Annotated in this window: 34 protein-coding genes; 20 read left to right on the top strand and 14 right to left on the bottom strand. The window is 74.0% G+C overall.

From position 1 onward, the window contains the following. Positions 1-818, top strand: an 818-nt coding sequence (locus ABD353_RS24030; protein ID WP_344625726.1) for a DUF4349 domain-containing protein, incomplete at its 5' end; no start/stop codon positions are given. A 39-nt stretch (positions 819-857) separates the two neighbouring features. Here the strand turns inward: ABD353_RS24030 and hemE are convergent. Then, the gene (hemE, locus tag ABD353_RS24025) at positions 858-1,904 is read right to left on the bottom strand and encodes a uroporphyrinogen decarboxylase (protein WP_344625733.1); all 1,047 of its coding nucleotides are present in this window, start codon (positions 1,902-1,904) and stop codon (positions 858-860) included. Positions 1,905-2,103: 199 nt separating this feature from the next. On the opposite strand from hemE, the gene ABD353_RS24020 reads away from it, so the two are divergent. From ABD353_RS24020 to ABD353_RS24000, 5 genes are all read left to right on the top strand, one after another. Next, complete coding sequence (locus ABD353_RS24020) at positions 2,104-2,754, top strand: DUF3000 domain-containing protein (protein WP_344625725.1); 651 nt, start codon at positions 2,104-2,106, stop codon at positions 2,752-2,754. A gap of 378 nt (positions 2,755-3,132) precedes the next feature. Further along, on the top strand, positions 3,133-3,858 hold the full coding sequence (locus tag ABD353_RS24015) for a LuxR C-terminal-related transcriptional regulator (protein WP_344625724.1): 726 nt from the start codon (positions 3,133-3,135) through the stop codon (positions 3,856-3,858). A gap of 244 nt (positions 3,859-4,102) precedes the next feature. Continuing rightward, entirely contained in the window at positions 4,103-5,338 is a 1,236-nt protein-coding gene (locus ABD353_RS24010; RefSeq protein ID WP_344625723.1) for an HRDC domain-containing protein, read from the top strand. A 362-nt stretch (positions 5,339-5,700) separates the two neighbouring features. Further along, the gene (locus ABD353_RS24005; RefSeq protein WP_344625722.1) at positions 5,701-6,918 is read left to right on the top strand and encodes a thiolase family protein; all 1,218 of its coding nucleotides are present in this window, start codon (positions 5,701-5,703) and stop codon (positions 6,916-6,918) included. Between the two features lie 2 nt (positions 6,919-6,920). Continuing rightward, entirely contained in the window at positions 6,921-9,047 is a 2,127-nt protein-coding gene (locus ABD353_RS24000; RefSeq protein WP_344625721.1) for a 3-hydroxyacyl-CoA dehydrogenase NAD-binding domain-containing protein, read from the top strand. Positions 9,048-9,159: 112 nt separating this feature from the next. Here ABD353_RS24000 and ABD353_RS23995 read toward each other — a convergent pair whose 3' ends face one another. The 6 genes from ABD353_RS23995 to ABD353_RS23970 all read right to left on the bottom strand — a co-directional run bounded on the left by ABD353_RS23995 (position 9,160) and on the right by ABD353_RS23970 (position 17,764). Further along, positions 9,160-10,674 carry a glycosyltransferase family 39 protein gene (locus ABD353_RS23995; protein WP_344625720.1) on the bottom strand — a complete coding sequence of 505 codons (1,515 nt, stop codon included), beginning with the start codon at positions 10,672-10,674 and terminating at the stop codon, positions 9,160-9,162. A 142-nt stretch (positions 10,675-10,816) separates the two neighbouring features. Next, entirely contained in the window at positions 10,817-12,778 is a 1,962-nt protein-coding gene (gene dxs / locus ABD353_RS23990; RefSeq protein WP_344625719.1) for a 1-deoxy-D-xylulose-5-phosphate synthase, read from the bottom strand. Between the two features lie 183 nt (positions 12,779-12,961). Beyond that, on the bottom strand, positions 12,962-14,251 hold the full coding sequence (locus tag ABD353_RS23985; protein ID WP_344625718.1) for a sugar ABC transporter permease: 1,290 nt from the start codon (positions 14,249-14,251) through the stop codon (positions 12,962-12,964). Next, the gene (locus ABD353_RS23980; RefSeq protein ID WP_344625717.1) at positions 14,248-15,036 is read right to left on the bottom strand and encodes an ATP-binding cassette domain-containing protein; all 789 of its coding nucleotides are present in this window, start codon (positions 15,034-15,036) and stop codon (positions 14,248-14,250) included. The genes ABD353_RS23985 and ABD353_RS23980 overlap by 4 nt, the downstream gene beginning before the upstream one ends. Positions 15,037-15,229: 193 nt before the next feature. Then, positions 15,230-16,324: a sugar ABC transporter substrate-binding protein gene (locus ABD353_RS23975; RefSeq protein WP_344625716.1), complete on the bottom strand. Its 1,095-nt coding sequence runs from the start codon at positions 16,322-16,324 to the stop codon at positions 15,230-15,232. 243 nt (positions 16,325-16,567) lie between these two features. Then, positions 16,568-17,764: an ROK family transcriptional regulator gene (locus tag ABD353_RS23970; protein ID WP_344625732.1), complete on the bottom strand. Its 1,197-nt coding sequence runs from the start codon at positions 17,762-17,764 to the stop codon at positions 16,568-16,570. Positions 17,765-18,100: 336 nt separating this feature from the next. Between ABD353_RS23970 and pepN the strand changes: the two genes are divergently transcribed. Continuing rightward, the gene (pepN, locus tag ABD353_RS23965; RefSeq protein ID WP_344625715.1) at positions 18,101-20,683 is read left to right on the top strand and encodes an aminopeptidase N; all 2,583 of its coding nucleotides are present in this window, start codon (positions 18,101-18,103) and stop codon (positions 20,681-20,683) included. A gap of 70 nt (positions 20,684-20,753) precedes the next feature. On the opposite strand, the gene ABD353_RS23960 is transcribed toward pepN, so the two are convergent. Further along, positions 20,754-22,256: a sensor histidine kinase gene (locus ABD353_RS23960; protein ID WP_344625714.1), complete on the bottom strand. Its 1,503-nt coding sequence runs from the start codon at positions 22,254-22,256 to the stop codon at positions 20,754-20,756. Next, the gene (locus tag ABD353_RS23955) at positions 22,253-22,969 is read right to left on the bottom strand and encodes a response regulator transcription factor (RefSeq protein ID WP_344625713.1); all 717 of its coding nucleotides are present in this window, start codon (positions 22,967-22,969) and stop codon (positions 22,253-22,255) included. The genes ABD353_RS23960 and ABD353_RS23955 overlap by 4 nt, the downstream gene beginning before the upstream one ends. Before the next feature lie 226 nt (positions 22,970-23,195). Here ABD353_RS23955 and ABD353_RS23950 point away from each other — a divergent pair, with 226 nt between their 5' ends. Genes ABD353_RS23950 through ABD353_RS23940 form a run of 3 tightly spaced genes read left to right on the top strand, consistent with a single transcriptional unit; the run spans position 23,196 to position 25,836 of the window. Further along, positions 23,196-24,551: a ferredoxin reductase family protein gene (locus ABD353_RS23950; protein ID WP_344625712.1), complete on the top strand. Its 1,356-nt coding sequence runs from the start codon at positions 23,196-23,198 to the stop codon at positions 24,549-24,551. Positions 24,552-24,575: 24 nt separating this feature from the next. Continuing rightward, positions 24,576-25,049: an FMN-binding protein gene (locus ABD353_RS23945; RefSeq protein ID WP_344625711.1), complete on the top strand. Its 474-nt coding sequence runs from the start codon at positions 24,576-24,578 to the stop codon at positions 25,047-25,049. Between the two features lie 31 nt (positions 25,050-25,080). Continuing rightward, positions 25,081-25,836, top strand: a complete 756-nt coding sequence (locus ABD353_RS23940) for an FAD:protein FMN transferase (protein WP_344625731.1) — start codon at positions 25,081-25,083, stop codon at positions 25,834-25,836. A 176-nt stretch (positions 25,837-26,012) separates the two neighbouring features. Here the strand turns inward: ABD353_RS23940 and ABD353_RS23935 are convergent, their stop codons facing one another. Continuing rightward, positions 26,013-26,246 (bottom strand): hypothetical protein, encoded by a 234-nt coding sequence (locus tag ABD353_RS23935; protein ID WP_344625710.1) that lies wholly within the window; start codon positions 26,244-26,246, stop codon positions 26,013-26,015. A 20-nt stretch (positions 26,247-26,266) separates the two neighbouring features. Beyond that, a complete protein-coding gene (gene malQ / locus ABD353_RS23930) occupies positions 26,267-28,399 on the bottom strand; it encodes a 4-alpha-glucanotransferase (RefSeq protein WP_425555233.1) in 2,133 nt (710 codons plus the stop codon). A 292-nt stretch (positions 28,400-28,691) separates the two neighbouring features. On the opposite strand from malQ, the gene ABD353_RS23925 reads away from it, so the two are divergent. After that, on the top strand, positions 28,692-32,486 hold the full coding sequence (locus tag ABD353_RS23925; RefSeq protein ID WP_344625709.1) for a beta-N-acetylglucosaminidase domain-containing protein: 3,795 nt from the start codon (positions 28,692-28,694) through the stop codon (positions 32,484-32,486). Here the strand turns inward: ABD353_RS23925 and ABD353_RS23920 are convergent. Both ABD353_RS23920 and ABD353_RS23915 read right to left on the bottom strand, forming a co-directional pair. After that, positions 32,476-33,186, bottom strand: a complete 711-nt coding sequence (locus tag ABD353_RS23920) for an HAD family hydrolase (protein WP_344625708.1) — start codon at positions 33,184-33,186, stop codon at positions 32,476-32,478. The two genes, ABD353_RS23925 and ABD353_RS23920, sit on opposite strands and share 11 nt — an antisense overlap. Positions 33,187-33,291: 105 nt before the next feature. Continuing rightward, positions 33,292-33,912 carry an HNH endonuclease gene (locus ABD353_RS23915; protein WP_344625707.1) on the bottom strand — a complete coding sequence of 207 codons (621 nt, stop codon included), beginning with the start codon at positions 33,910-33,912 and terminating at the stop codon, positions 33,292-33,294. 337 nt (positions 33,913-34,249) lie between these two features. Here ABD353_RS23915 and ABD353_RS23910 point away from each other — a divergent pair, with 337 nt between their 5' ends. The 8 genes from ABD353_RS23910 to ABD353_RS23875 all read left to right on the top strand — a co-directional run bounded on the left by ABD353_RS23910 (position 34,250) and on the right by ABD353_RS23875 (position 43,143). Next, a complete protein-coding gene (locus tag ABD353_RS23910) occupies positions 34,250-35,362 on the top strand; it encodes a mechanosensitive ion channel family protein (RefSeq protein ID WP_425555232.1) in 1,113 nt (370 codons plus the stop codon). A gap of 245 nt (positions 35,363-35,607) precedes the next feature. Continuing rightward, a complete protein-coding gene (locus tag ABD353_RS23905) occupies positions 35,608-36,795 on the top strand; it encodes an ROK family transcriptional regulator (RefSeq protein WP_344625706.1) in 1,188 nt (395 codons plus the stop codon). A gap of 85 nt (positions 36,796-36,880) precedes the next feature. After that, the gene (locus ABD353_RS23900) at positions 36,881-38,230 is read left to right on the top strand and encodes an extracellular solute-binding protein (protein WP_344625705.1); all 1,350 of its coding nucleotides are present in this window, start codon (positions 36,881-36,883) and stop codon (positions 38,228-38,230) included. Between the two features lie 10 nt (positions 38,231-38,240). Further along, positions 38,241-39,194 carry a carbohydrate ABC transporter permease gene (locus ABD353_RS23895; RefSeq protein WP_344625704.1) on the top strand — a complete coding sequence of 318 codons (954 nt, stop codon included), beginning with the start codon at positions 38,241-38,243 and terminating at the stop codon, positions 39,192-39,194. 3 nt (positions 39,195-39,197) lie between these two features. Continuing rightward, positions 39,198-40,088 (top strand): carbohydrate ABC transporter permease, encoded by an 891-nt coding sequence (locus ABD353_RS23890; protein WP_344625703.1) that lies wholly within the window; start codon positions 39,198-39,200, stop codon positions 40,086-40,088. 8 nt (positions 40,089-40,096) lie between these two features. After that, positions 40,097-41,377 (top strand): 6-phospho-beta-glucosidase, encoded by a 1,281-nt coding sequence (locus tag ABD353_RS23885; RefSeq protein WP_344625728.1) that lies wholly within the window; start codon positions 40,097-40,099, stop codon positions 41,375-41,377. Between the two features lie 39 nt (positions 41,378-41,416). Then, positions 41,417-42,433, top strand: a complete 1,017-nt coding sequence (locus ABD353_RS23880) for an N-acetylglucosamine kinase (RefSeq protein ID WP_344625702.1) — start codon at positions 41,417-41,419, stop codon at positions 42,431-42,433. 287 nt (positions 42,434-42,720) lie between these two features. Next, the gene (locus ABD353_RS23875) at positions 42,721-43,143 is read left to right on the top strand and encodes a hypothetical protein (protein ID WP_344625701.1); all 423 of its coding nucleotides are present in this window, start codon (positions 42,721-42,723) and stop codon (positions 43,141-43,143) included. A gap of 72 nt (positions 43,144-43,215) precedes the next feature. Here ABD353_RS23875 and ABD353_RS23870 read toward each other — a convergent pair whose 3' ends face one another. After that, a complete protein-coding gene (locus ABD353_RS23870) occupies positions 43,216-43,800 on the bottom strand; it encodes a nucleosidase (RefSeq protein ID WP_344625700.1) in 585 nt (194 codons plus the stop codon). Between the two features lie 233 nt (positions 43,801-44,033). On the opposite strand from ABD353_RS23870, the gene ABD353_RS23865 reads away from it, so the two are divergent. Beyond that, positions 44,034-45,437: a CHASE3 domain-containing protein gene (locus ABD353_RS23865; RefSeq protein ID WP_344625699.1), complete on the top strand. Its 1,404-nt coding sequence runs from the start codon at positions 44,034-44,036 to the stop codon at positions 45,435-45,437. Positions 45,438-45,613: the final 176 nt, after the last annotated feature.

Below are 45,613 nucleotides of genomic sequence, written 5' to 3'. Positions count from 1 at the left end.
ACATCGCCTACTCCGGCCGTCTGGTGCTGCAGTTGAAGGCCGACGACAAGGGCGGCACGGCGGAGGCGGTCCGCCGGACGGCCACGGACACCGGCGGCTACGTCGGCAGCGAGTCGCTCTCCGACAGCGGCGGCGCGGAGGCCGGGCGGCTGGTGCTGCGGGTGCCCTCGGCCCGCTACCAGCAGGCGATGGACCGGCTGGCCGGCCTCGGCACGGTGGCCTCCCGCAGCAGCGACGCGGACGACCTCACCGAGCAGGTGGTGGACACCGAGAGCCGGCTGAAGACCCAGCAGGCGTCGGTGGACCGGGTGCGGGCACTGCTCGCGGACGCGAAGTCGCTCTCCGAGGTGGTGTCGCTGGAGAGCGAGCTGACCCGCCGGGAGGCGGACCTGGAGTCGCTGAAGCAGCGCCTGCAGGAGCTGGGTTCACAGACCTCGCTCTCCACGATCACGGTCGAGCTGCGCCGGGCCGCCGATGTGCCGGCGGCGGAGGAGAAGCCGGAGCGGGGGCTGTGGTCGGCGGTCGGGCACGCGTTCGCGGGCGGCTGGCACGCCCTGCTGCTGCTGGTGCGCGGGCTGCTGGTGGCGCTGGCCGCGCTGGCGCCGTTCCTGGCGGTGCTGGCCCCGGCGGCCTGGCTGCTGCGGCGCGGTCTGAAGCGGCGGGCGGCGTCCCGGCCCGCGCGTCCGGCGCCGCCGGTGCCGGTCTGGGGAGTGCCGCGGCAGGCCGGTGCGCCCGTCCAGGTGCCCGCGCAGCCGCAGGCCCCGGCGGCGGCCGAGCCGAAGCCGTCGGCCGAGCCGAAGCAGGCGGACGGGGAGTGACGGGGCGGCGGGGCCGGGAGACCGGCCCCGCCCGTCCGGTCAGCGGGCGCTGGCCTCGTGCACGAAGGCGACCAGGCGGGTCAGCGCGTCCGGGTCCATGGTCGGCATGACGCCGTGTCCGAGGTTGAAGATGTGGCCGCTGTCGCCGAGCGCGGCGGCGGCGTGCAGCACCTCGCGGGCCTTGGTCTCGACGACGTGGGTGGGGGCGTAGAGCACGGCCGGGTCGAGGTTGCCCTGCAGGCCCTTGTCCGGGCCGACCCGGTCGGCGGCGACGTTCAGCGGCACCCGCCAGTCGACGCCGACCACGTCCGCGCCGGCCTGGCCCATCAGTCCGAGCAGTTCGCCGGTGCCGACGCCGAAGTGGATCCGCGGCACGCCGTAGTCGGCGACCGCCTCGAAGACCTTGGTGCTGGCGGGCATCACCGAGCGGCGGTAGTCGTCCGGGGCGAGCGCGCCGACCCAGGAGTCGAAGAGTTGCACGGCGGAGGCGCCGGCCTCGATCTGGATCTTCAGGAAGGCGGAGGTGATCGCGGCCAGCCGGTCGACCAGGCCCGCCCAGAGCTCGGGCGCGCCGTACATCATGGCCTTGGTCTTCTCGTGGCTCTTCGACGGGCCGCCCTCGACCAGGTAGCTGGCCAGCGTGAAGGGGGCACCGGCGAAGCCGATCAGCGGGGTGGTGCCGAGCTCGTCGACGAGCAGGCCGACGGCCTCGGTGATGTAGGGCATGTCGTCCGGCTCCAGCGGGCGCAGCCGCTGCAGGTCCTCGACCGTGCGGATCGGGTCGGCGATCACCGGGCCGACGCCGGGCTTGATGTCCACGTCGATGCCGACGGCCTTGAGCGGCACCACGATGTCGCTGAAGAAGATCGCCGCGTCCACCCCGTGCCGGCGGACCGGCTGCAGCGTGATCTCCTTGACCAGCTCGGGCCGCATGCAGGAGTCGAGCATCGGGATGCCCTCGCGCACCTTCAGGTACTCCGGCAGCGAGCGGCCGGCCTGCCGCATGAACCAGACGGGGGTGTGCGGCACCGGCTCGCGGCGGGCGGCGCGCAGGAAGACGGAGTCGTACGCGGCGCCGCGGCGCACGGTGGACTGCGGGTCGGTCTGGGCTGCGGGGCTCGCCGCGGGTGTCTCGCTCACGGGTCAAATCTTCGCACGCGCCGTGCGCGCGGCGGCCCCGGGCGCCTCGTAGGTTCGTCCGAGATGTCCGACCTGTGGCGCTACGGCGCGCCGCACCGCGGGAAGTTGCTCGGATTGGGGCCGCGGGCGACCTAGGCTTCCCTCCATGGCAGCGGTCGGCGGACACCCCGCACAAGGTGGCGGAACGGACAAGGAGGCGGCGCCGATCGAGTTCCGCCGTGCGGTCGAGGCGCTCGCGGGCGCCCGGCTCCGGCCCGAGGTGCAGCTCTCCCCCGCGCCGGCGCCCCGACGGCTGGCACCGTTCGCGTGGGCGGTGACCGCCACGGTCGAGGTGGACGGCGACGAGCTCGCGGACGGCCGACTGGTGCTGCTGCACGACCCCGCCGGGCAGTCCGCCTGGAACGGCGACTTCCGGGTCGTCACCATGACCCGTGCCGAGCTGGAGCCGGAGATCGCCGGCGACCCGATGCTCGGCGAGGTCGGCTGGGCCTGGCTGATGGACGCGCTGCAGGCGCACGGCGCCGGCTACGGGGAGCCCGGCGGCACGGTGACCCGCTGCGCCTCGCACTACTTCGGCGCGCTGGCCGAACGCCCTGCGTCGACCGAGATCGAGGTGCGGGCGTCCTGGACGCCGGCCGACAAGCGGTTCGAGCGCCACCTGGCCGCCTGGGGCGACCTGCTGTGCATCTGCGCCGGCCTGCCGCCGACCGCGGGGGCGCCGATGCCGCTGCCGGACGCCCCGTCACTCGGCGGCGTGGTGCCGATGCCCGCCCGGCGCCGGCCGCGCCCGCACTGAGCCCCGCGCCGGGCCCTGCACCAAGCCGAGCCCCGCCGGGCCCGCCCGCCCCGGGCCGCTGCCCTTCCGGGGGACGCCCCGGACGGTCCGGCGCAGTGCCACTCCCAGGGCTGATGGAGTGTGACTTCCGTCCCGGTCTATGTCAATTACCCGGCTGAAATTGATCATTTCGATCCGGTTGCGATCGAATCCGTACGATTCCAGGGCATGTCGTATCAGTCACCTGCGCGATTTGTCCGTATTGTTACTCACTAGATCGTGATCTTTCGCTAAAGCCGGGCACGGATGATGCCGAAGGTGTCAGTGACCCTTTCCGAACGCGGAACACTCCGACCGCCCCCATCGGGGTTCCGTCCGCCACTCCCCACAGGAGGCCTGGTGTCGGTCCTTCTCGAGCACCCCGCAAACGTGGTCGCGTACCGTCCGACGAAGCCCACCGCCATGGTGGTCATCGCCGACCCGCGCGTCCGAAACACCGTCACCCGGCACCTGTGGGCCCTGGGTGTGCGCGACGTGATCGAGGTCTCCTCGATCGCCGAGGCACGCCCGCGGGTCGCCACCCCGCGCGACATCTGCATCGCCGACGTGCACCTCCCGGACGGCTCCGGGCTGACCATCCTGGCCGAGACCCGCGCCGCGGGCTGGCCCAACGGCCTCGCGCTCTCCGCGGCCGACGACATCGGGGCCGTGCGCTCCGCGCTCGCCGGCGGCGTCAAGGGCTACGTGGTCACCGGCACCCGCACCAACCTCGCCATGCCCGGCCGGCCCGGCCTGCCGCTCGGCGCCGCCCACCTGGCGGGCCGGATGCGCCGTCCCGGCATGCCGGGAGTCCCCGGCGCCCCCGGAGCGGCGGGCACGCCCGGAACCCCCGGTGCGCCGGGCGCCCCCGGTGCGCAGCCCACCGCGTACCGGGAGCTGTCGGGCCGCGAGGTCGAGGTGCTGAGGCTGGTGGCGGAGGGCCAGTCCAACAAGGCGATCGGCGTGGCGATGGGCCTGTCCGCACTGACCGTCAAGAGCCACCTCGCGCGGATCGCCCGCAAGCTGGGCACCGGCGACCGGGCCGGCATGGTCGCGGTCGCGCTGCGCACCGGCATCATCCACTGACGACCGGACCGGCCCGGCCCCCGCGCGGGCCGGCTCCGGCGCAACCGTCCGGCGGGGGCCCGGAGGAACGTTTCCTCCGGGCCTCCGCCCGGTCCGAGACCGGTGATCGGCCGATCCGGACCAGGTCGGCTCACCCGTCCGGGGACTGATGGCCGACCGGCTACGGGCCGGGGGCATATGTCCGAACGCAGTCTGACCAGTCCGACAACACTCCCGGCCCCGTACGCCGTCGTACCCTTGGGGGGTGACCGACGCCGTAGCAGCCATCCCAGAAGAGACAGCCCCGGTCCCGCTCCTCGAACCGCGGGAGGGGCTGCCACCCGTCGTCGCCGACGAGCAGGCGCTCGCCGCCGCGGTAGCGGCCTTCGCCGCCGGGCGGGGCCCGGTCGCCGTCGACGCCGAGCGAGCCTCCGGCTACCGCTACGGCCAGCGGGCCTACCTCATCCAGCTCCGCCGGGCCGGCGCGGGCACCGCGCTGATCGACCCGATCGCCTGCCCGGACCTGCACGCCCTCGGCACGGCCCTCGCCGACGCCGAATGGGTGGTGCACGCCGCCACCCAGGACCTGCCCTGCCTCGGCGAGGTCGGCATGCGCCCGCGGACGCTGTTCGACACCGAGCTGGCCGGGCGGCTCGCCGGCTTCCCCCGGGTGGGCCTCGGCCCGATGACCGAGAACGTCCTCGGCCTCTCCCTGGCCAAGGAGCACTCGGCCGTCGACTGGTCCACCCGCCCGCTGCCCGAGCCCTGGCTGCGCTACGCCGCTCTGGACGTCGAGGTGCTGGTCGAGCTGCGCGACGCACTCGAGCAGGAGCTGGACGCCCAGGGCAAGCTCGACTGGGCGCTGCAGGAGTTCGCGGCGCTCGCCGCGGCACCGCTGCCCAGCCCTCGGGTCGACCCCTGGCGGCGCACCTCCCAGCTGCACAAGGTCCGGCGGCGCCGCCAGCTCGCCGCCGTCCGCGAGCTCTGGCAGACCCGCGACCGGATGGCCCGCGAGCGGGACGTCTCCCCCGGCCGGGTGCTGCCCGACGCCGCCATCGTCAACGCCGCCCTCGCCATGCCCACCAACGCCGCCGGCCTGGTCGCCGTCCAGGGCTTCGGCCCCCGGGTGAACCGCCGCCAGGTCGAGCAGTGGCTCGCCGCGCTGCAGCGGGCCCGCGAACTGCCCGAGTCGCAGCTGCCGGCCGCCACGGCACCGCACGACGGACCGCCGCCGCCGCGGGCGTGGGCCGAGAAGGACCCGGTGGCGGCGGCACGGCTCAGTGCGGCGCGGGCCGCGGTGACGGCGATGGCCGAGGAGAAGCACCTGCCGGCGGAGAACCTGATCACGCCGGACCTCGTGCGGCGGGTCTGCTGGGAGCCTCCGGCGGTGTCCGACGCCGACAACATCGCCGCCTCGCTGCGCCGGCTCGGCGCCCGCCAGTGGCAGACCGACCTGGTCGCCCCGGCCCTCGCGACCGCCTTCGACCAGGCCGCGAGCTAGGGCGCAGCCCGGAATCCCGGGACGACCCATCAGGGGCGCGGGGGACTGCGCGAGACGGGAGAGGACCACCCGCAGCCGGGTGACCCCGGACGGTGCAACCGACCGTCCGGAGCCACAGGTCGGGCGAGCGCCTTCCGTCCCGCGCAGTTCCCCGCGCCCCTGTTCCCGCTTCGCCGCACGTGGACCCGCGCCGCCGTTCCCGCTTGTCCCGGCGTGTGTGCTGGGGGACACACCCCGTCCGGTGGGTGTGGCCCCTGGGCAAGTTAGTTACCGACGGGTAGCATGGCTCTGAAGCAGCGCCGCTCCACCCGTGAGCCGTGCGGACTGCGCTTAACGTCATGTCCCCTGGGAGGAGAGCCCCCGTGCCTCGTACCGCGAGGGACGTCGTCTTCGTCGACGGCGTCCGCACCCCGTTCGGCAAGGCAGGCCCGAAGGGCATCTACCACGAGACCCGCGCGGACGACCTGGTCGTCAAGTGCATCCGTGAGCTGGTGCGCCGCAACCCGAACCTGCCCGTCGAGCGCATCGACGAGGTCGCCGTCGCCGCGACCACGCAGATCGGCGACCAGGGCCTGACCATCGGCCGCACCGCGGGCCTGCTCGCCGGTCTGCCGCAGTCCGTCCCGGGCTACGCGATCGACCGCATGTGCGCCGGTGCGATGACCGCCGTCACCACCACCGCGGGCGGCATCGCCTTCGGCGCGTACGACATCGCCGTCGCCGGCGGCGTCGAGCACATGGGCCGTCACCCGATGGGCGAGGGCGTGGACCCGAACCCGCGCTTCGTGTCGGAGAAGCTGGTCGACGAGTCCGCCCTGTTCATGGGCATGACCGCGGAGAACCTGCACGACCGCCTGCCGCACATCACCAAGGAGCGCTGCGACGCCTACGCCGTGCGCTCCCAGGAGAAGGCCGCCAAGGCGTACGCCAACGGCGACATCCAGCCGGACCTGGTGCCGATCGCGATCCGCAACACCAACCCCGAGGTCGGCGAGACCGGCTGGGGCCTGGCGACGACGGACGAGCCGATGCGCCCCGGCACCACCATGGAGTCGCTGGCGAACCTCAAGACCCCGTTCCGCCCGCACGGCAACATCACCGCGGGCAACGCGGCCGGCCTGAACGACGGCGCCACCGCCTCGCTGCTGGCCGCCGAGGACGTCGCCGAGGAGCTCGGCCTGCCGATCAAGATGCGCCTGGTCTCCTTCGCCTACGCCGGCGTGGAGCCCGAGGTCATGGGCATCGGCCCCGTCCCGGCGACGCAGAAGGCACTGGCCAAGGCCGGTCTGACCATCGACGACATCGGCGCCTTCGAGATCAACGAGGCCTTCGCCGTCCAGGTCCTCTCGCTGCTCGACCACTACGGCATCGCCGACGACGACGAGCGCGTCAACCCGTACGGCGGCGCGATCGCCTACGGCCACCCGCTGGCCTCCACCGGCGTCCGCCTGATGACCCAGCTGGCGCGCCGCTTCGAGCAGCGCCCCGACATCCGCTACGGCCTGACCACCATGTGCATCGGCTTCGGCATGGGCGGCACGGTCATCTGGGAGAACCCGCACTTCGAGGGGAACAAGTGACCGTGAGCACCACCGAGCTGCTGAAGCGCGCCGCCGAGCTGTTCCCCGGCGAGGTCGTCACCACCGCGCACGTGCGTCACCTGGACCTGCCCAAGCAGGCCGGCAAGCTGGCGCTGATCACCCTGGACAACGGCTTCGACCACACCAAGCCGACCACCTTCGGCCCGGGCTCGCTCGCGAAGCTCTCCGAGGCGCTGGACCAGGTCGAGGCCGAGGCCGCCGAGGGCGGGATCGCCGCCGTGGCGATCACCGGCAAGCCGTTCATCTTCGCGGTCGGCGCCGACCTCAAGGGTGTCGAGGTGCTCAAGGAGCACGGCGACGCGCTGGCCATCGGCAAGGGCGGCCACGACGTCTTCAAGCGGATCGCCGCGCTGCCCGTCCCCTCCTTCGCCTACTACAACGGCGCGGCGATGGGCGGCGGCGTCGAGGTCGGCCTGCACTGCACCTACCGCACCGTGAGCTCCGGCATCCCGGCGTTCTCGCTGCCGGAGGTCTTCCTGGGCCTCGTCCCGGGCTGGGGCGGCTGCACGATCCTGCCGAACCTGATCGGCCCGGCGAAGGCCGTCAAGGTCATCGTCGAGAACTCGATGAGCCAGAACAAGCAGCTCAAGGGCAAGGAGGTGTTCGAGCTCGGCATCGCGGACGCGATCTTCGAGCCGGCCGACTTCCTGGAGCAGTCGCTGCACTGGACGGCCTCCGTGCTCACCGGCGAGACCGCCGTCGAGCGCGAGGAGATCGACCGCGGCAAGGCCTGGGACGACGCCGTCGCCTGGGGACGCCTGGTCGCCGACGCCAAGGTGCACGGCGCCGCGCCGGCCGCCTACAAGGCGCTCGACATCATCCAGCAGGTCAAGGACCAGGACCTGCAGGCCGGCTTCGACGCCGAGGACGTGGCGCTGGCCGACCTGATCATGGGCGGCGAGCTGCGCAGCGGCATCTACGCCTTCAACCTGGTGCAGCGCCGTGCCAAGCGCCCCTTCGGTGCGCCGGACAAGTCGCTGGCCCGCCCGGTCAACAAGGTCGGCGTCGTCGGCGCGGGCCTGATGGCCTCGCAGCTGGCGCTGCTGTTCGCCCGCCGCCTGGAGGTGCCGGTCGTGCTGACCGACATCGACCAGGAGCGCATCGACAAGGGCGTGGGCTACGTCCACGCCGAGGTCGACAAGCTTCTCGCCAAGGGCCGGATCAACGGCGACAAGGCCAACAAGCTCAAGGGCCTGGTCTCCGGCCACCTGGACAAGGCGGTCGCCTTCGGTGACGCGGACTTCGTGATCGAGGCCGTGTTCGAGGAGATGGGCGTCAAGCAGAACGTCTTCGCCGAGCTGGAGGCCGTGGTCTCGCCGACCACCATCCTGGCGACCAACACCTCCTCGCTGTCGGTCACCGAGATGGCCTCGAAGCTGGAGCACCCGGAGCGGGTCGTCGGCTTCCACTTCTTCAACCCGGTCGCCATCCTCCCGCTGCTGGAGATCGTCCGCGCGGAGAAGACCGACGACGCCTCGCTGGCCACCGCCTTCGGTGTCGCCCGGAAGCTGAAGAAGACGGCCGTCCTGACCAAGGACGCCCCGGCGTTCGTGGTGAACCGGATCCTGCTCCGCTTCATGGACGCGATCCAGGGCGCCATCGACGAGGGCACCCCGATCGAGACCATCGAGAAGGCCGTGCTGCCGCTCGGCCTGCCGATGTCCCCGATCGTGCTGCTGGAGCTGGTCGGCCCGGCCATCGCCCTGCACGTGTCGGAGACCCTGCACGGCGCCTTCCCGGAGCGGTTCACCGTCTCCGAGAACCTCGGCAAGCTCGTCAAGGCCGGCAAGCGCGGCTTCTACGTCTGGCAGGACGGCCAGCAGGTCCTCGACCCCGAGGTCCTGGAGCTGCTGACCTTCGGCGACACCGTGCTGACCGAGGAGCAGGTCCTCGCCCGCGCCCTGGAGGCCGTGGCGCAGGAGATCGGCCTGATGCTGGACGAGGGCGTCGTCGGCGAGGCGCAGGACATCGACCTGTGCATGATCACCGGCGCCGGCTGGCCCTTCCACCTGGGCGGCATCACGCCGTACCTGGACCGCGAGGGCGTCTCGGAGCGCGTGAACGGCAAGCGCTTCCTCGCCCCGGGCGTGGCCTCCGTCCCGGCCTGAGCCCCGTAGCGACACGAAGGCCCCCGCCACCCGGCGGGGGCCTTTCGCATGTCCGGAGCCGCCCTGGAGGCGCCCTGGAGCCGTCCTGAGGCCGTCTCCGGAGCCTGCGGGGCTACTTCTTCTTGAGCCGGTAGATGACGGTGTCGCCGGTGACGCCGACGACCTCGTAGTGGGTGTCGAGGAGGCTCTCGATGCGGGGGATCAGCAGCGGCTGGTAGGGGGCGGTGCCGGAGTCGTCGACGACGATCTCGGGCAGGCCCTTGGCGGCGAGCTCCTCGTCGAAGGTCTGCCAGGCCTCGCTGACGCTGTACTGCTCGCCGACCTTCTGGCCGTCCTTGCCGCCGCTGAAGTTGGTGAGGAACCCGGCGGTCAGGTAACGGCTGGCGGGGCGGCGGTCGGCCAGCCAGTACAGCTCGGGGTGCATGCCCCAGACCAGGACGGTGTCCTTGGGCGTGGTCTGCTTGGCGACCGCGGTGGCCACCTCGGTGGTCTGGGTGAGCTTCTGGCCCGGCCAGAACACCGCGAGGCCCCAGAAGAAGGTGCAGGCGACCGCCGAGTAGGTGAGCACCGGCCGCCAGCGCACCGCCGAGGTGGAGACCGCGCCGACGCCGAGCAGCACCAGCGGCGGCATCAGCTGCAGGTAGTAGTGGCCGAAGAAGTGGAAGCCCACGCTGACCGCGACCGCCGACGAGAGCAGCCACACCCACAGGTCGGTGGTGGAGCCGTGCTCCTCCCCCGCCCCGGGGACGGCGCGGCGGCCGCGCCGCAGCCACAGCCGGTACCCGATCGGCACCACGAAGCCGAGGCCGGCGGCGAGCAGGATCGCGGAGTTGCCGAGCGCCCGGCCGGTCATCTGCAGCCAGGCCCCGCCGAGCGAGGCGTAGTCGCCGCTGCCGGTGACCACCCAGAACAGGAAGCCCTTGGGCTTGGTGAGGATCAGCGCGACCAGCGCTATCGGCAGCGCGAACCCGAAGCCGATCGCGGCCAGCACCGGGGGCCAGCGCACCCCGCGCCGGCGGGCGTCCTGCAGCAGCATCCACAGCACCGGCAGCAGCACGGCGCCGCCGGTCTGCTTGGTCAGCGAGCAGAGCGCCACCGCGATGCCCGCGGCCAGCCAGCGGCGCCGCTCGGCGTACCGGAAGGCGGCGACCATGGCCGGCAGCATGAAGACCTCGAAGGTCGCCGCCTGGGTGTCCTCCGGCGACAGGCCGATGGACAGCAGCAGGTAGAGCACGCCGGCCGCGCCGCCCGCCCGGTTGCCCCAGCGCCCGCGGGCGACGGAGGCCAGCAGGACGGCGGTGGCCAGGTGGGCGACGATCGCCAGGCTGCGCAGCGGCCAGAGCGAGCCGGAGCCGAACAGCGCGAAGCAGGCCTGGTAGAGCCAGGGCAGCAGCGGGGGCTTGCGGTCGACGACGGTGTCGTAGAGCACCCCGCCGTCGGCCAGCATGCGGGCCTGGGTGGCGAGGTAGCCCTCGTCGGGGCTCCACACCGGCCGCAGGAAGGACGGGACGTGGGTGGCCACCGCGAGCAGGGCCAGCACCGGCACCAGCCTCGTCCAGTAGCCCGTCCGGACCTGCTCGCGGAGGCGGGCGGTCACGGCGGGGCGGCTGGAGGTCGGTGTGGGCACGGGTGACAACCTACCGGGCGCCCGTGTCGGCGGGCGCGCTGGTCCCGTGATCGCGCCCGATACGTCCGGTTCCGGGCGCGCCGGAGCCCCGGGCGCGGCTGCGCCCGTGGTGCCGGCCCCGGGCGGCCCCGGCGGACGGCGGTCAGGCCTGGACGGGCTGCGCGTCGAGGCGCGCCACCAGGGCGGTCACCTGGCGGGCGACGTCCGGGGCGGTGAGGCCGATCTCGGCGAGGATCTCCTCGCGCTTGGCGTGGTCGAGGAACTCCTGCGGGATGCCGAAGTCGCGCAGCGGCAGGTCGACGTCGGCGTCGCGCAGGGCCCGCGCGGTCGCGGGGGCGGCGCCCCCCGCGCCGGCCGCGGGGCCCCCGGGGGCCTGCCCCATCCCGGCCCCCACCCCGCCGACGCGGCCGTTGTCCTCGACGGTGACGACGACGCGGTGCTCGGCGGCGAGGCCGGGCAGCGCCTTGTCGACCGGCTTGACCCAGCGCGGGTCGACGACGGTGGAGGTGATGCCCTGGGCGTCGAGCAGCTCGGCGGCCTCCAGGCAGAGCGGGGCCATCGCGCCGACGGAGACGATGAGCACGTCGGCGCGCCTGTCGCCGCCGCTCTCGCCGCTCTCGCGGAGCACGTCCATGCCGCCGACCTTGCCGATCGCGGGCACGGCGGGGCCGACGCTGCCCTTGGAGTAACGGACGACGGTGGGCGCGTCCGGCACCTCGACGGCCTCGCGCAGCTGGGCGCGGACCTGGTCGGCGTCGCGCGGGGCGGCGAGCCGCAGGCCCGGGACGGTCTGCAGGATCGACATGTCCCACATGCCGTTGTGCGAGGCGCCGTCGGTGCCGGTGACGCCGGCCCGGTCGAGGACGAAGGTGACGCCCAGCTTGTGCAGGGCGACGTCCATCAGCACCTGGTCGTAGGCGCGGTTCAGGAAGGTCGCGTACACGGCGACGACCGGGTGCAGGCCGTTGGTGGCCAGGCCTGCGGCGGAGACGGCCGCGTGCTGCTCGGCGATGCCGACGTCGAAGATGCGGTCCGGGTAGGCCTTCGCGAAGGGCGCCAGGCCGACCGGGTGGAGCATCGCGGCGGTGATCGCCACGATGTCCTTGCGCTCGCGGCCGAGGGCGACCATCTCCTCGCCGAAGACGGAGGTCCAGTCCTTGCCGGAGGACTTCACCGGCAGGCCGGTGTCGGGGTGGATGACGCCGACCGCGTGGAAGCGGTCCTCGTCGTTGTTCTCGGCGGCGTGGTAGCCGCGGCCCTTCTCGGTGATGCAGTGCACGATCACCGGGCCGCCGAAGCCGCGGGCCTTGGTGAACGCGGACTCCAGCGCCACCAGGTCGTGGCCGTCGATCGGGCCGATGTACTTGAGGCCGAGGTCCTCGAACATGCCCTGCGGGGCGATGAAGTCCTTCAGGCCCTTCTTCGCGCCGTGCAGGGTGTCGAACATCGCCTGGCCGACGACGGGGGTGCGCTGCAGCGCGTCCTTGCCCCAGGAGAGGAACCGCTCGTAGCCCTGGGTGGTGCGCAGGGTCGCGAGGTGGTTGGCCAGGCCGCCGATGGTCGGCGAGTAGGAGCGCTCGTTGTCGTTGACGACGATGACGACCGGCAGGTCCTTCGCGTCGGCGATGTTGTTGAGCGCCTCCCAGGCCATGCCGCCGGTCAGCGCGCCGTCGCCGATGACGGCGACGACCGGGCGGTCCTTGTGGCCCTGGATCTTGTTGGCCTTGGCGAGGCCGTCGGCGTAGCCGAGCACGGTCGAGGCGTGCGAGTTCTCGATCACGTCGTGCTCGGACTCGGCGCGCGACGGGTAGCCCGACAGGCCGCCCTTCATCTTCAGCCGGGAGAAGTCCTGGCGGCCGGTGAGCAGCTTGTGGACGTAGCTCTGGTGGCCGGTGTCGAACAGGATCCGGTCGCGCGGCGAGTCGAAGACCCGGTGCATCGCGATGGTGAGCTCCACCACGCCCAGGTTCGGGCCGAGGTGGCCACCGGTCTTCGAGACCTCTTCGACCAGGAAGCCGCGGATCTCCTCGGCCAGGTCGGCCAGCTGCGCCGGGGTGAGCCGGTCGAGATCGCGCGGTCCCCTAATGCGGGTCAGCAGGGCCACCCGTTCCTCCTCGTTCACTGTTCCCAGACCTCTCTGTCCGGCCTGGCCGGGCTTCCCCGACTGCAAGAGTCTAATGTCCGGCTGGCGGACACCATGCGGCGCATGGGGGCTCCGGTTACACATGACGGGGCCCGGCACCCGATCGGTTCGGGTGCCGGGCCTCACACTGCTCCGGGCGTGTCGTCAGCCCCGGCCGCTGGACTTCTGGGTCCGGCGGGAGACGGAGTCGAGCACGACGGCGCCGAGCAGCACCGCGCCGGTGATCATGTACTGGATCGCCTGGTTCACGTGGACCAGGTCGAGGCCGGTGATGATCGACTGGATGACCAGGATGCCGAGCAGGGCGGACCAGGTCTTGCCGCGGCCGCCGAAGAGGCTGGTGCCGCCGATGACGGCCGCCGCGATCGAGTTCATCAGGACGTTGCCGCTGCCGAGCAGCTTGTCGGCGGAGCCCTGCTGGGAGGCGATGAAGAGGCCGCCGAGGGCCGCCATACCGGCCGAGATCATGAAGACCGAGATCCGGACCCACGCGACGTTGATGCCGGCGCGGCGGGCCGCCTCGACGCTGCCGCCGACCGCGAAGATCTGCCGGCCGTAGGAGGTACGGCGGAGCACGAAGTCGGTGATGACGACGATCGACAGGAAGATCACCAGGGGCAGCGGCAGGCCGCGGTCCTGGTTGAGCATGTAGGCGGCGACCAGGCCGATGACGGCGAGCACGCCGGTGCGCAGCGCGATCTCGCTCATCGGGCGGGCCGGCAGGCCGGCGTCGCCGCGGCGCTTGGCGTCCAGGAACTGGCCGGCGCCGAAGAGCGCGATGCCGAGGACCGCGAAGCCCCAGGTGAAGGCGACGTCGCCGTCACCGAGGAAGTAGGTGTCCAGGTTGGCGAGGACGCCGTCGTTCAGGACGTTGACGGTGCCCTTGTCGCCGAGGACGTACATCTGCAGACCGCTCCAGGCGAGCAGGCCGGCCAGGGTGACGACGAAGGCGGGGACGCCGATCTTGGCGAAGAAGAAGCCGTGCAGGGCGCCGATGGCGACGGCGGCCGCGATGGCGATCAGGCAGGCGAGCCACTCGTTGAGGCCGGAGCGCACCGAGAGGACGGCGGCTATCGCGGCGGAGACGCCGGCGATCGAGCCGAGGGAGAGGTCGATCTCACCGAGCAGCAGCACGAAGACGATGCCGACGGCGATGAGGCCGGGGCCGGCGACCCACTTGGTGATGTTGGTGAGGTTGTCGGCGTTGAGGAAGTCGCCGGTGATGCCCTGGAAGATGGCGCCGATCAGGATCAGGCCGAGCACGACGGGGACGGAGCCCAGGTCGCCGCTCTTCATCTTGCGCTTGAACTCGGCGAGGTAGCCGGCGAAGCCGGCCTCGCGGACGAGGAGGCGCGGGTCGACCGCCGGGGCGGCCGGCGCGGCGGCGGGCTCGGGGGCCTTCTCCGCGGCGTTGGTGGTCTGGTCCGTGGTCACTTCGCTTCCTCCGCGATACGTGCCTGACGCCGGGTCACGGCGTTCTCGGTGGCGCCGGTGATGGCGGAGATGATCTCCTCGTGCGAGGTGTTGGCCACCTCGAAGACGCCGTTGTTGCGGCCCAGGCGGAGCACCGCGACGGTGTCCGCGACGGCCTTGACGTCGGCCATGTTGTGGCTGATCAGGATCACGCCGAGGCCGCGGTCGCGCAGGCGCTCGACCAGGTCGAGGACCTGGGCGGTCTGCTCGACGCCGAGGGCGGCGGTGGGCTCGTCCAGGATCACGATCTTGGGGTCGCCGACCAGGGCGCGGGCGATCGCGACGACCTGGCGCTGGCCGCCGGAGAGGGCGGCGATCGGGATGCGGACGCTGGGGATGCGGATCGACAGGGTGTCGAGCAGCTCCTTGGCGCGCTTCTCCATGGCGACCTCGTCGAGCGCGCCGAAGCGGCGCAGCTCGCGGCCGAGGAAGAGGTTGCCGACCACGTCGAGGTTGTCGCAGAGTGCGAGGTCCTGGTAGACGGTGGCGACGCCGAGGGCCTGGGCGTCGTGCGGCCGGTTGATCGCGACCTTGCTGCCCTCCCACTCGATCGCGCCCTCGTCGATGGGGTGCACGCCGGCGATCGTCTTCACCAGCGTCGACTTGCCTGCACCGTTGTCGCCCACCAGGGCGACCACCTCGCCGGCGTGGACCTCCAGGTGCACATCGGTGAGCGCCTGGACGGCACCGAAGCGCTTGGAGACACCGCGCAACGCCAGTACGGGTGCGCCTGTCACGTGAACCATCTCCTTCGTTCCGTGCCAGCCCCCGGATATGGGCATGACACGGCCTGCCGCGCGCCGACCCGGGCGCGAAGGTTAGTGCGAGAAAAGGGGTGGAGACCGGCCGGGGCCCGGGTGGGGCCCCGCCGCCGGAGGTGGGGAGCCGGTCTCGCCGCAGGGTGGGCGCTCCCGCCGGGGAGCGCCCACCCGGGTGGACTTACTGCAGGCCCGCGGCCTTGCAGGCGTCGGCGTAGGTGCCGGTGCAGATGTCGGCGACGGTGTACAGCTTGTCGGCGATCACGGTGTCCTTGATGTTGGCCTTGGTGACGACCTTCGGGTCGAGCAGCTTGGCCGGGATGCCCTTGTCGGTGTCGCTGTCGATGCTGGCGGAGGCGACGGCCTTGACGTCCTTGCCCTGCAGCAGCGCGACGGCGAGCTCGGCGGCCGAGTCGGCCAGCGGCTTGTACGCCTTGTAGATGGTGTACGACTGCTCGCCGCTGACGAGGCGCTGGATGGCGTCGAGGCCCGCGTCCTGGCCGCCGACCGGAACGTTGATGTTCGCGGACTTCAGCTGGGTGATGATCGCGGCGGCCATGCCGTCGTTGGCGGAGTAGACGGCCTGGAAGCCGTCCTTGCCGAGCTGGGTGATCGCGGCGCCGATCTTCTGGCCGGCCACGGTGGGCTTCCACTCACCGGACTGCTCGTAGACGACCTTCTTGACCTTGCCGTCGAGGACCTTGTGCGCACCGGACTTGAACTTGCCGGCGTTCGGGTCCGCGTCGTCACCGTTGATCATGACGATGTTGGCGTCGGCGGCCTTGGCGCCGAGGGCGTCGACCAGGGCCTGGCCCTGCAGCTCGCCGACCTTCTCGTTGTCGAAGGAGACGTAGGCGGAGACCGGGCCGGTGGCCAGGCGGTCGTACGCGATGACCTTGACGCCCTTGTCGGCCGCCTCCTTCACCCAGGACTGGGTGGAGGCCGCGTCGAACGCGTCCAGGATGATGACCTTGACGCCCTGGGCGATCAGGGTGTCGAACTGCTGCTTCTGCTTGGCGGCCGAGCCCTCGGCGTTGCTGTACTTGACGGTGCAGTCGCCGCACAGCTCCTTGACCTTGGCCTCGATGAACGGCTTGTCGAAGGACTCGTAGCGCACGGAGGACGCGTTCTCCGGGAGCAGCAGGCCGATCGACTTGCTGTCGCCGCCCTTGGCGTCGTCCTTCTTGTCGCTGCCGGCCTTGCCACAGGCGGCCATGGAGAGAGCCATCGAAACAGCAGCGGTGCCGATGACAGCGCGACGCATCATTGCGTTCATGGTGGGGGTGCCTCCCTGACAGTGCCGCAACCTTGCGGCGAGGTTGAGTGGAGTCAACCCGGCCCGCACCTTGTCGTCAATAAGTAAAACCGCAACTGCGGTGATCCGAACCCTTTCGTTATCTTCCTGAAGGCGAAGCCGAGATCAAACGGCCGCGGCCCCCGCCTGCCGGGACAGGTCGGGGGCCGATCGGCGCAGCTCAGGGGCCGCTCAGGGGCTGTTCAGGGTCGGCTCGCGGGGTGCTCAGGCACTGGACGCGGAGGCCAGTCCGGTGTGCCGGATCGCGCCCGATTCACCCATCTCGCTCATCACCAGGGCCAGCGCGCCGAGCACCTCCGCCCGGCCGCCGAGCGTGCCCGGGACGACCGAGAGCTGCCGCGCCGCACTCGGGATCGCGTACCGCGCCACCGAGTCCCGGATCGGGGAAAGCACCAGCTCACCGGCCTCCGCGAGCTCTCCGCCGAGGATCACCCGACGCGGATTCAGCAGGTTGCACAGGGTCGCGACTCCCGACCCGATCTGCCGTCCGGCGTCCGCGATGACCCGCCGGCAGCCCAGGTCGCCCTGCTGCGCCAGCTGCACCACCTTGGTGAGCGTCAACTCCCCGGGGTGGCTCGCGTTCAAGAGGTTGAGCAGGTAGCGCGAGCCGACGAAGGTCTCCAGGCAGCCCCGGTTGCCGCAGCGGCAGACCGGTCCGGCCTCGTCCAGGGTGATGTGCCCGATCTCCCCGGCGGTGCCGCCGGGGCCCCGGTAGATCTGCCCGTTGATGACCAGTCCGGAGCCGACGCCGCTGGCCACCTTGATGTACGCGAGGTCGCTCAGCCCACGGCCCGCGCCCCACACCAACTCGCCCAGGGCGCCTAGGTTCGCGTCGTTGTCCACGTACACCTGCATGCCCAGGCGCTGGGAGAGCTCCCGGCCCGGGTTGACGCCCGTCCAGCCCGGCAGGATCGCCGTCGAGCCGAGCGCGCCGGTCTCCACGTCGATCGGACCGGGCACGCCCAGTCCGACGCCGATCACCTTGTCCGGCCGGAAGCCGGCCTGCGTCAGCAGCCGTCCGACCAGCGTCTCCGCCCGGTCGAAGCCCTGTTGCGCCGACACGTCGGTGTCGATCGGCTCGCTCTCCTCGGCCAGCACACGGTGCGCCAGATTGCCCACCGCGACCCGCAGATGGGTGTGGCCGAAGTCGACCCCGACCACGATCCCGGCGTCCCCGCTGAGCGAGACGCTGCGCGCCCGTCTGCCGCCCGAGGAGGTGTCGGCGACCACGACGGTGCCGCTCTCCTTCAGCTCGCGGACGATGTTGGACACCGTCGCCGCCGACAGCCCGGTGGACCTGGCGATCTCGGCCTGGGTCAGCGAGCCGGCCATCCGCACGGCCCGCAGCACCCTCTCGAGGTTCGCCCGGTGCAGCGAGGACTGCGATCCCGGCGTGTCCATCGACATGATTCACCCTCCCAGGGCACGGGAACCCGACCGCTCCCGTCCCTGCCGCGCCCTTGCGGCGGAGCTCGTTGTGGCCGGCCGGGCCGTCACCCTGCGGTGTCGAATCCTCAACCGGGCGTTCATCTTCAACTTCTGAACTCTAAGCTCAGCCAAGTCCGCAATACAGAGTCAAGGGCGAAGGCAGATCGTTGCGAAACCTCAGCCACCGCCCTACGTCGAGTGTCGTAGCCGAACGCCCGAACCGCCCGACAGCCCCGGAAATCGCAGGTCCGCGTGGGGGACGCTCGTGAAAGGATGCCCCCAACCAAGCCTGACGAAGGAGTCCTGCGAGTGCCTGGCACCAACTTGACCCGTGAGGAGGCCCGTACCCGGGCCGCACTCCTGCATGTGGAGTCGTACGACATCGAGCTCGACCTGGGCTCGGCCCCCGAGGGGGGCACCTTCCGGTCCACCACCGTGGTCCGCTTCTCCGCCACCACCCCGGGTGCCGCCACCTTCATCGACCTGGTCGCGCCGAGCGTCTCCGAGATCGTGCTGAACGGCGAGTCGCTGGACCTCGCCAACTTCGCCGACAGCCGGATCGCCCTGCCCGCCGTCCGGGCCGAGAACGAGCTCCGGGTGGTCGCCGACTGCGCCTACACCAACACGGGTGAGGGCCTGCACCGCTTCGTCGACCCGGTGGACGGCGAGACCTACCTGTACACCCAGTTCGAGGTCCCGGACGCCCGCCGGGTGTTCGCCGCCTTCGAGCAGCCCGACCTCAAGGCGGCCTTCCGCTTCACCGTGACGGCCCCGGCGGGCTGGGTCGTGGTCTCCAACTCCCCCACCCCCGAGCCGGCCGGCGAGGGCGCGACCCGCACCTGGGCCTTCGAGCCCACGCCGCGGATGTCGACCTACGTCACCGCGCTGGTGGCCGGTCCCTACGTGGGCGTCTTCGACGAGTACGCCAACGGCGACCAGCGGGTGCCGCTCGGCGTGTACTGCCGCCCCTCGCTGCGCGAGTTCCTGGACGCCGAGGCGATCTTCGACGTCACCAGGCAGGGCTTCGACTACTTCCAGGAGAAGTTCGACTTCGCCTACCCGTTCGCCAAGTACGACCAGCTGTTCGTGCCGGAGTTCAACGCCGGCGCGATGGAGAACGCGGGCGCCGTCACCCTGCGTGACCAGTACGTCTTCCGCTCCAAGGTCACCGACGCCTCCTACGAGATGCGCGCCGCGACGATCCTGCACGAGCTCGCCCACATGTGGTTCGGCGACCTCGTGACCATGGAGTGGTGGAACGACCTCTGGCTGAACGAGTCCTTCGCGACCTTCGCCGAGGCCGTCTGCCAGGCCGAGGCCCCCGGCTCCAAGTGGCCGCACTCCTGGACGACCTTCGCCAACCAGATGAAGACCTGGGCGTACCGGCAGGACCAGCTGCCGTCCACCCACCCGATCATGGCGGAGATCAACGACCTGGAGGACGTCCAGGTCAACTTCGACGGCATCACCTACGCCAAGGGCGCCTCGGTGCTCAAGCAGCTGGTCGCCTACGTCGGGCAGGACGCCTTCTTCCAGGGCGTGCAGGCCTACTTCAAGCGCCACGCCTGGGGCAACACCACCCTCCCCGACCTGCTCGGCGCCCTGGAGGAGGCCAGCGGCCGCGACCTGAAGACCTGGTCGAAGGCCTGGCTGGAGACCGCCGGCATCAACGTGCTCCGCCCCGAGCTGCGGATCAACACCGACGGCGAGATCGAGTCCTTCACCGTCCTCCAGGAGGCCCCGGCGCTGCCCGCCGGCGCCCGCGGCGAGGCCGTGCTGCGCCCGCACCGGATCGCGATCGGCCTGTACGAGCTGGCCGACGGCTCCCTGGTGCGCACCGACCGGATCGAGCTCGACGTCGACGGCCCGCGCACCGAGGTGCCCGAGCTGGTCGGCCGGCACCGCCCCGCCGTCCTGCTGCTCAACGACGACGACCTGTCCTACGCCAAGGTCCGCCTCGACGAGGACTCGATGGCCGTCGTCACCGACCACCTCGGCGACTTCACCGACTCGCTGCCGCGCGCCCTGTGCTGGGCCTCCGCCTGGGACATGACCCGCGACGGCGAGCTCGCCACCCGCGACTACCTCGCCCTCGCCCTCTCCGGCCTGCAGCGCGAGTCCGACATCGGCGTCGTGCAGTCCGTGCAGCGCCAGGTCAAGCTCGCCCTGGAGATGTACGCCGACCCGGCGTGGCGCGAGGAGGGCCTGCAGCGCTGGGCCGCCGCCGCCGAGGAGCAGCTGCGCGCCGCCGCCCCCGGCAGCGACCACCAGCTCGCCTGGGCCCGCACCCTGGCCGGCGCCGCCCGCACCGACGCGCAGCTCGGCCTGCTGGCCGGCCTGCTCGACGGCTCCGAGGTGATCGAGGGCCTGGCCGTCGACACCGAGCTGCGCTGGAGCCTGCTGGCCCGCCTAGTCGCCACCGGCCGCGCCGACGACAAGGCCGTCGACGAGGAGCTGGTGCGCGACAACACCTCCTCCGGCCAGGAGCACGCCGCGAGCTGCCGGGCCGCCCGCCCGACCGCCGAGGCCAAGGCCGAGGCGTGGGCCTCGGTGGTGGAGTCCGACAAGCTCACCAACTACGTGCAGGAGGCCGTCATCGGCGGCTTCCAGCAGCCCGACCAGCGCGAGCTGATCGCCGCCTACCGCGAGAAGTACTTCGCCGCGGTGAAGGGCGTCTGGGAGAGCCGCAGCCACGAGATCTCGCAGCAGATCATCGTCGGCCTGTACCCGGCCTACCAGGTCGAGCAGGCCACCCTGGACGCCACCGACGCCTGGCTGGCCTCCGCCGACCCGGCGCCGGCCCTGCGCCGCCAGGTCGTCGAGTCCCGCGCCGGCGTCGAGCGCGCCCTCCGGGCGCAGGCCGCCGACCGCGCGGCCGGCGAGCGCCACTGACCCTTCCGGCGGCCGGACGGGCCCGTCCCGCCCGGCCGCCGGCGGTCCCGCCGCGGGTCACGCCCCCGGTTCACGCCTGCGGCGCCGTCGCGGCCGGCAGTCGGACGGTGAAGACCGTACGGCCCGGCCGGCTCGCCGCGTCCACCGTTCCGCCGTGCGCCTGCACCACGGCCTGCACGATCGACAGGCCGAGCCCGGTCGAGCCGGTGGCCCGCGACCGGCCCCGGTCCCCGCGCACGAAGCGCTCGAACATCCGGTCCGCCAGCTCCGGCGGGATGCCCGGGCCGGTGTCCGCGACGGACAGCCGCACCTCCGCGCCCGCCCGCTCCAGGGCGAGCTCCACCGCGGTACCGGGCGGTGTGTGGGTGCCGGCGTTGGCCAGCAGGTTGGCCGTCACCTGGCGCAGCCGGTCGGCGTCGCCGCGCACGAGCACCGGCTCCTCGGGCAGCACCAGCCGCCAGCGGTGGTCCGGCCCGGCGGCGCGGGCGTCGGCCACGCCGTCCAGGGCGATCCGGGTCAGGTCGACCTCCTGGTCGGCGAGCGGCCGGCCCGCGTCCAACCGGGCGAGCAGCAGCAGGTCCTCCACGATGGCGCCCATCCGCCCCGCCTCGGCGCCGATCCGCTCCAGCGAGTGCACCACCGGCTCGGGCACCGGACCGGGATGGCGCAGCGCCAGCTCGGCGTGGCCCCGGACGGCGGCGACCGGGGTGCGCAGCTCGTGGCTGGCGTCGGCGGCGAACGCCCGCAGCCGCTCCTCCACCGCGTGCCGGCGGGCGAGCGCGGCCCCGACGTGGCCGAGCATCCGGTTGAGCGCGGCGCCGACCCGGCCGACCTCGGTCGCCGGGTCGTCGTCGGGCACCCGCACGGAGAGGTCGACGGCGCCGCTCGCCAGCGGCAGCGTGCTGACCCGCTCGGCCGTCCCGGCCACCCGCTCCAGCGGCCGCAGCGACCAGCGGACCCAGAGCGCCCCGGCCACCCCCGCCGCGGTGACGGCGACCGCGAAGACCGTCAGCTCCAGGGTCGTCAGACGGTCCACGGTGTCCTCGACCTGATGCAGCGGCAGACCGCTGACCAGCACGTCGCCGTCCCGGCCGGCGACCGCCTGCATCCGGTACGGGCCCTCCAGGGCCGGCAGCCGGACGGTGCGCGCCGGGCCGCCGACCGGCAGCGCGGCCAGGGCCCGCTGATCGGCCGCGGAGAGGTCGACCGTGTCGTCGGCGTTGGGGCGGTCGGCGTCGTCGGCGTCCCCGTCGACCACACCGGCCGCGGTGGCGCGGCCGTCCAGCAGCCGGGCGCCGAAGGTGCCGGGGGTCTGCGCCCGGGTGTCGGTGGCACCGCCGCGGTCGGCGTGCTCCAGGCTGGCGGCGTAGCGGCCGCCGGTGTCGGCGAGCTGCTGGTCCAGCCGGTCGACCAGGAAGTGCCGCAGCGCCGCGGTGGTGGCGAAGCCGACCGCGGCGCAGGTGACGACCAGCAGCACCAGCAGTCCGGCGATCAGCCGGGCCCGCAGGGTGCGCGGCACGAGCCGCCCCGCCCGCGCCCGCAGCCGCGCGGTCCGCGGCCGGGCGGCCGTCACGGGGACGCCTTGATCAGGTAGCCGGCGCCGCGCACGGTGTGGATCATCGGCGTCCGGCCCGCGTCGATCTTCTTGCGCAGGTAGCTGATGTACAGCTCCACGACGTGCGCCTGCCCGCCGAAGTCGTACGACCAGACGGCGTCCAGGAGCTGCGCCTTGCTCAGCACCTGCCGGGGGTGGTGCATGAGGTGGGCGAGGAGCGCGTACTCGGTGGGGCTGAGGTCGACCGGCTCGCCGCCGCGGGTGACCTCGCGGGCCCGCTCGTCGAGGACGAGGTCGCCGAGGACCAGGGCGTGCGCGGGCGGCTGCCCGGCGGGCGCGGGCGGGGCCGTGCGGCGCAGCAGCCCGCGCAGTCGGACGACCACCTCGGCCAGGCTGAACGGCTTGGTGACGTAGTCGTCGCCGCCCGCCGCGATCCCGGCGATCCGGTCCTCGACGGCGTCCCTGGCGGTGAGGAAGAGCACCCGCACCTCGGGCCGCGCGGCGTGGATACGGCGCAGCACCTCCATGCCGTCGAGGTCGGGGAGCATCATGTCGAGCACCACCGCGTGCGGCCGCCAGGCGGCGGCGGTGCGGACGGCGGCCTCGCCGGTGGTCTCGCCGACGGCCTCCCAGCCCTCGTAGCGGAGCGCCCCGCAGACCACCTCCACCAGGTCCGGTTCGTCGTCGACGACGAGGACCCGCCAGGCCTGCCGGTCGGCGGAGTCGTCCATGGTGCTCCCTCGGTGCGTTGTCACGAGCTCTCATTCTGGCCCGCCGCGATGAGAAAGCGCTGAGATCCCCGAAGCCCTCCCCCACCCGTCGAACCTGCCCTGACCTGCACGGACGTACTTCGTGAGGGCCGCCGGGAGGCCGCGCACTCAGAGGCAACTGAGAGCTTGCGGTGCCATCGTGGGCCACCTCGGCGGCACTCGCCGCCGGGTTCGAAGGAGGTTCCCGATGGCTGTCGCAGCCCCACCGCGGTCCGCGGCCCGGACGCACCGGGCGGTCCCGCGCCGTCCGGTCGCCGCCGCTCCGGCCGTCGTGCTCGCGCTGATCGCGGCGGGAGCGCTCGGCGTCACCGCGCTCTGGTGGAAGGACACCGCCTCGGTCGCCGGCGCGGCCGGCTGGCTCACCAACGCGGGCCGGCTCAGCGGACTGCTCGCCGGCTACGCCGCACCCGTGCTGATCCTGCTGATGGCCCGGCTGCCCCCGCTGGAGCGGGAGGTCGGCGCCGACCGGCTGGCCCGCTGGCACGCCTTCGGCGGCCGCTGGATGGTCGCCATGGTGACCGTCCACGTGCTGACGATCACCTGGGGGTACGCACTGACCGACGACCGGGGGGTGGTCGCCGAGGGCGTCGACATCGTCTTCCACTACCCCGAGATGATCAAGGCGACGCTGGGCACGCTCCTGCTGCTGGGCACCGGCGCGGTCTCCGCCCGGGCGGCCCGCCGCCGGCTCTCCTACGAGACCTGGTACTACCTGCACCTGGCCACCTACGTGGCCGTCGCACTCACCTTCGGCCACCAGCTCGCGACCGGCGCCGACTTCGGCGACCCCAAGGCCAAGGCCCTCTGGTACGCGCTCTACCTGGGCACCGCCGTCCTGGTCGGCTGGTACCGGCTGGCGCGGCCGTGGCTGCTCGACCGCCGGCACCGGCTGCAGGTCGCCGAGGTCCGCCCGGAGGCCCCCGGGGTGGTGTCGCTCTTCCTGACCGGCCGGCGGCTGGACGAGCTGCGGGCCGAACCCGGGCAGTTCTTCCGGCTGCAGTTCCAGGCGCCCGGACTGCGCTGGGCCGCCAACCCGTACTCGCTGTCGGCGCCGCCGCACCCGAACTTCCTCCGGTTCACCGTCAAGGACCTGGGCGGGCACAGCGCCGCGGTGGCCGCCCTGCGCCCCGGCACCCGGGTGCGCGCCGAGGGCCCGTACGGGGCGTTCACCGGCCGGCTGCAGCGGGAGCAGCGGGTGCTGCTGCTCGGCGCGGGGGTCGGGATCACCCCGCTGCGGGCGCTGTTCGAGACCCTGCCCGGCCGGGTGACCCTGGTGCAGCGGGCCCGGCGGCCCGAGGACCTGATGTTCCGGGAGGAGCTGGAGGCGGTCGCCCGGTGGCGCGGCGGGCAGGTGCACGCCCTGGTCGGGTCGCGCAGCCAGGTCGGCGACCTCGGCACGGCGCTGCGCCGGATCGTCCCCGACCTCGCCGAGCACGAGGTCTACCTGTGCGGCCCGGAGGGGATGGCCGAGGAGGCCGTCCGCTCGCTGCGGGCCGCCGGCGTGCGGCCGAACCGCATCCACCGCGAGTCCTTCGCCCTCTGATCCCCCGTCCCCCAGGAGGACCCCATGCGCCGAGCCGTCGTCAGCAGTGCCGCCACCGCGGCCGGAATCGTGCTGCTGCTCTCGTTGAAGCCGCACGACGGGGCCGGTGTCGCCCCGGTGATCAGCTCGGGCGGCGCCGGCAGCGCCACCGACACCTCGTCCGGCAGCTCGTCCGGCTCCTCGGGGTCGTCGGGCAGCTCGTCCGGCTCCTCGTCGTCCTCGACGAGAACGGTCACCGGGGACGCCGCGAACACCCGCTACGGCCCCGTCCAGGTGAAGGTCACCCTCGACGGAAGCCGGATCACCAACGTCGACGTCGTCCAGTACCCCTCGAACGACCACCGCGACCAGGAGATCAACAGCTACGCGCTGCCGCTGCTGAACCAGGAGGCGATAGCCGCCCAGAGCGCCCGGATCGACGTGGTCAGCGGTGCGACCTTCACCAGCGACGGCTACACCCGCTCGCTGCAGAGCGCCCTCGACAAGGCCGGGCGGTGAGCGGGCCGTGCTGCGCCGTGCCGAGCCCGTGATGGGCACCGTCTTCTCCTTCGCCGTGCGCGACCCCGGCCCGGGCACCCCCGGGGTGCTCGACCGGATCGCCGAACGGCTGCACCGGATCGACGCGGTCTTCTCCCCGTACCGCGCCGACTCCGACATCAGCCGTCTGGACCGCGGCGAACTCTCCCTCGACGCCTGCGACCCGGAGGTGCCGGCCGTGCTCGCGGCCTGCCGGGAGGTGGCGGCGGAGACCGACGGCTGGTTCACCGAGCGGCCCGGCGGCCGGCTCGACCCGAGCGGCTGGGTGAAGGGCTGGGCGGTCGAGGAGGCCGCCCGGATGCTGCACGCCTCCGGCTCCCGGGAGCACTGCGTCAGCGGCGGCGGCGACGTGCAGACCGCGGGCGGGCCCTGGCGGGTCGGGATCGCCCATCCGCTGCGGCCGGGCCGGCTCGCAGCCGTCCTGGGCGGCCGCGGCCTGGCGGTGGCGACCTCCGGCACCGCCGAACGCGGCGCGCACGTCGTCGACCCGCACACCGGCCGCCCCGCCGCCGGACTCGCCTCGCTCACCCTGGTCGGCGACCCCGGCACCGGCATCGCCCGGACGGACGCCTGGGCGACGGCCGCCTTCGCGATGGGCCCCGACCGCGCCCTCGCCTGGGCCGCCCGCCGGCCCGGCGTCGAGGCGCTCGCCGTGCTGCCCGACGGCACCAAGCGCTGGACGGACGGCCTCGCCCGGCACCTCCCGGCCGCCGGCCCCGCCGACTGGCACCCGGCCACCGCCTCCTGACCGCCCCCGGGCAGCCCCGGCCCGCACCTGACCGCCCCCGCCGGGGCGCCCGGCCTGATTCGGGGCCGCCGCCCCGTTGCAGGCGCGTTCCCGCGTGCCGGCCGCAGGCCCGGGAACTCCCCCGGACATGCCGGAGCGCCGCCGGGGCGGGCCCCGACGGCGCTCGGACGGACGTCTTACTTGTTCTTGCCCTTGTTCTTCAGCGAGGGCAGGCAGACCAGGCCGGCGATCAGCAGGAAGAGCGCGATCGGCAGCAGCACGTAGATGCCGACGACCTCGGCGGTGCTGATCCCGGAGCCCGGCTGGTCACCGTCGTCGCGGGTCAGGGCCATCGCGGGCGACGTCATCAGCATCATCAGCGTGGCCGCCGCGGTGACCGCACCGGCGCGCATAGCGTTCCTCTTGTCCACGTCGTCACCGTACCGGCCGCTCACACGGAGCCGCTCGGCGGGGTGGGCCTTCCGAGCCGGGCCGCCGGGCCGGCCACCAGGCGGGCGGTGGAGGGGGCTGCGGCGAGGGCGTCGAGGGTGACCGGGTTGCCCTCCCCGTCCGCCACCGGGAGGCGCCAGTTGGGGTACTGGTCCCAGGTGCCGGGCAGGTTCTGCGGGCGCGGGTCGCCGACCGCGTCCGGCAGCCAGACGCCGACCAGGGCGGCCGGGGTGGCGAGCAGGAAGGCGTACAGCGCCTCCGGCGTCGGCTCCGCGCCCTCGGGGAGCAGGCCGCGGGCGGTGAGTTCGGCGGCCCACTCGGCGAGCTCGGTCCGGGCCGCGTCCTGCTCCTCGCCGAGCGGGCGGGCGAGCAGGCCGAGCCGGTGGCGCAGCTCCACGTGCTCGCCGCCGATCCGGGCCGCGGTCGGCGGCAGGTCGTGGGTGGTCAGGGTGGCGAGGCAGCCGGCCCGCCAGCGCTCCGGCGGGAGGATCTCGCCCTTGGCCTGCCAGTCCCGCTCGAACCAGAGCACCGAGGTGCCGAGGACGCCCCGGGAGGCCAGCTCCTCGCGGACGCCCGGCTCCACCGTGCCCAGGTCCTCGCCGATGACGTACGCGCCGGCCCGGTGCGCCTCCAGGGCGAGCACGCCGAGCATCGCCTCCGCGTCGTAGCGGATGTAGGCGCCGCGGGTGGGCGGGTGCCCGGCCGGCACCCACCAGAGCCGGAACAGCCCCATCACGTGGTCGATCCGCAGCGCCCCGGCGTGCCGGGCGGCGGCCCGCAGCAGTTCGGCGAAGGGCAGGTAGCCGGTGGCGGCCAGCGCGTCGGGCCGCCAGGGCGGCAGCCCCCAGTCCTGGCCGTGCGCGTTGAAGGCGTCCGGCGGGGCGCCGACCGAGATGCCGTGGGCCAGGACGTCCTGGAGGGCCCAGGCGTCGGCGCCGTCCGGGTGCACGCCGACGGCGAGGTCGTGGATCAGGCCGACGGCCATGCCGGCGTCCTCGGCGGCCCGCTGGGCCCGGCCGAGCTGCTCGTCGACCAGCCAGGCCAGCCAGCGGTGGAAGCCGATCCGCTCGGCGAGTTCCGCGCGGGCGGCGGCGAGGTGCGGGCCGTCGGGACGCCGCAGGCCCTTCGGCCAGGCGTGCCAGTTCGGGCCGTGCTGTTCGGCGAGGGCGCACCAGGTGGCGTACCGCTCCAGCCACTCGCCCTCGCGGGCGGTGAAGGCGTCCAGCGCGGCCCGGCGGCCGACCGTCCGGGGCACCGCGTACAGCGCCTCCAGGGCCTCCCGCTTGAGCGCCCAGACGGCGTCCCGGTCGATCAGGCCGTCGTGGTCGAGCACCTCGGCGCGCAGCCGGCCGGCCCGCTCGGCGACGTCCCGGATCCCGGCGTCGGCGTACGCGTACTCGGGCACCGCCTCGATCCGCAGGTGCACCGGGTCGGCGAAGCGGCGCGAGGACGGGCGGTAGGGCGACGGGTCCGACGGGGCGCCCGGCATGCCCGCGTGCAGCGGGTTGATCTGCAGGAAGCCGGCGCCGTGCGCGTGGCCGGCCCACTGCGCGAGGTCGGCCAGGTCGCCGAGGTCGCCCATGCCCCAGGAGCGGTCGGAGAGCACCGAGTAGAGCTGGGCGAGGAAGCCCCAGGAGCGGCCGGGCGGCTCGGGCAGCCGCTCGGGGGCGACGATCAGCGCGGCGGACCCCTGGCGGGGGCCGGCCTTGGCGGTGAGGCGGTGCCGGCCGAGCGGCAGGTCGGCGGGCAGCCAGTGCGAGTGGCCCTTCGGGAGGTCCCAGCGGCCGCCGTCCTCCAGCTCGACGGCGAGCTCCGCCTCGGCGGGGACGTCCAGTGCGGTGCGGCGGCCCTGACGGACCACCACCGTCGGCGGCAGCAGCCGGGCGGCGGTCTCCACCCGGTGGCTGTGCAGCGCCGCCCGGACGGCCTCCGGGGTGGAGGCGTCCACGCCGAGCGCGGCCAGCACCGCGACCAGCGTGTCCGAGCCGACCGGGACCGTCCCGCCGCCCGGGTTGTACGTGCTGTCCACCCCGTACGCGTGCGCCAGCGCCACCAGGTCCGGCGGCGGGGGCGGTGCGTCCTCGGCGGGGACCTGCTCCCCGGCTGCCTGGTCACGGTCAAGGTATGCGGCCACTCGCGGCTCCCTGGAGTCGGGACATCACCGAACGCGAACAGGCACAGTCCTACCCGCCCGCACGCCGTGCGACCCCGACCGACACGGCGCCGAGGGGGCACGCCGACGCAGAGCGGCCCACGCGCGCCGGGCCGGGCCCGGTCACCGGCCGACGGATACGCAAATCGGGCATACCCGCCACCGGCGTTGACACCCGGCCGGTCAGCTGGTGGGCTGGCCCGCTGAGGCGGGTACGGCGGTGACCGGGTGGCGGGCCCGGTGGACCGGCTGTCCGGGGCATGGAGGAGGTCCGGTGCAGGCACGGGTGTCGGTGGCCGCCGGGCGGCGGTTGAGGCAGCAGCTGGACCAGAGCCCCGCGCTGCGCGAACTCCTGAACCATCCGGCCGCGCTGACGGCACGCCGGACGGCCGCCCGGACGGCGCGCCAGCTGGCGCCCCGGGCCGCGGACCGCTTCATCGCCGACATCAAGGGCACCGAGCCGCTGCTCGCCTCCGTCCGCGCCGAACGGCGCACCCCCGCCGGCCGCCGCCGCAGCGCCCTGCAGCTCGCCGCGACGCTCTCCGCGGCCGCCGTGGTCGGCGGTCTGCTGGCCGGTCCGGCGGCCCTCGCCGCACCGTCGATCGGCGACCGCCCCGTCACCAGCGCCCCGGTCACCCCGCTCGGCTCGATCACCGAGCCGCAGGTCTACCCGCGCCCGCAGCAGCTGCAGGCCGCGGGCGGCGCCGTCGCGGTGCCCGACACCGTCGCCCTGGTCGCGCCGCGCCGCGCCGACGGCCCCGCCCTGGCGGCCGTCCGGCAGGTGCTCGGCACCGCGGGCGCCACCGACATCGTCGAGGCCGACCCCTCCGTCAGCCCCGCCGCGGGCTCGCTGGTGGTGTACGTGGGCGGCCCCGGGGAGGGCGCCGGCGGCGACACCGACCAGGTGCTGCGCCGGCTCGCCGCGGCCGCCGGGCGGGCCGCCTCGGAGGTGTCGGTGACCGGGCTGCCGGCCGGCGGCTACGTCCTGGCCGCCGGGCAGCTGCCCGCCGCGGGCGGCGGCACGTACGGCGCGGTGGTGCTGTCCGGCGCCGACGCGACCGGCACCTTCTACGCGGTGCAGAGCCTGCGGCAGCTGCTCGCGCCGATCCAGAGCGGCCAGGGCCAGGGCCCGGCCGAGGCCGGCCGGGGCTTCCCCGGGGTCGTCCTGCGGGACTGGCCGACGGGCGCGCCCGTCCGCGGCACCGCCGAGTCCTTCTACGGCACCCCGTGGACGACCGCGGAGCGCCTGGAGCAGCTCGACTTCCTCGGCCGCACCAAGCAGAACTTCTTCCTGTACGCGCCCGGCGCCGACCCGTACCGGACCTCCCGCTGGCGCGAGGCCTACCCGCAGGCGCAGCAGGACGCGCTGCGCCGGCTCGCCGCGCGGGCCCGGGACAACCACGTGGTGCTCGGCTACTCGATCGACCCGGGGCAGTCGTTCTGCTACGGCTCCGGCAAGGACGTGGACGCGCTGGTCGCCAAGCTGGACGGGCTGCGCAGGCTCGGCTTCGGCGCCTTCCAGCTGCAGTTCCTCGACGTCAGCTACGACGAGTGGCACTGCCCGGGCGACCGCCGCACCTACGGCACCGGCCCGGCCGCGGCGGCCAAGGCCCAGGCCGAGCTGGCCGCGAAGGTGCAGACGCGGCTGATCGCGGCGCACCCGGAGCTGGCGCCGCTGTCGGTGGTGCCGACGGAGTACCAGAAGCAGGGCGCGACGCCGTACCGCAAGGCGCTGGCGGCGGCGCTGCCGGCGGGCGTGCAGGTGGCGTGGAGCGGCGGCGCGGTGATCGCGCCCAAGGTGACGGGCGACCAGCTGGCCCAGACGGCGGCGCTGTTCGACCGCCCGCTGGTGACCATGGACAACTACCCGGTCAACGACTCCACGCCGGACCGGCTGTTCCTCGGCGGCTACACCAGCCGCGACCCCGCGGTGGCGACCCGGTCGGCGGTGCTGCTGACCGCGGCGATGGCGCAGCCGGTGGCGTCCCGGCTGCCGCTGGCGACCGCCGCCGACTTCGGCTGGAAGCCCGAGGGCTACCGCGCCGAGGACTCGGTGAAGCAGGCGGTGCACGCCATGTCGGGCGGCGGCGCGGCCGAGGCGGCGCTCGCCGCACTGGCCGGGAACAGCTCGTCCTCGCCGCTGGACAAGCGGGAGTCGGGCTACCTGGCGCCGCTGATGGAGCGTTTCTGGACGGCGCTGGAGCCGTCCTCGGGCAGCACCCCGGACCACGCGGCGCTGCAGGCGGCGGCCGCACCGCTGCAGGAGGCCTTCGCGACCATGGCGGGGGCGCCGCAGGCCCTCGCCGGCGACGCGGTGGCGCAGGACGCGGGCCCCTGGCTCGTCCGGCTGGCCACCTACGGGCGGGCCGGGCAGGCGGCGGTCGCGATGCTGCTGGCGCAGCGCGGCGGCGACGGCAGTGCGGCCTGGCAGGCCCGGGTGGACCTGCGGCAGCTGCGCGAGCAGCTGGGGCAGGGCACGGTGACGCTCGGGGCCGGGGTGCTGGACCCGTTCCTGGAGCGGGCGCTGAAGGACGCGGACACCTGGGCCGGCGTGGACGCCGGCTCGGGCACCCCGACGACCACGATCGGCACGGCCAACGACCACGGCCCGGCACTGATGACGGACGGCGCCGCGGACACCTTCTACTGGAGCGCGTCCCCGCCGCAGGTCGGCGACGCGGTCGGCCTGGACCTCGGCAACGGCCGCCCGCTCGGCCGGGTGACCGTGCTGATGGGCTCGTGGGGCGACGGTCCGGACGCGGCGAGCGCGGCCGACGACTACCTGCGCGACGGGGTGCTGGAGTACTCCACGGGCAGCGGCGGCTGGAAGCAGCTGGCGGTGGTGCACGGCCAGAAGAGCGTGTCGGTGACCGCCCCGGCCGGCACCGTGGCCAAGGCGGTGCGGCTGCGCGCGCGGACGGCGCAGAAGACCGCGGTGGCCGTCCGGGAGTTCTCGGTCGCGGCACCGGACGACACGCCGGCGGTGGTGACCGGCCCGGCCGCGGCGCCGGGCTCCTCGCCGGACGCGGTGCTGGACGGCGACCCGGACACCGCGTTCCGCGCCGCGGACGCGCCGACGGCGGCCTCGGAGCCGCTGACGGTGGAGCTGGGCTCGGCCCGCCCGCTGGACCGGGTCACCGTGCTGACCGACCCGACGGTGCAGGCGGTCGCGACGGTGGCGGTGCGCGGCGCGGACGGCCTCTGGACGGCGATCGGCACGCTGAAGCCCGGCTACAACGAGCTCCCGGCGGGCGGCCGCCCGGCCGACGCGATCCGGCTGGTGTGGGCGCCCGGCTTCCAGGCGCCGGTGGTCAACCAGATCGTGCCCTGGTACGCGGACACCCCGGCGGCGCGGCTCAGCCTCTCGGACTCCAGCCTGGACGTGGTGACCGGGCAGGCCGTGCCGCAGGTGACGAAGGCGGTGCTGGAGACCGGCCGGCCGGAGGGCACCAGCGGCGAGCTGAAGGTGGAGGTGCCGGCGGTCGCCAAGGGGCTGACCGTCACCCAGGGCACCGCGGTGGCGGTGCCGCGCGGCGGCCGGGTGGGCGTGCCGCTGCAGGTGGTGGCGGCCGCCGGGACGCCCTCGGGCACCTACCGGCTGCCGGTCACGTTCACCGCGGGCACGCTGACCGTCCGGCAGGACCTGCTGGTGCACGTGGTGCCGCCGGCCGGCGGACCGGACCTGGCGCGCGGCGCGACCGCCACCTCCTCTGCTGACGAGACGCCGGCCTTCCCGGCCTCCAACATCAACGACGGAGACCCGCGGACCCGCTGGTCCTCACCGGCCTCCGACGGCGCGTGGGTGCAGCTGGCACTGCCGCAGGCGGCGCGGCTGGGCTCGGCGGTGCTGCACTGGCAGGACGCGCACGCGGCCGCCTACAAGGTGCAGACCTCGGCGGACGGGGTGACCTGGACGACGGTGGCCACCGTGGACGACGGCGGGGGCGGCACGGAGACGGTGCGCTTCGACGCGCCGGGCACCCGCTACCTGCGCGTGCAGGGGGTGACCCGGGCGACGAAGTACGGCTACTCGCTGTGGGGCGTCGAGCTGTACGCCGTCACCGGCTGAGCAGCTCGGCCAGCGAGGTGAGGGCGCCGGGGGTGCGGCCCGTCCGGTCGATCAGCCGTGCCTGGAACCCGGCGGCGAGGGCCCCGGCGACGTCCTCGACGGGGTGGTCGCCGACGTGCAGGATGCGGGCCGGCTCGACGCCGAGCCGCTCGGCGGTGATCAGGTAGATCGCCGGGTCGGGCTTCGAGCGGCCGCAGTCCACCGCGCGCACGACCGCGCTGAAGTAGGGGTCGAGGCCCGTCCAGGAGAGTTCGGCGTTGCCGTTGGTGGTCAGCGCGAGCGGCATCCGGGCGGCGAGCGCGGCCACGACCTCCGCGACCTCGGGGAAGAGCCGGGTGGAGCGGGCGCGGGCGGCCATGAACGCGAGGAACATCCGGTCGGCGAGCTCGGGGCGGCCGGGGGCGCGGCGGCGGACGGCCTCGGCGAAGGCGGCCCGGCGCAGCTCGGGCAGGGTGGCGCCGGGCAGGTCGGCGGCGACCTCCTCGCGGATCCGCTGCAGCCAGTCGACCTCCACCGGTGGGCCGCCGAGCTCCGCGCCGAGCAGGTCGGCGGCGTGGGCGATGGCCGGGGCGAACGCGGCGGCGAAGTCCCAGAGGGTGTCGTCGCCGTCGAAGGAGACGGCGTCGAAGGACAGGGCGTCGAACGGGAGGCCGTCGAAGGGGACGGGGTCGGTGGCGCGGGGGCGGCTCTCGGGCGGCACGGTGCGGGCTCCAGGGATGCAGACGGCGGGCCGCAGACGCTCCCGCTGCGGGTGCGCCGGCGGCCCATGAGGCGTACCGAAGTGTGACGGGCAGGCCCTTGTCTGTCAGGCGGAGAGCGGTTCCGGCTCTCCGCGGCGGCGGGTCGGGTGGGTCCTCGTGGCCGGAGCCGGCAGGGCACCCGCGTGGTCGGTATGGTCGTGGTGCTCGTACTCGCGGAACTGGTCGAGGCCGCCGTAGGGCTCCAGGTAGGGGCGCCAGCGGGGGTCCTTGATGCCGGTGCCGATGACCCGCCAGGCCAGACCGCTGGGCGGGGCGGGGGCGCGCTTCATCCGCCAGCCGAGCTCGGTGAGGTGGCGGTCGGCCTTGACGTGGTTGCAGCGGCGGCAGGCCGCCACCACGTTGTCCCACCGGTGCTGGCCGCCCCGGCTGCGCGGAATGACGTGGTCGACGCTGGTCGCGGCGGCCCCGCAGTACACGCAGCGCCCGTGGTCGCGGGCGAACAGTGCGCGGCGGGTGAGCGGGACGGGCCCGCGGAACGGGACCCGCACGAAGCGGGTCAGACGGACGACGGACGGTGCCGTCACGGTGGTGGTGGCGCTGTGCAGTGTGGTTCCGGAGTCCTCCAGGCTGACCGCCTTGTGGTTGAGGACCAGGATGAGGGCGCGGCGGGCGGAGACCACTCCGAGTGGTTCGTACGACGCGTTGAGGACCAGGACATGCGGCACGGATGCCTCCTTGGACGCCTGCGGCGCGTGGCTCGCGCCGGGACGAGCGGTGATCGCGCTGTGGCGCGATCTCCCCCAGTGTCGCCTTACGCCTTCGTACGGCGCCACCACTCCTGTGTAACGGACCGGATGTGGAATCCGTCATAGGACGTATGCCCGCGCGCCGGGCCCGGTGCACGCGTCGCCGCCGGTGAGGGGGCGTGTGCGGGGGCCGGGGCAGGCTGACGGGCCGTCCGGGGTGCCCGCGCGGGCCGCTAGGGTTGGACGGGACGGTCCGCCAGCCGGGCCGTGCCGGCGTCGCGCGCCGGCCGTACCCCGCACCACGGAAGGCCCGCACGTGTTCCGCTCCGGTGTCACCGGCCTCCTGGCCGAAGCCACCCCTTCGCCAGCCCAACCCACCCTCGACCTGAAGCTGCCGACCAGCGCCGAGGAGGTGACGGCCTCCACCAAGCAGGCCGCCAGCTGGTTCGACCAGAACTGGCAGAGCTGGGTCGAGGGCGGTGTGCGGATCGTCTTCATCGTGGTCCTCGCGCTGGTCCTGCGCGCGGTCGTCCGCAAGCTGATATCGCAGCTGGTGGCGCGGATGGGCCGCCCCTCGGAGGACGAGGAGGAGTTGGGCCGCCTCGGCGGTCTGCTGGCCAACAGCGGGGTGGTGAACACCGAGCGCCGCCAGCAGCGGTCGGAGGCGATCGGCTCGGTGCTGCGCAGCGTGGCCTCGTTCACCATCCTCGGCACGGCCGCACTGATGGTGCTGTCGGCGCTGGGCGTGAACCTCGCACCGCTGCTGGCGAGTGCCGGTGTGGCCGGTGTGGCGATCGGTTTCGGCGCGCGGAACCTGGTGACCGACTTCCTGTCCGGCGTCTTCATGATCATGGAGGACCAGTACGGCGTCGGCGACGAGATCGACACCGGGGTGGCCTCCGGCACGGTGCTGGAGGTCGGCCTGCGGGTGACCAAGCTGCGCGGCGCGGGCGGCGAGATCTGGTACATCCGCAACGGCGAGGTGAAGCGGATCGCCAACATGAGCCAGGGCTGGGGCACCGCCACGGTGGACGTCCAGGTCGGCTACAAGGAGGACCTCCTCCGGGTCGAGGCGCTGATCACCGAGGCGGCCGAGCAGCTGTCCAAGGAGACCCCGTACGACGAGCTGATCTGGGGCCGGGTCAAGGTGCTGGGCGTGGACTCGGTGGCGACCGACTCGCTGGTCCTCAAGGTCGAGGCGCGGACGACGCCGGGCAAGTCGCCACAGGTGGCGCGGGCGCTGCGGCAGCGGCTCAAGCAGGCCTTCGACGAGGCCGGGGTGAAGCTCAAGGAGGAGGCGGTGACGGTGTCGGCGACACCGGTCGCGGCCGTCCCGGCGGCGGAGATCGCGGCGCCCTCGGCGCTGTCGGACCCGCTGTCGCCGCAGTCCGCCGCGGTCAAGCCGATACCGGCGCAGTCGGTGGAGTAGCCGCAGGAGCCGTCTTCGAGGCGCTGGCGCGCCCCTGGTGGTGCAACTTCAGCAGGGCCCCGTTCCCGGGTGGGAGCGGGGCCCTTCGCGTACCCGGGGTAACGCTTCGACATCAGGTCATTGACACCTGCTCCGGCCGGGATCTACGGTCCTCTCGAAGCAATTGGAAACTTTCCTAACAGTTCGCCGCGCCACCTGCCGGGCCCGCAGGTGACCGGGCCGGACCCGCAGAGGAGGATCGAGCCGTGACCGACACCACCCGCCCCCCGCTCGCCGGCACCCCGAGCCTGCTCCGCGCGATCAACGACCGCGCCGCCCTGGAACTGCTGCTCGCCAACGGCCCGCTCTCCAGAACCCAGATCGGCACCCTCACCGGCCTCTCCAAGCCGACCGCCTCCCAGCTGCTGACCCGGCTGGAGGCCGCCGGACTCGTCGTGCCGGTCGGCACCACCGCCGGCGGCCCCGGGCCGAACGCCCAGCTCTACCAGGTCAACCCGGCCGCCGGGTACGTCGCCGGACTGGACGTCACCACCACTCACGTGCGGATCGCCGTCGCCGACATCACCGGCACCACGCTGGCCGAGCACCAGGTCGCCACCAAGGGCTGGTCCGCGGCCGGCACCGTCGAGAAGGTCGGCGAGGCCCTCGCCGCCACCGTCCGCCAGGCCGGTCTCGCCGACGGCGGCCTGCACCAGGTCGTCATCGGCGTGCCCGGCGCCCTCGACCCCGCCACCGGCAAGCTCCGCTACGCCTCCCACCTGCCGGGCTGGCACTCCCCGCGGCTGCTCGCCGACCTGGAGGCCGCGCTCGGCACCCCGTTCTCGATCGAGAACGACGTCAACCTGGCCGCGATCGCCGAGCAGGCCCTCGGCGCCGCGCACGGCTGCGAGGACTTCGTCCTGCTCTGGGCCGAGGAGGGCATCGGCGCCGCGATCGTCATCGCCGGGCGGCTGCACCGCGGCTTCACCGGCGGTGCCGGCGAGGTCGGCTACATGCCGGTGCCGGGTGCCCCGGTCGTCCGCGACGTGCGGCGGCGCAACTCCGGCGGCTTCCAGGAGCTCGCCGGCGCCGACGCCGTCCTGGAGCTCGCCGCCGCGCACCGCCTCGCCGCCGGCACCGCCGAGGAGGCCGTCGACCTGGCCCTGCGGACCGAGGGCGACGGCGACGCCTTCCTCGCGGAGCTCGCCGAGCGGATCGCGGTGGGCCTCGCCGTCATCGTCTCCGTCGTCGACCCCGAACTGCTGGTGCTCTCCGGCGGCATCCCCACCGCCGGCGGCGAGCGGCTGCGCGCCCTCGTCGAGGAGGCGCTCGCCCTGATCTCCATCCCCCGTCCCGAGGTGCGCCGCAGCACCGTCCCGGGCTCCCCCGTCCTGCACGGCGCGCTGCAGCGCGCCCTGGCCACCGCCCGGGAAGCGGCCTTCACCACCCACTGACCCGCACCACCGCCACGCCACCGTCTCCCGCACACGGGCCGAGGGGCGATGCCCCCTGCCCGCGTCCCCCCAGGAGGACCCCGAAGTGCACACCCCGCGCAGAACCCGCCGGACGCTCGCCGCCGCCACCGGTGCCGCCGCCGCCCTCGCCCTGCTCACCGCCTGCACCGGCACCCCCCAGGGCGGCGGGGACGACGGCTCCGCCGAGGGCAAGGACGTCACCATCACCTTCTGGCACGGCTGGAGCCAGGAGAACGAGACCAAGGCGATCGACGCCAACATCGCCGCCTTCGAGAAGCTCCACCCCAACATCCACGTCAAGGTGGTCGGCAACATCGCCGACGACAAGAGCGAGCAGGCCCTGCGGGCCGGCGGCGCCGACGCCCCCGACGTGGTCTCGTCCTTCACCACCGACAACGTCGGCAAGTTCTGCTCCGCCAAGGTCTGGGCCGACCTGACGCCCTTCCTGAAGAAGGACGGCATCGACCCGGCGAAGACCTTCCCCGCCGCGATGCTCTCCTACAGCGGCTACCGCGGGAACCAGTGCTCGCTGCCGCTGCTCGGCGACGCCTACGGCCTCTACTACAACAGGACCGCGTTCGCCGCGGCCGGCATCACCGCCCCGCCGAAGACCTTCTCCGAGTTCGAGGCGGACGCCGTCAAGCTGACGACCGCCCGGGGCGACGGCTACCAGCAGCTCGGGTTCATGCCGAACTACCACGGCTACGAGTCCACCCCCTCGCACTTCCTCGGCCAGTACGGCGCCGGCTACTTCGGGCAGGACGGGAAGTCCGACGTGGCCGCCGACCCGAAGGTCGCCGCGATGTTCGCCTGGCAGAAGGGCCTGGTCGACAAGCTCGGCGGCTTCGAGAAGCTGGAGAAGTACCGCACCGGCTTCGGCGACGAGTTCAGCGCCAAGAACCCGTTCACCACCGGGCAGGTCGCGATGGCCATCGACGGCGAGTGGCGCACCGCCTCGCTCGCCGAGGACAAGCCGGCCTTCGAGTGGGCCACCGCGCCCTTCCCCGTCCCGGACGACCAGGTGGCCTCCTACGGCCGCGGCTACCAGACCGGCACCATCATCGGCATCGCCAACGGCAGCCGGAAGCAGACCGCCGCCTGGCAGCTCGTCAAGTACCTGACCACCGACACCGACGCGGTCGTCGGCTTCGCCAACGCGATCCACAACGTGCCCAGCACCTTCGCCGCGCTCGACTCGCCCAAGCTCGACGCCGACGCCAACTTCCGCACCTTCCTGGCCATCGCGAAGAACCCGAACTCCTCGACCACGCCCGCCTCGGTCAACGGCGGCGCGTACCAGGTCTCCCTGCAGAACCTCGGCTACGCGTACGAGTCCGGCCGGCTCTCCGACCTGAAGGCCGGGCTCGCCGCCACCGCCAAGGAGATCGACGCGGCCATCGACCAGGCCAAGTGACGGACGCGCCATGGCACTCACCGACACCCCCCGGCCGGCGGCGCTGCGCAGCAAGCCCCGCCGGGAGCGGGCCCGCACCCTCGCCTTCCTCTCCCCCTGGCTGATCGGCTTCGGTCTGTTCTTCGCCTACCCGCTGGTCTCCACCGCCTACTTCTCGTTCATGAAGTACGACGGCTTCACCGCGCCCACCTTCAACGGCCTGAAGAACTGGACGTACCTCTTCGCGCACTACCCGTTCTTCTGGCAGGGACTGCGCAACACCCTGTGGCTGGTGGCCGTCATGGTGACCCTGCGGGTCGCCTTCGGCCTGGGCGTCGGCGTGCTCATCACCAAGGTGAAGACCGGTGCGGGCTTCTTCCGCACCGCCTTCTACCTGCCCTACCTGGCGCCGCCGGTGGCCGCCACGATGGCCTTCGCCTTCCTGCTCAACCCCGGCACCGGCCCGGTGAACCACCTGCTCGGAGACCTCGGCCTGCCGCAGCCCGGCTGGTTCACCGACCCCGACTGGTCCAAGCCCGCGCTCACCCTGCTCGCCATGTGGGGCATCGGCGACCTGATGGTGATCTTCATGGCGGCGCTGCTCGACGTGCCGAAGGAGCAGTACGAGGCCGCCGAGCTCGACGGCGCGGGGCCCTGGCAGCGGTTCCGCTTCGTCACCCTGCCGAACATCACGCCGATCGTGCTGTTCGCCGTCGTCACCGGGGTCATCCAGACCATGCAGTACTACACCCAGGCGATCGTCGCCGGGAAGGTCGCCAGCGGCGTGATCGGCGGCTCCGGCCAGCAGTTCGAGCCCGGCTACCCGCACGGCTCGACCTGGACCCTGCCGCAGATGGTCTACAACCTCGGCTTCCAGCGCTTCGACACCGGCACCGCCTGCGCCGCCGCCCTCGTCCTGTTCGCGATCTCGATGGCCTTCACCGCCCTGCTGCTGCGGCGCGGCTCCGGCCTGGTGGAGGACTGAGCCGTGACCCTCAACCCCGCCCTGCCGCTGCCGGCCCGCGCCCGGACGGCCGCCGCCCGCACCGCCCGCCGCCGCGCCGCCCTCGAATGGGTCGCCGTGCACTCGCTGGCGATCGCCGCCGCGCTGTTCTTCCTGCTGCCCTTCGTCTTCGTGCTGCTCACCTCGGTGATGAGCGACCGTCAGGCTCTCACCTCCGAGCTGTGGCCCACGAGTTGGCACTGGGAGAACTACGCGCAGGTCTGGCGCACCCCCGGCTTCCTCACCTGGTGGCGCAACAGCCTGCTGTACGCGGGCCTCGGCACCCTGCTCACCGTCGTCTCCAGCCTGCCCGTGGCGTACGCCCTGGCCAAGTTCCGCTTCCGCGGCCGCCGGCTCGCCCTGATGGCGGTGGTCTCGATGATGATGCTGCCGCCGCAGGTCACCGTGATCCCGATGTACCTGTTCTGGGCCAAGCAGCTCCACCTGACCGGCTCGCTCTGGCCGCTGGTGGTGCCGATGGCCTTCGGCGACGCGTTCTCCATCTTCCTGCTGCGGCAGTTCCTGCTGACCGTGCCGAACGAGTACCTGGAGGCCGCCCGGATCGACGGCTGCGGCGACGTCCGCACCCTGCTGCGGGTGGTCCTGCCGATGGCCCGGCCGGCGATCGCCGCGGTCGCGCTCTTCCAGTTCTTCTCCTGCTGGAACGACTACTTCGGCCCGCAGATCTACGCCAGCGAGAACCCGGGCGCCTGGACGCTGAGTTACGGCCTGGAGTCGTTCAAGGGCGCCCACCACACCGACTGGAACCTCACCATGGCCGCCACCCTGCTGGTGATGGCGCCGGTGATCATCCTCTTCTTCTTCGCACAGAAGGCCTTCATCGAAGGCGTGACACTGACAGGGGTCAAGGGCTGATGTCCGCACTGAAGTTGGCAATCGTCGGCGGCGGTTCCACCTACACACCCGAGCTGATCGACGGCTTCGCCCGGCTGCGGGACACCCTGCCGATCGGCGAGCTCGTCCTGGTCGACCCGGCCGCCGACCGGCTGGAGCTGATCGCCGGCCTCGCCCGGCGGATCTTCGCCCGGCAGGGCCACGACGCGCGGGTCACCACCGCGTCCGAGGTCGCCGCGGGCGTGCAGGGCGCCGACGCCGTCCTGCTGCAGCTGCGGGTCGGCGGACAGGCCGCCCGCAACGAGGACGAGACCTGGCCGCTGGAGTGCGGCTGCGTCGGCCAGGAGACCACCGGCGCGGGCGGGCTGGCGAAGGCGCTGCGCACCGTCCCGGTGGTGCTGGACATCGCCGAGACGGTGCGCCGGGCCAACCCGGACGCCTGGATCGTCGACTTCACCAACCCGGTCGGCATCGTCACCCGCGCCCTGCAGACCGCCGGCCACAAGGCCGTCGGCCTGTGCAACGTCGCGATCGGCTTCCAGCGGAAGTTCGCCGGCCACCTCGGCGTCGAGCCCGAGCGCGTCCGCCTCGACCACGTCGGCCTCAACCACCTCACCTGGGAGCGCGGCGTCACCCTGCTCGACGCCCCCGGCGCCGCCACCGGCCGCGAGGTGCTGCCGGAACTGCTCGCCGGCCACGGCGAGGCGATCGCCGCCGACCTGCACCTGCCGCTCGACGTCGTCCGCCGGCTCGGCGTGGTGCCCTCCTACTACCTGCGCTACTTCTACCAGCACGACCTGGTGGTCGAGGAGTTGAGGGTGCAGGGCTCGCGGGCCGCCGCGGTCGCCGCGATCGAGCGGCAGCTGCTGGAGATGTACGCCGACCCGGCCCTGGACACCAAGCCCGAGCTGCTCGGCAAGCGCGGCGGCGCCTTCTACTCGGAGGCCGCCGTCCAGCTGATCGCCGCGCTGCTCGGCACCGACGGCACCACGGGCGTCCAGGTGGTCAACACCCGCAACGACGGCGTGCTGCCCTTCCTCCCCGACGACGCGGTGATCGAGGTGCCCGCCGAGGTCGACCCGCAGGGCGTGCGCCCGCTGCCGCAGCGCCCGGTCGAACCGCTCTACGCGGGCCTGATCGCCGCCGTCACCGCCTACGAGCACCTGGCGCTGGACGCCGCGCTCAAGGGCGGCCGGGACCGGGTCTTCGACGCCCTGCTCGCCCACCCGCTGGTCGGCCAGATCGACCTCGCCGACCGGCTCACCGACCGGCTGATCGCCCACAACCGCGCCCACCTCGGCTGGGCGTGACCCGACGATGACCGCCTCGCACCACCCCGGGGAGAACCGATGAACCGCCAGCACGACGCCCCGCTCCCCGGCGTCCTCGCCGTCGACGCCGGGAACAGCAAGACCGACGTGGCGCTGGTCGCCGCCGACGGCACGGTGCTCGGCTCCGCCCGCGGCGGCGGCTTCCAGCCGCAGCTCGACGGCGCCGACGAGGCCATCGGCGGCCTCGCCCCGCTGGTCGAGTCGGTCGCCGCACAGGCCGGTCTGAGACCCGGTGCCCCGGTGGCCGCGCACGTCTCGGCCTGCCTCGCCAACGCCGACCTGCCGGTCGAGGAGGAGCGGCTGCTCGCCGCACTGGAGGCCCGCGGGTGGGGCACCACCGCGGCCGTCGCCAACGACACCTTCGGCCTGCTGCGGGCCGGCACCGACGGCCCGCGCGGCGTCGCCGTGGTCTGCGGCGCCGGCATCAACTGCGTGGGCCTGCTGCCGGACGGGCGCACCGCGCGCTTCCCCGCGCTCGGCCGGCTCACCGGTGACTGGGGCGGCGGCGGCGGACTGGCCGCCGAGGCGATGTGGCACGCCACCCGGGCCGAGGACGGCCGGGGCGCGCCGACCGGGCTCGCCGCGGCGATCGGCGCGCACTTCGGACGGCCCTCCGCCACCGCCGTGGCCGAGGGGATGCACCTCGGCGAGATCTCCGCGGAGCGGCTGCACGAGCTCGTCCGGGTGCTGTTCGCCGCCGCGGAGGCGGGCGACCGGGTGGCGCTCGGCCTGGTCGACCGGCAGGCCGACGAGATCGTCCGCTTCGCCACCGTCGCGCTGCGGCGGCTCGGCCTGCTGGACGAGGCCGTCCCGGTGGTGCTCGGCGGCGGCGTGCTCGCCGACCGGCTGCCGCTGCTGGTCGACAACGTGACGGCCCGGCTGGCCGCCGCCGCGCCGCTCGCCGAGCCGCGGATCGTGGTGGCACCGCCCGTCCTCGGCGCCGCCCTGCTCGGCCTCGACCGGATCGGCGCCGACGACCGGGCGCAGCTGCGGCTGCGCGCCGCCTACGAACCGGTGCACCCGGCGGCCGCCTGACCGGCCGTCCGGCGCTCCGGCGCTCCGGCGCTCCGGCGTCCGGTCGGCCGTGTCCCGGCCGCCGGTGTCCCGATCTCCCGCCGTCCGCCCCGGGGGCCGCACACCCCGGGGCGGGGGGGGGGGGGCCCCACCGGTGTCCCGCGGGTGGCCGGCCGGTCAAGGAGCGGTCAAGAATCCGGGTCGGGAGGTTTGAACGTTGATAGGACGGTCCCACGAACGCTACGCTCCCGGCTTCGTACGGCGCCCGTCCACGGGGCGCCCACCCGATCCCCAGGGGGAAGCGCCAGATGGCGATCCGTAAGTCCACCATGCAGGAGCAGGTCGCCGAGGCGATCGCGGCGATCGAGCCGAACGACCGGCCCGTCGTCACCTTCCACACCGTCACCGGCCCGAGCCCGTGGCTGATGAGCCAGCTCGGCCTGATCGGCCAGCTGTTCGTGAAGTACTACTTCGTCACCCTCACCGAGCGCGTGGTCGTCGTGCACCGCGCCTCGCGGATGAGCAACCGGCCGCAGGAGCTGGTGCACGTGGTGCCGCTGGAGCAGGCGCGCACCCTGATCACCGAGGTGAAGCGGGCCGCGATGTGGAGCTCGATGCAGTTCCACTTCCCCGGCGAGCAGAAGGCGACCCGCCTGAACGTCGCCCGCTACTGGCGTTCCGAGCTGGACCAGTTCGTGCCCGCGCTGACCGGCGTGCAGATCACCGGCTGATCCCGCCGCCACGAACGGCCGGAGGCCGGGACCGCGACGGTCCCGGCCTCCGCCGTGTGCGCGGTGCGCGCCTCAGCGGTCGCCGAGGTGCTCGTCCGCCCAGGCCGCGAGGATCTTCGCGCAGGCGTCCACCGACTCGCGCCAGGTGTGCGCCGCGCCGTCGTCGGCCTCGTCGCTGACGTACTTGACCAGGCGCACCGGCACCTCGGCCCGGCGGGCGACGGTGGCGATCGCGTAGCCCTCCATGTCGACCAGGTCGGCCCGCTCGGCGAGCCGGTCGCGGGCCGCGCCGTCCGAGACGAAGAGGTCGCCGGTGGCCAGGGTCGGGCCGACGCCCTCGTTGAGGGTGATCGGCGCGCCGTAGCTGCGGCCGGTCAGCGCGCGCAGCACCGGGGTGTCGATGTCGTGCTGCAGCACCCGGGAGACCTCGTGCGTGGTGCCGGCCAGGCCGGGGCGCAGCGCGCCCGCCGTCCCGAGGTTCACCACCTCGGCCGGCCGGACTCCCCCGGCCAGCACGGTGGCCAGCGCGGCCGTCGAGTTGATCTTGCCGATGCCGGTGAGCAGCACGGGGAGGCGCTCGCCCAGGTGGGCCGCCTCCTCCCGGACGGCGACGACGAGCAGCGGACGGTCCGGGGTGATGGTGCCGAGCAGACGCATGCCGCCATGCTACGGCCGCCCCCGCGGCGCCCCGGGCGGGAGGGTTCGGGGCGGCCGGCCGGGCGCTGCGCGCACGGAACGTCCACGTTCGGGCGGATCGGCCCATTGGCGCAATCTCAAGATCGGCACAACTCGCGTGTGGTCGTCACATCCGGCGGCCATACTGCTGGCATCAGGGGGCCGGCGTCCCGCGGGACGCACGGGGACACGGGGCACACAGGGGGGTGGGGCGGGTGACGGGACCGGCGGTCGTCGAAGGCACGGCGCCGTTGCCGGAGCCGGCAGGGCGCGGCTCCGCGGCACGGCTGCCCGGGCTGCAGGACGCCGGCGAGCGGCTGGCCGCACTGCGGCGCGCGGCGGACACCCCGCCGGGCCGGCTGCGGCTGGCCGGCGCCGCGCTGGTCGCGCTGGTGCTGCTGTTCGGGGGGACGGCGGCCTGGCAGGCCGACCGGCGGGCCGGGGCCACCGACCGGGTGGTCGGGCACAGCCAGCCGCTCAGCCGGGACGCGGCCGAGATCTACCGCTCCCTCGCCGACGCCGACACCACCGCGGCCGGCGGCTTCCTGCTCGCCGGCGACGAACCGGCCGAGCTGCGCAAGCGGTACGAGGACGACCTCGCCACCGCCGGCGAACTGCTCACCCGGGCCGCCGCCCGGACGGCCGCCAACTCCGAGGCGCAGCACCGCATCGACGACCTGAGCCGCCAACTCCCCCAGTACGCGGGTCTGGTGGAGACCGCCCGGGCCGACAACCGGCTCGGCCTGCCGCTCGGCGGCGCCTACCTGCGGTACGCCTCGGGGCTGATGCAGAACACCATGCTGCCGTCCGCGCAGCAGCTGGTCACCGCCGAGTCGGGGCAGCTCGACGAGGACTTCGACGCGGCCGGGGCGATGCCCGTGGCGGCCCTGCTGCTGGGGCTGGCCGCGCTGGCCGCGCTCGGCGGGTACCAGGTGCTGCTGTTCCGCCGGACCAACCGGGTGTTCAACCCGGGCCTGGTGGCGGCCTCCGCGGCGGTGCTGGCCGCGGTGCTGTGGCTGGCGGTGGGCGGCGCGGTCGCCTCCGCCTCGCTGACCGCCGGCCGCACCCGGGGCGCCGAGCCGCTGCGGGTGCTCGGCCAGGCCCGGACGGAGGCCCTGCAGGCCCGCGCCGCGGAGAACCTCAACCTGGTCGCCCGCGGGGCGAGCGACAGCTACGGCAAGCGCTGGCAGACGGTCACCGGGTCGCTCGGCGGCGCACCGACGCCGGGCGGCGGCCGGGCCGGCGGCGGCACCCTGGACCGGGCGGGCCGCCCGCGCCCCCGCGAGGCGGAGCACCGGCTGGACGAGGCCCGCAAGCAGTTCGCGCAGTGGGACTCCCGGCACGACGCGGCCGCCGCCAGCGACCGGGCCGGCGACTACGAGGCGGCGCTGCGGGCGACCGTGGCGGTCGCCTCGGACACCACCACCGAGGCCGCCTGGGCCGCGATGGACCGGCAGCTGGCCGCCGCGGGCGCGGCCGAGCAGGACCGCTTCGGTACGGAGACCTCCGGCGTGGCCGGCGGGTACGAGGCGCTCGCCGCAGGGGCGGCCGTGCTGGCCGTCCTGGCGGCGGCGGGCGTGGTCAGGGGCATCGGCCGCCGACTGGCCGAGTACCGGTGAGGGGGCGGGGGATGACGGAGCGCACAAGGACGGCCCGCGGCAGGCGGGCGGGCATCACGGCCGGAGCGGCGGCCGCGGCGGCGCTCGCGGTGGCCGCCGGGCTGCTCGGGGGAGGCTCGGCCCCGGCCGGAGCCGCGGCGGCGCGAACGGCCCCGGCGGCAGCGGGCGGGCGAGGT

This window comes from Kitasatospora arboriphila (assembly GCF_039528095.1).
GTDB classification, from domain to species: Bacteria; Actinomycetota; Actinomycetes; order Streptomycetales; family Streptomycetaceae; genus Kitasatospora; species Kitasatospora arboriphila.
Note: the sequence above shows the minus strand (reverse complement) of the source record. Positions and strands in the feature narration are given on the sequence as shown.

What these genes read in the sequence shown, in the direction of transcription:
- ABD353_RS24020 (WP_344625725.1), top strand. Translation starts at nt 2,104, where the DNA reads ATGGCAGCGGTCGGCGGACACCCCGCACAAGGTGGCGGAACGGACAAG.
- ABD353_RS23895 (WP_344625704.1), top strand. Translation starts at nt 38,241, where the DNA reads ATGGCACTCACCGACACCCCCCGGCCGGCGGCGCTGCGCAGCAAGCCC.
- ABD353_RS23940 (WP_344625731.1), top strand. Translation starts at nt 25,081, where the DNA reads ATGGGCACCGTCTTCTCCTTCGCCGTGCGCGACCCCGGCCCGGGCACC.
- ABD353_RS23880 (WP_344625702.1), top strand. Translation starts at nt 41,417, where the DNA reads ATGAACCGCCAGCACGACGCCCCGCTCCCCGGCGTCCTCGCCGTCGAC.
- ABD353_RS23945 (WP_344625711.1), top strand. Translation starts at nt 24,576, where the DNA reads ATGCGCCGAGCCGTCGTCAGCAGTGCCGCCACCGCGGCCGGAATCGTG.
- ABD353_RS23950 (WP_344625712.1), top strand. Translation starts at nt 23,196, where the DNA reads ATGGCTGTCGCAGCCCCACCGCGGTCCGCGGCCCGGACGCACCGGGCG.
- ABD353_RS23970 (WP_344625732.1), bottom strand. Translation starts at nt 17,764, where the DNA reads ATGGACACGCCGGGATCGCAGTCCTCGCTGCACCGGGCGAACCTCGAG.
- ABD353_RS23980 (WP_344625717.1), bottom strand. Translation starts at nt 15,036, where the DNA reads ATGGTTCACGTGACAGGCGCACCCGTACTGGCGTTGCGCGGTGTCTCC.
- ABD353_RS23955 (WP_344625713.1), bottom strand. Translation starts at nt 22,969, where the DNA reads ATGGACGACTCCGCCGACCGGCAGGCCTGGCGGGTCCTCGTCGTCGAC.
- ABD353_RS23870 (WP_344625700.1), bottom strand. Translation starts at nt 43,800, where the DNA reads ATGCGTCTGCTCGGCACCATCACCCCGGACCGTCCGCTGCTCGTCGTC.
- ABD353_RS23875 (WP_344625701.1), top strand. Translation starts at nt 42,721, where the DNA reads ATGGCGATCCGTAAGTCCACCATGCAGGAGCAGGTCGCCGAGGCGATC.
- ABD353_RS23975 (WP_344625716.1), bottom strand. Translation starts at nt 16,324, where the DNA reads ATGAACGCAATGATGCGTCGCGCTGTCATCGGCACCGCTGCTGTTTCG.